50 protein-coding genes (2 of these 50 running past the window's edge) are annotated in these 57,671 nt (G+C 43.6%); 39 read left to right on the top strand and 11 right to left on the bottom strand.

Annotated features, from left to right (window positions below):
* Together NSB28_RS01385 and NSB28_RS01380 are read left to right on the top strand one after the other, a co-directional pair.
* A protein-coding gene (locus NSB28_RS01385; protein ID WP_109624551.1) for an HAD family hydrolase crosses the window boundary here: on the top strand, window positions 1-131 show its end. It extends 508 nt beyond the left edge of the window; the window shows 131 of its 639 coding nt (coding positions 509-639); its start codon lies beyond the left edge, outside the window; it ends in the stop codon at window positions 129-131.
* 326 nt (window positions 132-457) lie between these two features.
* Window positions 458-1,591: a GGDEF domain-containing protein gene (locus NSB28_RS01380; protein ID WP_109624552.1), complete on the top strand. Its 1,134-nt coding sequence runs from the start codon at window positions 458-460 to the stop codon at window positions 1,589-1,591.
* Between the two features lie 22 nt (window positions 1,592-1,613).
* Here the strand turns inward: NSB28_RS01380 and NSB28_RS01375 are convergent, their stop codons facing one another.
* Window positions 1,614-2,525: a helix-turn-helix transcriptional regulator gene (locus NSB28_RS01375; protein WP_109624553.1), complete on the bottom strand. Its 912-nt coding sequence runs from the start codon at window positions 2,523-2,525 to the stop codon at window positions 1,614-1,616.
* 180 nt (window positions 2,526-2,705) lie between these two features.
* On the opposite strand from NSB28_RS01375, the gene NSB28_RS01370 reads away from it, so the two are divergent.
* The 5 genes from NSB28_RS01370 (at window position 2,706) to NSB28_RS01350 (ending at window position 7,410) form a co-directional block, all read left to right on the top strand.
* Entirely contained in the window at window positions 2,706-3,158 is a 453-nt protein-coding gene (locus NSB28_RS01370) for a GNAT family N-acetyltransferase (protein WP_109624554.1), read from the top strand.
* 120 nt (window positions 3,159-3,278) lie between these two features.
* The gene (gene feoB / locus NSB28_RS01365; protein ID WP_109624555.1) at window positions 3,279-5,615 is read left to right on the top strand and encodes a ferrous iron transport protein B; all 2,337 of its coding nucleotides are present in this window, start codon (window positions 3,279-3,281) and stop codon (window positions 5,613-5,615) included.
* 33 nt (window positions 5,616-5,648) lie between these two features.
* The gene (locus NSB28_RS01360) at window positions 5,649-6,005 is read left to right on the top strand and encodes a winged helix-turn-helix transcriptional regulator (RefSeq protein WP_109624556.1); all 357 of its coding nucleotides are present in this window, start codon (window positions 5,649-5,651) and stop codon (window positions 6,003-6,005) included.
* A gap of 82 nt (window positions 6,006-6,087) precedes the next feature.
* Window positions 6,088-6,504: a pyridoxamine 5'-phosphate oxidase family protein gene (locus NSB28_RS01355; RefSeq protein ID WP_109624818.1), complete on the top strand. Its 417-nt coding sequence runs from the start codon at window positions 6,088-6,090 to the stop codon at window positions 6,502-6,504.
* A gap of 111 nt (window positions 6,505-6,615) precedes the next feature.
* The gene (locus NSB28_RS01350) at window positions 6,616-7,410 is read left to right on the top strand and encodes a class I SAM-dependent methyltransferase (RefSeq protein ID WP_109624557.1); all 795 of its coding nucleotides are present in this window, start codon (window positions 6,616-6,618) and stop codon (window positions 7,408-7,410) included.
* A gap of 51 nt (window positions 7,411-7,461) precedes the next feature.
* On the opposite strand, the gene NSB28_RS01345 is transcribed toward NSB28_RS01350, so the two are convergent.
* Genes NSB28_RS01345 through NSB28_RS01335 form a run of 3 tightly spaced genes read right to left on the bottom strand, consistent with a single transcriptional unit; the run spans window position 7,462 to window position 10,007 of the window.
* Entirely contained in the window at window positions 7,462-8,247 is a 786-nt protein-coding gene (locus NSB28_RS01345; RefSeq protein ID WP_109624558.1) for a nuclear transport factor 2 family protein, read from the bottom strand.
* A gap of 44 nt (window positions 8,248-8,291) precedes the next feature.
* Window positions 8,292-9,062 carry a hypothetical protein gene (locus NSB28_RS01340; RefSeq protein ID WP_109624559.1) on the bottom strand — a complete coding sequence of 257 codons (771 nt, stop codon included), beginning with the start codon at window positions 9,060-9,062 and terminating at the stop codon, window positions 8,292-8,294.
* 24 nt (window positions 9,063-9,086) lie between these two features.
* Window positions 9,087-10,007, bottom strand: coding sequence for an alpha/beta hydrolase (locus NSB28_RS01335; RefSeq protein WP_109624560.1), 921 nt, complete (start codon window positions 10,005-10,007; stop codon window positions 9,087-9,089).
* 149 nt (window positions 10,008-10,156) lie between these two features.
* Here NSB28_RS01335 and NSB28_RS01330 point away from each other — a divergent pair, with 149 nt between their 5' ends.
* The 3 genes from NSB28_RS01330 to NSB28_RS01320 all read left to right on the top strand — a co-directional run bounded on the left by NSB28_RS01330 (window position 10,157) and on the right by NSB28_RS01320 (window position 12,806).
* Entirely contained in the window at window positions 10,157-10,726 is a 570-nt protein-coding gene (locus NSB28_RS01330; protein ID WP_109624561.1) for a TetR/AcrR family transcriptional regulator, read from the top strand.
* Window positions 10,727-10,833: 107 nt separating this feature from the next.
* The gene (locus NSB28_RS01325) at window positions 10,834-12,363 is read left to right on the top strand and encodes a Y-family DNA polymerase (protein ID WP_109624562.1); all 1,530 of its coding nucleotides are present in this window, start codon (window positions 10,834-10,836) and stop codon (window positions 12,361-12,363) included.
* Between the two features lie 26 nt (window positions 12,364-12,389).
* Window positions 12,390-12,806, top strand: coding sequence for a YolD-like family protein (locus tag NSB28_RS01320; protein ID WP_109624819.1), 417 nt, complete (start codon window positions 12,390-12,392; stop codon window positions 12,804-12,806).
* Here the strand turns inward: NSB28_RS01320 and NSB28_RS01315 are convergent.
* The 4 genes from NSB28_RS01315 to NSB28_RS01300 all read right to left on the bottom strand — a co-directional run bounded on the left by NSB28_RS01315 (window position 12,788) and on the right by NSB28_RS01300 (window position 17,934).
* Window positions 12,788-13,630: a glycosyltransferase family 8 protein gene (locus tag NSB28_RS01315; protein WP_109624563.1), complete on the bottom strand. Its 843-nt coding sequence runs from the start codon at window positions 13,628-13,630 to the stop codon at window positions 12,788-12,790. The two genes, NSB28_RS01320 and NSB28_RS01315, sit on opposite strands and share 19 nt — an antisense overlap.
* Before the next feature lie 55 nt (window positions 13,631-13,685).
* Complete coding sequence (locus tag NSB28_RS01310; protein WP_257497380.1) at window positions 13,686-15,521, bottom strand: ABC transporter ATP-binding protein; 1,836 nt, start codon at window positions 15,519-15,521, stop codon at window positions 13,686-13,688.
* Window positions 15,514-17,277: an ABC transporter ATP-binding protein gene (locus NSB28_RS01305; protein ID WP_109624564.1), complete on the bottom strand. Its 1,764-nt coding sequence runs from the start codon at window positions 17,275-17,277 to the stop codon at window positions 15,514-15,516. Before NSB28_RS01305 ends, NSB28_RS01310 begins: the two co-directional genes overlap by 8 nt.
* A gap of 222 nt (window positions 17,278-17,499) precedes the next feature.
* A complete protein-coding gene (locus NSB28_RS01300; protein ID WP_109624565.1) occupies window positions 17,500-17,934 on the bottom strand; it encodes a MarR family winged helix-turn-helix transcriptional regulator in 435 nt (144 codons plus the stop codon).
* A 190-nt stretch (window positions 17,935-18,124) separates the two neighbouring features.
* On the opposite strand from NSB28_RS01300, the gene NSB28_RS01295 reads away from it, so the two are divergent.
* From NSB28_RS01295 to NSB28_RS01285, 3 genes are all read left to right on the top strand, one after another.
* Window positions 18,125-18,667 carry an HXXEE domain-containing protein gene (locus NSB28_RS01295; RefSeq protein WP_109624566.1) on the top strand — a complete coding sequence of 181 codons (543 nt, stop codon included), beginning with the start codon at window positions 18,125-18,127 and terminating at the stop codon, window positions 18,665-18,667.
* 28 nt (window positions 18,668-18,695) lie between these two features.
* Complete coding sequence (locus tag NSB28_RS01290; RefSeq protein ID WP_109624567.1) at window positions 18,696-19,193, top strand: dihydrofolate reductase family protein; 498 nt, start codon at window positions 18,696-18,698, stop codon at window positions 19,191-19,193.
* A gap of 346 nt (window positions 19,194-19,539) precedes the next feature.
* Window positions 19,540-20,409, top strand: a complete 870-nt coding sequence (locus NSB28_RS01285; RefSeq protein WP_109624568.1) for a hypothetical protein — start codon at window positions 19,540-19,542, stop codon at window positions 20,407-20,409.
* Between the two features lie 3 nt (window positions 20,410-20,412).
* Here the strand turns inward: NSB28_RS01285 and NSB28_RS01280 are convergent, their stop codons facing one another.
* Complete coding sequence (locus NSB28_RS01280; RefSeq protein ID WP_109624569.1) at window positions 20,413-20,976, bottom strand: TetR/AcrR family transcriptional regulator; 564 nt, start codon at window positions 20,974-20,976, stop codon at window positions 20,413-20,415.
* A gap of 121 nt (window positions 20,977-21,097) precedes the next feature.
* On the opposite strand from NSB28_RS01280, the gene NSB28_RS01275 reads away from it, so the two are divergent.
* Both NSB28_RS01275 and NSB28_RS01270 read left to right on the top strand, forming a co-directional pair.
* A complete protein-coding gene (locus tag NSB28_RS01275; RefSeq protein WP_109624570.1) occupies window positions 21,098-21,790 on the top strand; it encodes an HXXEE domain-containing protein in 693 nt (230 codons plus the stop codon).
* Window positions 21,783-22,307: a nitroreductase family protein gene (locus NSB28_RS01270; protein ID WP_109624571.1), complete on the top strand. Its 525-nt coding sequence runs from the start codon at window positions 21,783-21,785 to the stop codon at window positions 22,305-22,307. The genes NSB28_RS01275 and NSB28_RS01270 overlap by 8 nt, the downstream gene beginning before the upstream one ends.
* 357 nt (window positions 22,308-22,664) lie before the next feature.
* Here NSB28_RS01270 and NSB28_RS01265 read toward each other — a convergent pair whose 3' ends face one another.
* Complete coding sequence (locus NSB28_RS01265) at window positions 22,665-23,867, bottom strand: helix-turn-helix domain-containing protein (protein WP_109624572.1); 1,203 nt, start codon at window positions 23,865-23,867, stop codon at window positions 22,665-22,667.
* A gap of 124 nt (window positions 23,868-23,991) precedes the next feature.
* On the opposite strand from NSB28_RS01265, the gene NSB28_RS01260 reads away from it, so the two are divergent.
* The 18 genes from NSB28_RS01260 to NSB28_RS01175 all read left to right on the top strand — a co-directional run bounded on the left by NSB28_RS01260 (window position 23,992) and on the right by NSB28_RS01175 (window position 47,986).
* Window positions 23,992-25,998: a beta-galactosidase gene (locus NSB28_RS01260; RefSeq protein WP_109624573.1), complete on the top strand. Its 2,007-nt coding sequence runs from the start codon at window positions 23,992-23,994 to the stop codon at window positions 25,996-25,998.
* A 7-nt stretch (window positions 25,999-26,005) separates the two neighbouring features.
* The gene (locus NSB28_RS01255; RefSeq protein ID WP_257497379.1) at window positions 26,006-26,233 is read left to right on the top strand and encodes a hypothetical protein; all 228 of its coding nucleotides are present in this window, start codon (window positions 26,006-26,008) and stop codon (window positions 26,231-26,233) included.
* On the top strand, window positions 26,230-27,645 hold the full coding sequence (locus NSB28_RS01250; protein ID WP_257497378.1) for an MBOAT family O-acyltransferase: 1,416 nt from the start codon (window positions 26,230-26,232) through the stop codon (window positions 27,643-27,645). The genes NSB28_RS01255 and NSB28_RS01250 overlap by 4 nt, the downstream gene beginning before the upstream one ends.
* 5 nt (window positions 27,646-27,650) lie before the next feature.
* The gene (locus NSB28_RS01245; RefSeq protein ID WP_148408765.1) at window positions 27,651-29,039 is read left to right on the top strand and encodes a hypothetical protein; all 1,389 of its coding nucleotides are present in this window, start codon (window positions 27,651-27,653) and stop codon (window positions 29,037-29,039) included.
* A 15-nt stretch (window positions 29,040-29,054) separates the two neighbouring features.
* The gene (locus NSB28_RS01240) at window positions 29,055-29,768 is read left to right on the top strand and encodes a LytR/AlgR family response regulator transcription factor (protein WP_109624576.1); all 714 of its coding nucleotides are present in this window, start codon (window positions 29,055-29,057) and stop codon (window positions 29,766-29,768) included.
* A complete protein-coding gene (locus NSB28_RS01235) occupies window positions 29,762-31,075 on the top strand; it encodes an ATP-binding protein (RefSeq protein WP_109624577.1) in 1,314 nt (437 codons plus the stop codon). Before NSB28_RS01240 ends, NSB28_RS01235 begins: the two co-directional genes overlap by 7 nt.
* Before the next feature lie 150 nt (window positions 31,076-31,225).
* Complete coding sequence (locus NSB28_RS01230; protein WP_109624578.1) at window positions 31,226-34,408, top strand: glycoside hydrolase family 3 C-terminal domain-containing protein; 3,183 nt, start codon at window positions 31,226-31,228, stop codon at window positions 34,406-34,408.
* Window positions 34,409-34,421: 13 nt separating this feature from the next.
* Window positions 34,422-34,883 carry a hypothetical protein gene (locus tag NSB28_RS01225; protein WP_109624579.1) on the top strand — a complete coding sequence of 154 codons (462 nt, stop codon included), beginning with the start codon at window positions 34,422-34,424 and terminating at the stop codon, window positions 34,881-34,883.
* Window positions 34,867-36,651, top strand: coding sequence for a leucine-rich repeat domain-containing protein (locus NSB28_RS01220; protein WP_257497377.1), 1,785 nt, complete (start codon window positions 34,867-34,869; stop codon window positions 36,649-36,651). Before NSB28_RS01225 ends, NSB28_RS01220 begins: the two co-directional genes overlap by 17 nt.
* 23 nt (window positions 36,652-36,674) lie before the next feature.
* A complete protein-coding gene (locus NSB28_RS01215) occupies window positions 36,675-37,787 on the top strand; it encodes a glycoside hydrolase family 5 protein (RefSeq protein ID WP_109624581.1) in 1,113 nt (370 codons plus the stop codon).
* A complete protein-coding gene (locus NSB28_RS01210) occupies window positions 37,784-39,268 on the top strand; it encodes an MFS transporter (RefSeq protein ID WP_109624582.1) in 1,485 nt (494 codons plus the stop codon). The genes NSB28_RS01215 and NSB28_RS01210 overlap by 4 nt, the downstream gene beginning before the upstream one ends.
* Window positions 39,265-41,610: a glycoside hydrolase family 2 TIM barrel-domain containing protein gene (locus tag NSB28_RS01205; RefSeq protein ID WP_109624583.1), complete on the top strand. Its 2,346-nt coding sequence runs from the start codon at window positions 39,265-39,267 to the stop codon at window positions 41,608-41,610. Before NSB28_RS01210 ends, NSB28_RS01205 begins: the two co-directional genes overlap by 4 nt.
* Before the next feature lie 142 nt (window positions 41,611-41,752).
* Window positions 41,753-44,074, top strand: coding sequence for a sensor domain-containing diguanylate cyclase (locus tag NSB28_RS01200; RefSeq protein ID WP_257497376.1), 2,322 nt, complete (start codon window positions 41,753-41,755; stop codon window positions 44,072-44,074).
* A gap of 564 nt (window positions 44,075-44,638) precedes the next feature.
* A complete protein-coding gene (locus NSB28_RS01195; protein WP_257497375.1) occupies window positions 44,639-44,842 on the top strand; it encodes a DUF4432 family protein in 204 nt (67 codons plus the stop codon).
* Between the two features lie 21 nt (window positions 44,843-44,863).
* A complete protein-coding gene (locus NSB28_RS01190; RefSeq protein WP_257497374.1) occupies window positions 44,864-45,085 on the top strand; it encodes a DUF4432 family protein in 222 nt (73 codons plus the stop codon).
* Between the two features lie 183 nt (window positions 45,086-45,268).
* A complete protein-coding gene (locus NSB28_RS01185; protein ID WP_109624584.1) occupies window positions 45,269-46,279 on the top strand; it encodes an aldo/keto reductase in 1,011 nt (336 codons plus the stop codon).
* Window positions 46,276-47,121 (top strand): sugar phosphate isomerase/epimerase family protein, encoded by an 846-nt coding sequence (locus NSB28_RS01180; protein ID WP_109624585.1) that lies wholly within the window; start codon window positions 46,276-46,278, stop codon window positions 47,119-47,121. Before NSB28_RS01185 ends, NSB28_RS01180 begins: the two co-directional genes overlap by 4 nt.
* A gap of 1 nt (window position 47,122) precedes the next feature.
* On the top strand, window positions 47,123-47,986 hold the full coding sequence (locus tag NSB28_RS01175) for a sugar phosphate isomerase/epimerase family protein (protein ID WP_109624586.1): 864 nt from the start codon (window positions 47,123-47,125) through the stop codon (window positions 47,984-47,986).
* Here the strand turns inward: NSB28_RS01175 and NSB28_RS01170 are convergent.
* Window positions 47,971-49,029, bottom strand: coding sequence for a helix-turn-helix domain-containing protein (locus NSB28_RS01170; protein ID WP_109624587.1), 1,059 nt, complete (start codon window positions 49,027-49,029; stop codon window positions 47,971-47,973). The two genes, NSB28_RS01175 and NSB28_RS01170, sit on opposite strands and share 16 nt — an antisense overlap.
* Before the next feature lie 298 nt (window positions 49,030-49,327).
* Between NSB28_RS01170 and NSB28_RS01165 the strand changes: the two genes are divergently transcribed.
* The 6 genes from NSB28_RS01165 to NSB28_RS01140 all read left to right on the top strand — a co-directional run.
* A complete protein-coding gene (locus NSB28_RS01165) occupies window positions 49,328-49,651 on the top strand; it encodes a Gfo/Idh/MocA family protein (RefSeq protein ID WP_109624588.1) in 324 nt (107 codons plus the stop codon).
* 85 nt (window positions 49,652-49,736) lie between these two features.
* Entirely contained in the window at window positions 49,737-52,091 is a 2,355-nt protein-coding gene (locus tag NSB28_RS01160) for a glycoside hydrolase family 2 TIM barrel-domain containing protein (RefSeq protein ID WP_109624589.1), read from the top strand.
* Between the two features lie 46 nt (window positions 52,092-52,137).
* Window positions 52,138-53,244 carry a family 43 glycosylhydrolase gene (locus NSB28_RS01155; protein WP_109624590.1) on the top strand — a complete coding sequence of 369 codons (1,107 nt, stop codon included), beginning with the start codon at window positions 52,138-52,140 and terminating at the stop codon, window positions 53,242-53,244.
* Window positions 53,245-53,358: 114 nt separating this feature from the next.
* Window positions 53,359-56,091, top strand: coding sequence for a glycoside hydrolase family 3 protein (locus NSB28_RS01150; protein ID WP_109624591.1), 2,733 nt, complete (start codon window positions 53,359-53,361; stop codon window positions 56,089-56,091).
* A gap of 43 nt (window positions 56,092-56,134) precedes the next feature.
* Entirely contained in the window at window positions 56,135-57,046 is a 912-nt protein-coding gene (locus tag NSB28_RS01145) for an alpha/beta hydrolase (protein ID WP_257497373.1), read from the top strand.
* A protein-coding gene (locus NSB28_RS01140) for an alpha/beta hydrolase (RefSeq protein WP_109624593.1) crosses the window boundary here: on the top strand, window positions 57,043-57,671 show its 5' portion. It continues 409 nt past the right edge of the window; 629 of the gene's 1,038 nt are visible here — the first part of the coding sequence; it begins with the start codon at window positions 57,043-57,045; its stop codon lies beyond the right edge, outside the window. Before NSB28_RS01145 ends, NSB28_RS01140 begins: the two co-directional genes overlap by 4 nt.

Raw genomic sequence — 57,671 nt, 5'->3', positions numbered from 1 at the left:
GCATTGGAGTGACATGTCTTTTAGCTGCATGGGCCGAACTTGCGGATCCCGCCAGATTAAAAGCCCATAATCCTTATACTTTTGAATCAGTATTTGAACTGAAGAAATTTCTGGAGTTAAAAATCAAGTGACTATAATGTTACTATTCACACGTTACCGTTCCGCGAGGTGTTTTCGTGCGTATTTTGCACGAATATCCCGAGTTTTGCAGCGCGAAACGGCGTTTTTTGCCGTTTCTGTGCATCGCGGAGCGTGTTACTGGTCACGGAGTGAACAGTAACACTATAATACATTTTAAATATTTCATATGAAAAATGAGGTATGATTTGGAACAGATATCTGCTATAATCATAGCAGAGGTTCTGTCCGGAGTGCAGCAGCGCCTGAAATAGTTATCTATGGTGAAAGAAAGCGTAAAGCCCTATCCGGTATAAAAAGTATAAAGGAATAAAAGCAGATGAATTTAGAATTCCTAAAAAAGTTGAATTTTAACCGCCAGTTTGAAACGGAAGCTGAACGGGAAAGAGTACTAAAACATGCGGCAGCAGACAGTTTAGCCAGTGGTAAGAGAGCGGTTCCAACAATAATTTTTTTTGAGATCATAATGCTGGGGATGTGGTTTCTGCAGGGCGGATTTTTTAGCAGTATGGAGCATATAGCTTATTTTATAGCGTATACTTCTCTTTTGCTGTGCAGTGTGGCAGCTTATATTATACTAATAGCCGTGGGCAGGGATATTGAGCACAGATATCGATTACTTCAGGATTTGAGCGTGGTATATGATGCATTTATGGTGATATGGTCTGTCTATATCACAGCTATTGATGCCCATTACAACGGTAGTTTTTCCGGCATTGTTTTTATCACGATCCTTGTTATTGTGCCGGTTGTTTCATTTGTGAAACCAGTCTTTTATGTTATCTTTCATGTAGTTGGCTGCGGATTGGTACTTGCTATAATCAGTGTCTATATAAAGGATGACGTTTGGGCAAATATTATTAATTTTTCAGTGTTTGCCATTATTTCCCTGATCTCAAGCCTTACATATTATGGAGTCAGGATCAGTTCATATAAAAGGCAGGTCATGTTGGAGGATGCAGCCGAAAGAGATGTTCTTTCCGGACTCTATAACAGACAAAAACTGGGACGGATGTCACCTGTGATATGGAAGCGCTGTGTGGAGAAGGAGATGACTCTGACTTGTATTTTATGTGATATTGATGATTTTAAGCAGATAAATGACAATTATGGTCACTTTGTAGGAGATGAGTGGATCAAGACCGTGGCGGAGATTATGAAACAATCTGTGCACGATGATCTGTGTTTCCGCTATGGGGGCGAGGAATTTATAATGCTCCTTCCTGGTGAAGACCTGAAGGATGGCATTCATGTGGTGGAAATGATACAGGAGAAGCTGAAGATATTCCCCCAAAAGCCAGGAAACATTGATGTAACACTGAGCTTTGGCATATATGAGGGACTGCCTTCTGCGGAAGGAGACAACATCGAGAAGTTCTTCTCAAAAGCGGATGCGCTTATGTATCAGGCAAAACGAAATGGCAAAAACCAGTATTGTTCTGAGAGAGTATAAGTATAAACATAGCAGCAGATTCTTACGCCCGGTGATATTTTCGGTATTCTGTAGGCAATACGTGATAGTATTCTTTAAACACTGCTGTAAATTTACTTTGATTTCCGTAACCCACAGCATGTGCGATTCTGGCAATACTATCCTGGGTTTCGAGAAGCAGTCTGGCAGCCCGTTCCATCCGGTGTTCTCTTGTATGGGCAGCAATGGAATTTCCATAAACTGCTTTGAATACATTCTTTAAGGTAGTAGGATTCATCAGATACTGTTTGGCTAAAGAATCGATAGTAAAATGTTGGTCCATATGACAGGTGAGCTGTTCATGGATATTGCGGATGATCTCAACCTGACTGGACTGATAATCAGCTAAATGCTCATTGGCTGAGACGCTGCATTTGCCCAGGTACAGCAGAAGTTCCATTGTTTTTAATTTCTGGTAAGCCGGAAGAAAGGCTTGCGGCTGTTCGTAGAAACCTGAGAAAATAGATTCAGTCTGAGCATTTCCGGCAAAAGAAGTGAGGATGCCGTTTTTGCAAAATTTCTGAATCAAAAATTCTCCGGTGATTCCTGTGCCTGACAGCAGTTCAGGAGGTTCATGTGAAAGCATATCCAGGTCAATACAGAGTGTGAATCCTTCATAATACTTATTTGGCAGTGTTATGACAGAATGTGCACAAACATCCATTGTATGCAGGCTGTAATTACCTGGACCCAGGTATACATTGTTTCCGTTTTCCATTTTCCATCCCATACGTCCAGCCCTGCAATAATTGATTTCCAGAATATGTTTCAGAGGATCATGAGGCAGTGTAAGCTGATCGGTTTTGAGGATCAGGTAAGAAAGTTCTATTCCGCGGCAGAGACAGCATGTCTCCATTTGGCTTCCATCATGGAGCCGGGCAAGCCTCTGCTCAATCTCTTCTAAATTGTACTTCATTTTAATTCTCCTTTTGCTCTAAATAGAAATGATTTTAGCCCATTTGGCAGAGTGTGATGGTGAAGCATTGACTTGTATATTTATATGCATTATACTTCGGTCATCACAATTAAACAAGTATTTAAGTATAATCAGAAATCGATCATTCAGATTAACGTATTAAAGATTGGAGCAAAGATTATGAATTTACATTTTGAACCGGTTAGTCCGGAAAATAGAACTAAAGTGGAAGAATTGCAGATATTACCGGAGCAGGCTGGTTTTATTGAAAGTGTCAGGGAATGTATGGCTGAGGCTGATGAGTTTCAGGAGTGGAAACCGGTGGGGATATATGATGGTGATTTACTTGTGGGATTTGCTATGTATGGATATTTCAGCGACTCACAGACGGAGGGAGAGGTGTGGCTGGACCGTATCCTGATCGACAGGAGATACCAGAAAAAAGGGTATGGGAAAGCGGCTGTACTGGCCCTGTTAAAAAGGCTTCAGCTTGAATATGGCAATAAACAGATTTATTTGAGTGTATACGAAAATAATGAGGCAGCTGTTAACCTCTACCAGCAGACAGGTTTTCAATTTAATGGAAAACTTGATACAAAAGGTGAAAAAATCATGAGCTTTCAATCCAATTAGAAAGTTTTTTGGCCCAAATAGAAACAAGCGGTTATAACAGGTTGACTCTTTCATGAAGAACGGCTATTATAAGAATGGACAGAAGTTAGATGATGCTAACTGAATGAAAGGGTGATACAAATGACATTAAAAGATTTAAAAATCGGAAATACGGCAACGATCCTTTCCGTTGGAGGGAGCGGCGCCCTGCGTCAGCACTTCCTGGATATGGGATTGATCCAGGGGGCTGAAGTAACCGTAATGAAATATGCGCCTATGGGAGATCCCATAGAGCTTCGGATCCATGGGTATGAGCTGACCATCCGCCTGGAGGACGCAGAGAAGATCCAAATAGGCGATCCCCATGAGAGTAAGCCTGAAAATAAATCACGGCGAAAAAAAGCTATAGTCCCTCATCCGGGATACGGGGAGGGCGGGAAGTATCATAAACGCAAGACGGAAAACCCGCTTCCGGAGGGGACAGTCCTCACATTTGCTCTGGCAGGAAATCAGAACTGCGGCAAAACTACACTGTTTAACCAGCTGACAGGCTCAAACCAGCATGTGGGCAATTTCCCGGGTGTGACAGTTGACCGCAAAGACGGGGCGATACGGGGATATAACAATACTCAGATAACGGACCTGCCGGGAATCTATTCCATGTCCCCATACAGCAGTGAGGAGCTTGTAACACGTGAATTTCTGCTGGAGGAAAAACCAAAGGGGATTATCAATATTGTTGATGCAACTAATATTGAGCGAAACCTGTACTTGACCATGCAGCTGCTGGAGCTGCATATGCCCATGGTAGTCGCGCTGAATATGATGGATGAGCTGAGGGAAAATGGCGGTTCTGTGCTGGTAAATGAGCTGGAGGAACGCTTAGGCGTGCCGGTTGTTCCCATCTCCGCGGCAAAGGGGGAAGGGATCGATGAGCTTGTAAAGCATGCAATACATATTGCCAAGTATCAGGAGTGCCCCACAGACACAGATTACTGCGATGAATCCACAGGAGGTATCCACAGGGGGATCCATGCGGTAATGCATCTCATTGAGGATCATGCCAGAGCTGTGGATATTCCGGTGCGTTTTGCAGCAAGCAAAATCCTTGAAGGCGACAGCCAGATTCTGAAAAAACTGGACCTCACCAGGAATGAAATGGAAACCCTGGAACACATCTCCCGTCAGACAGAAGAAGAGACAGGACTTGACAGGGCATCAGCTATAGCTTCCATGCGTTTTGAGTACATACAGAAGGTCTGTGACGCCACTATTGTAAAGCCGGGGGAGAGCAGAGAACGTGCACGGAGCAGAAAAATGGACCGTATACTGACAGGAAAATATACAGGAATTCCAGCATTTATCGGGATCATGGCATTAGTGTTCTGGCTGACCTTCAGTGTGATAGGTGAGGGCCTTAAAAACCTGCTGGAGGCAGGGATCGTATCTCTGACTGATCTTACGGACAGGGCAATGACAGCAGCAGGAGTGAATGATGTACTGCGTTCCCTTGTAGTGGACGGAATATTTACAGGTGTGGGCGGAGTGATCAGCTTTCTGCCGATCATTGTCACTTTATTTTTCTTTTTATCGATTTTAGAAGACAGCGGCTATCTGGCCAGGGTAGCTTTTATTATGGACAAGCTGCTGCGTAAATTAGGATTATCAGGGCGCAGTATTGTCCCAATGCTGATCGGATTCGGATGTACAGTTCCTGGTGTGATGGCTAGCAGGACACTGCCGTCTGAGCGGGATCGGAAAATGACGATTTTGCTGACCCCATTTATGAGCTGTACTGCAAAACTTCCGATCTATGCATTTTTTACAGCCCTGTTTTTTCCAAAACACGGGGCATTAGTCATGATCGGACTGTATTTGTTTGGAATTGCGGCTGGAATCCTGATGGCTCTCATTTTCAAGAAGACGATGTTTCGGGGCGAGCCTGTCCCCTTTGTACTGGAACTGCCAAATTACAGGATGCCAGGCGCCAAAAACGTAGTCCGGCTGCTTTGGGATAAAGCCAGAGATTTCCTGCAAAGAGCCTGCACGATCATTTTCATAGCAGTCCTTGTAATCTGGTTTCTGCAGAGCTTTGACCTAAGATTTCATCTTGTAACAGATTCTAAGGACAGTATACTGGCTGCTGTGGCAGGATTTATCTCCCCGGTCTTTACACCGGCCGGTTTTGGTGACTGGCGGATATCCACAGCGCTGGTAACAGGGTTTATGGCAAAGGAAAGCGTTGTTTCTTCACTGACGGTACTGTTTGGAACAACAGAAGCCCTGCTGGGAACACTGACTACAGCAAGCGCGGCCTCTCTTCTTGTTTTCTGCTTACTGTATACTCCGTGTGTGGCAGCGGTGGCCTCTATAAAGCGGGAGTTGGGAGGAAAGTGGGCGCTGGCAGTTGTCTTTGGCCAGCTGGCAATTGCCTGGATCGCTGCGTTTGCAGTGTATCATATCGCCTTGCTTTTTTGACGCAATGCATTCAGAAGTTTTGGAGGTAATCACATGAAAGTGCGGGATACTTATACATGCCCACTGGAATTGACACATGATATTATTCGTGGAAAATGGAAGCCCATTATACTGTGGCAGTTAGGGAAGGGAGCCGCCTCCCTGTCAGCTCTGCAGAACGATATAGAGGGAATAGGGCAGAAAATGCTGCTGCAGCACCTGGGGGAATTACAGACTTTTGGGATGGTGCAAAAAGAACTGCAAGAGGGCTATCCTCTTAAAGTGGAATATTCCCTTACAGATAAAGGCAGACGGATGTTAAGCATTATCTCTGCCATGCAGGAGATTGGAATTGAATTGATGAAAGAGGATGGGAAGGAAGAATTTCTGAAAAATAAAGGATTGATATAGAAGCACACAAAAAAGTGTGTAATGTACAAACAAGCCTTTTACTGTTAGAATAAAACGAAAAACAGGAGAGACATTTATTATGATGAAAAATCCGGAGCAGACTATAGGTAATATTGCAGATAAATACAGTACCGTTTTTATCAGTTATGTTGATAATGAGGGGTTCCCCATCACAAAGGCAATGCTGAAGCCGAGGATACGGGAAGGGATAAAAGTATTTTGGTTTCATACGAATACATCATCAAACAAAGTTAAATTCTTTCGGGAAAACCCAAAAGCCAGTATTTATTTTGTAGATAAGCGTTTCTTTCGCGGAGTTAGTTTGATCGGAACAGTAGAAGTGTTAGAAACAAAGGAAGCTAAGGAAATGTTGTGGCAGGAAGGCGATACCATGTATTACAGGGAAGGAGTAACAGACCCCGATTACTGTGTACTGAAATTTACTGCTGTCAGAGGAAGATATTATAGTAATTTTCATTCAGAAGATTTTGAAATTTAATATGTTTAGGGATGTAGTTTTATGACATAATACCGGGTGTCATATGTTACAAGAAAAATTTGTATTGGTCTGGTAAGATGATTTCATACTTATCTCAAGGAGGAAATATAAATGAGTTATTTTCAAAAAAATAAAGAGGCGTGGGAAGAAGCGTTTGAGCACCGTCATCCCGGCTGGGGAGAGGCAAACCATGAGAGACTGGCAAATGAAGAACTTCCCTTTTTCTGCCCGGATATAGCAAAGGAATTACGGTCAATTGATTTTCAGGGTAAGACCATAGCCCAATTTTGCTGCAATAATGGGCGTGAATTATTATCCTTAATGGGGCTTGGTGCGAAAAAAGGAGTCGGTTTTGATATTGCAGAAAATATAATCATGCAGGCCGCAGATACAGCAAAAAAGGCAAGCATTGAAAATTGCGAATTTGTATCATGCAACATCTTGGATATTCCGGAGGAATATTATCACTCTTTTGATTTTGTTCTGTTCACCATCGGAGCGATTACCTGGTTTGAAGATTTAAATGAACTCTTTCAGAAAGTGTCTGACTGCTTAAAACCCGGCGGCATTTTGTTCATACATGACTTTCATCCGGTTATGAACATGCTGCCCATGCCGGGGGAACCTGAATTTGACGAACAGCATCTTAATCAGATTGCGTATTCTTATTTTAGAAAAGAACCGTGGATCGAGAACGAGGGAATGGGATATATGTCTGTGCAATATCCTTCAAAAACATTTACCAGTTTTTCACATACACTCTCATCCATTATTAATGCTGTCAGCGGCGTAAAGCTGCATATTCTCAAAATGAATGAGTATGATTACGATATCGGTTTATCAGAGGTGTATGATAAAAAGGGATTTCCATTATCGTATCTTTTGATTGCGGAGAAATTAGCCTGAATACTGCAGAATCAGGGCAGCGGTGCATAAAGACCGCTGCCCATTTTTCATTTATAATACTGGAACGGCATTCTGAAACGTAAGTGATTCAAAAATGATCTTTCCATCACGAATCCGCTGTGTAAGCACACCACACTGCTTTTTGCCTCTGTGCTGAAAGGCAGTGCAGCTCAGTTCTGCAACGGCTTCCTTCACAGTAATCTTAGCGGCAGGATCGGTAAAAGCATCAATTTCAGCACCGGCGTTTTGGACCAGCCCCTCACAGTAATGGCGGATCGCCTCTTTTCCTTCCAGGGGATGGTCACACAGATTGGTCAGTATGACTGCATCGTGAGCATAGCCGGAAATCAACGCCTCGATATTATGATCTTTTAAATTGGCAATGTGCCTGTCTGTAATCGCCTTTGCCTCTGTATTGGTTGGAAATGGATGTGCTTTTACACCCAGGGAGGGCATTCTGACAACCGTTTTCGCATAGCCGCTCACATAAACAGCCTTTCCGTTTTCCACCATATAGGTGAAAGAAGCGAAGTTAGAAAATGGCGGCATGGAGGCCACAAGGGTTATATAGTTTTCTGTACTTTGACGGTATAGAAAATTCAGTTTATCAACGGCATGTTCTATATCCATTCCCAGTTTGACTGCAAATGATAAAGAGTTGCGCATTATGCCGGTAAGTGTATCGTGTCCCATGGTACGGGTGCGGCCGTCCAGGCGGGTAATTGCAACCAGTTCCTCAGAATAATCGGACAATGCCTCGTCCAGATTTGAATTCTTTTTCATATTCATCATGGACTCAATATGATGTGTCATTAGTTCATCCGCAGTTCTTGACATTTAAGCTTCCTCCTTTGAATGCCTGATAATTATAATATTAAATTTTATTTCAGTATTTCATGTATCGGTTTCAGCATCCGTCCGCCGCATATGGATGACTCAAACTGGATCTTCCCATTTTTTACATAATACGTTTCTGTCATGACAGTTCCCATTGCCCTGGCTTCACATACCAAAAGCATTACGCCGTCAGGTACTGATTTTGTTTTCCACTTGATCTTTGGAAATCCATGAATCCGGATATGCTTTATAATACTCCAGCTGGATTTCATAAGTCTGCTGCAGAACGTATGGATCTCGTTTTTTCCATTGCATGTATTTTTAGACATATTTGTAATAACAACGGCGCTGTCTTCGTAATCTCTTGTGATGACATTGGCATTCATGGTAAACATAGCCCTTAAGTGTCTGTGAAAAATTCTTTTTACCTCTCTGCCTTTTTCCATTTTTGTTCCAGTAATGGGAAGTACCCTTCGCTTTGGTTCAAAAATATAAAGTGTGACATAAGATATTTTCCCGTTTTTCACAATACAGGTATACGACAAAAAAGGTGAAAAAGACTTACTGCGAACAGATAATACACCATAATCTGATGTGCAGCGGTTCACGTAGACACGCACGTCGTTGGCACAGTCAAAAGGGATTTCCCTCACAAGCTGTTGCAAAAATTGTATGGCAGCGTGGCAGGACATTGTTTTTGCTTTACCGTCTGCATAGACAATAGAAACAAGATTTTTGTCGAAATCGGAAAGGATTCCATTTGCGTCCTTGTGAAGTATTTTATTAAAATGTTCCTTGATTATATGGTTTCTCACTGCTGCCTCTCCTTTCAGTTCCTGTTACAGATTTTCCTGATAGAATGAGGTAAGTTTTGCTACGGCTTTTGCCACAGGTTCCGGCTGGTCATACAGGTCATAATGGCTGACTCCCTCCAGCACTAAAATATCTTTTTTCTGTGAGGCAGCACGCTTATACAGTTCCTGGCCGTCCCGATAGGAGCCAAATGCGCCTTGTTTGTCCCCCACGATTATCTGCAGCGGCTGGGTGAGCAGCACCTCAGCCAGATGGAAGGCATCAAAGCTGAGCATGGCATTCATGCTGGAAAACAGCAGCTTGTTCGGTGAATTAGGGCTCTTGCCTCTTGGGGTAGTGTAATAATCTACTGCCTCCACAATATCTATATCAGTGATCCCTGACTTTTCCAGTTCCTCTTTACTGCCGGGAATCCATCCGACAATCATTGGCTCTGCACCGTTAATCTCTGCAGTGCGCTGTTTTCCTGCTGCCTCCATAGTCATGGCAATATTCTCACAGCTCTCACGCTGGACACGTCCGATATTAGCTCCCACCACGGTACCTACAGCTTTAATTCGGTGGTCGCTCATTGCTGCATTGACAGCGTAGCCCCCGCCTGCGCATACACCCAGAACGCCGATCCTGTCCTTGTCTATAAGGTCAAGAGTTGTCAGATAATCTACGGCACAGTGAATGTCTTCTGTACGCTGTGCAGGAATCTCTGCAAACCGTGGTTCTCCTTCACTTTCTCCCTGGCAGGATGCATCAAAAACAATCGTTACATAGCCGTTTTCAGCCATTTTTTCAGCATAGATACCGGCCGTCTGCTCTTTACAGCTGCTTCCCGGATGTACACAGACAAGGGCAGGGTTCTTTTTCCCCTCCGCCTCTTCCGGTATGTTTAGGACAGCGGCAACTTTATGTCCGCTTGCAGGAAACTGAATTACCTTTTTTGTTATTTTCATATGAAAACCTCCTTGGTTGATACTTGTGTATATTATTACTCTCGTGTATAATAACTATAAAACATGATTCTCTGATTATCAATGACCAGATTCGGGAATCTATGTAGTAATACTCATTTTTTTAAATGTGTGTAATTAAGGAGGACATTATGAGTAAAATAACAGACAGGAGAATCGCCAAATCAGAAAAAGCGATCCAGACTGCATTTCTGGAAATGCTGCTGGATGTTGGCTTTGATGCTATTACTGTGAAGGAAATGACTGAAAAAGCTGATATCAGCCGGAAAACCTTTTATCTGCATTATTTGGATAAATATGATCTGCTGAACGGGATAGTGGACGAGATGATAAGAGAGCTTACAGATCTCTGTGAAAAAAAGAAAGAAATGGGATTTGTGGAGGGCACTGTCCTGTGGTTTTACTATTTTGAAGATCATAAGCCCTTTTTTACAGCTTTGTTTTCTACAGAGAGTACGATCACTTTCCGGCACCGCCTGCTGGATTTTATCATGGAACAGCTTAATTATAAGCTGGAAGGGGTATCCGCCCAAAGGAATACAGAAGTTCTGCGTAAATTTATGGGGATGGCTGTCCTAGGTGTGATAGAGTCCTATGTATTAGATCAGTTCCATGCAGGGATTGAAGAAATCGCAAAACAGGTGGGAGAATTACTGGAACAGATCATTGTACGGGCACAGAGTGAAGAAAATGTTAAATAAAATGCAGAACATGCATTCGAAAAAGGCTTGATTTTAGTAACGAAATATATTATGCTGTTACTAAGGCTGTTATAAAGCCGGAAGCTAAATGAGAGGAGGATGGAGAAATGTCTAAAGAATGTCCTGTTTATATAGCAATCGATCTGAAGGCTTTTTACGCATCTGTGGAGTGCAGGGAGAGGAACCTCAATCCGCTGACGACAAATCTTGTGGTGGCAGATGAAGGCCGCACAGAGAAGACTATCTGCCTTGCTGTCTCTCCATCCCTGAGAGCTTACGGAATACACGGAAGACCGCGGCTGTTCGAGGTTGTGCAGAAGATTCGGGAGGTAAATGCCGGGCGCCTCTTAAAAGCGCCGGGACATGTATTTTCCAGATCTTCTTATGATACAGACGAGCTTAAAGAATCAGCAGACGCGGAGGCCGGCTATATTGTCGCCCAGCCCAGGATGGCATTTTACATGGAGTACAGCACCAGGATTTATGATATTTACCTGAAATATGTAGCTCCTGAGGATATCCATGTCTACTCGATCGATGAGGTATTTATGGATGTGACACATTATCTGGCTGCTTATCAGATGACGCCCCGTGAGCTGGCAATGAAAATCATACAGGATGTGCTGCAAAATACCGGAATAACGGCAACAGCGGGGATAGGGACAAATTTATATCTGTGTAAAATCGCAATGGATATTGTTGCCAAACGCATCGAGCCGGACAAAGACGGAGTCAGGATCGCACAACTGGATGAAATGTCTTACCGCAGACAGCTCTGGTCTCACCGCCCTCTGACTGATTTCTGGCGGATCGGCAGGGGATATGCAAGGAAGCTGGAAGCTAATGGGATGTTTACCATGGGAGATGTGGCAAGGTGTTCCCTGGGCGGACTAAATGAGTATCACAACGAAGATTTACTTTACCGGTTATTTGGTGTAAATGCGGAACTTCTCATTGACCATGCCTGGGGATGGGAACCGTGTACGATGCGTGATATCAAATCCTACAAGCCAGCGTCCAGCAGCAGTTGTTCGGGGCAGGTCCTTCAGCAGCCCTACGACTTTGAAAAAGCAAGGATTGTTGTTAATGAAATGGCTGACTTGCTGGCGCTTGATCTGGTTGAGAGAGGACTGGTGACGGACCAGATCGTCCTGACGGTTGGTTACGATATTGAAAACCTCACAGATCCTGACAGGAAAAAAAGATACCGGGGTGAGATCACCACTGACCACTATGGCAGAAGTATACCCAAACATGCACACGGCACGGCAAATATTGGACGTATGACCTCCTCAGCAAGGCTGATAACAGATGCTGTCACAGAACTATATGACAGGATCACAGACCAAAACCTCATGGTAAGAAGAGTGTATCTCTCCGCAAACCATTTAGCGGAGGAGGGGACGGCAGAGAAAGCTCAGTCATTTGAACAGATGGATTTGTTTACCGATTATGCGGCACTGGAGAAAGAAAAGGAAACAGAGCAGGCGAAATTAGAACGTGAGAAAAAGATGCAGCAGGCGATGCTCAGCATTAAGAAAAAGCATGGCAAGAATGCGATCCTGAAAGGTATGAACCTTTTGGACGGCGCAATGGCAAAGGAACGCAATAAACAGATCGGCGGGCACAAGGCATAATGCGGCTGCCCGGAAAGGAGACTGCAATGGAGGATACAGATATTAGCAGATATGAGGATATTATCAGCCTTCCCCACCACGTGTCGGCTTCCCGTCCGAATATGCCAATTCCTGACAGGGCAGCACAGTTTGCACCGTTTGCCGCCTTGTCAGGACATGACGCTGCAGTTAAGGAAACAGCCCGTCTGACACAGGAGCGGAGAGAGCTGGATGAGGGGATCAGGGAAATCCTGGATGAAAAATTGAGGATGGTGCAGGAAATGCTGCATGAAGATCAGCCTCAGATTACTGTAACATATTTCTGCCCGGATGAAAGAAAAGCAGGGGGGGCTTATGTGACGGTTTCCGGCCAGGTCAGGAAGATTGATCTATACGGACACTCGCTTATCATGGGAGACGGACGGCAGATTCCAATTGAAGAAATCTATGATATAGAATTGTAATACTCCCTTTTTGCCAACCGCATATAATGCTTATATAAGGAATCAAACGGCTTTGTATAATCATCGATCCAGGGTTTCCTTTTTCCGCAGAAATGCAGAATGACCGTGTTCTGCATGACCCACGACATTGTGTACGCGCCCCAGCTCCGGAGCAAATATCCGGAGAAATATCTTGTATCATAATTCCAGATCTCATCCTTCAGCGGCATAGTCAGTTCGCCATATAGATAATTGAAAATATCCTGGTCGGGGAGCAGCAGTTCCGCAGCGTGTTCACGCACACTGTTAAAAATAACATCCGGATTTACTAATGTCCGGGCCTTATTCAAATCTATCAGCATAACACCGGTGTTGTAATAGTCGTGTCCGGTGTCCAGTCTGATCCGGTTGATTCCGTTCATAATGTCGATAACTCCCACATGGGACGCAGCGGCAAAAATGCTGCCCTTCAAATCCATTTCCCATAATGGGCGGAGCGGATTTATAACCAAAATATCCGGGTCCAGATAGATCACTCTTTCCAGCCCCTCCGGAAGAAGACACGGGGCCAGCAGGCGGTAATACATCTCCTGAGGATAGCGTTCAGTTAAGGGGGCGGACTGAAAAAGACTTCGGTCCACAGGCAGCAGGATCAGCCTGATGTTCAGCCCGGCGCATTTCTCAATCAGCCAATTTGTTTTTTCCTGTGAAATTGAACTGTGCAGAAGAAATACCTGAAAACGTTCAGCAGGATTGTTGATGGAAACGGAGTTGAGCATGGTCCAAAAAGGTTCCAAGTAATTTTCGTCAAAAGTAACCAACAGATTGATTATATCGTTTGGCATAAAAACCTCCTTAATGAAAGTTAAGAGATATTAGTGATAAGATACGTTATCCGGCTTAAGCAACCTCAAACTGGCTGTTGTAAAGTTCTGCATAAAAACCACCTTTTTCCATCAGCTCTGTATGGCTGCCGCTTTCAATAATATCGCCGTCTTTTAATACTAAAATGATATCCGCATTTTTGATAGTTGACAGGCGATGGGCGATGACAAAAGAGGTGCGTCCCTGCATCAGCTTATCCATGGCATTTTGTATCAGCACTTCTGTTCTTGTATCAATGGAGCTTGTGGCTTCATCTAAAATCAGCATAGGGGCATTATCGATCATGGCCCGGGCAATGGTGATCTGCTGACGCTGACCCGCTGAGAGGCTGATCTTATCATTGATCACAGTGTCATATCCTTTTGGAAGTGTCCGTATGAAGTGGTGAAGTCCCACAGCCTTGCACGCCTGTCTGAGCATCTCATCTGAGATATTTTTCTTATTATACACAATGTTTTCCCTGATGGTCCCTTCAAAAAGCCAGGTATCCTGTAGTACCATGCAGAAGAGGGAATGGACCTGTTCCCTGGTCATCAGGCGGATTGGAACGCCGTCGATCAGGATTTCTCCGCTGTTTACTTCGTTGAATCGCATCAGGAGGTTGACTAGTGTTGTTTTTCCCGCACCGGTAGGTCCTACAATGGCAATTTTCTGTCCGGGACGGGCTTTGGCAGAAAAGTTATGGATAATGATTTTGTCCGTGCCTTCATATCCGAATGTTACATTCTTGAATTCTACGTGGCCGGTAACTGTCTGGGGCTTTAATGTCTTATGGCTTTCATCCGCCATTTCTTCCGCATCCAGAAACTCAAATACACGTTCACCGGCAGCAACCGCCATCTGCAGGCCCTGAGCCAGCTGGGCGATCTGTGTGAGAGGCTGGGTGAAATAACGCACATAAACCAGGAAGGCTACGATTACCCCAAAAGAAATATGTCCGTTCAGAGCTAAAGCAGCGCCTACGACAATAACAGCCACATAGCCCAGGTTATCTACAAAAGTCATGATGGGCATCATCAGCCCGGAGAGGAATTGAGCCATATATGTGCTCTTGTTCAGCTTTTTATTAAGACTCTTGAATGGCTCATACATCTGCTGTTCAGCATTATATGCTTTTACAATTGTATGTCCTGTATACGTTTCTTCAATGTGGCCGTTAATTTTCCCCAGATATTTCTGCTGGTTATCAAAATGCTTCTGGGATTTGCTCATGATGATCATCATGACTACAAAGCCAAGGATCACTGATGCAATAGCTGTGACGGTCATGATCCAGTTGGTGGCAAACATCATGATCAGGGAGCCGGCCAGCATAGTAACAGATGATACCAGGGTGGTCAGACTGTTGTTCAGATTCTGCCCCAGAGAGTCCACATCGTTGGTAATACGGGAAAGGATATCCCCTGTGGTGTTTTTATGATAAAACCACATGGGCAGGCGGTTGATCTTCTGACTGATATCCGTCCGCATTTTCTGGGAAATCCTTTGGGTGACTGTTGCCATGATCCATCCCTGTATAGTGTTTAAGAGTGAACTTAACAGATACAGGACAACAAGAAGCCCTCCGATTTTGGCAATGCCGGACATATCAAGGTTTGTCATAATTCCTTCTGTTATAAGATTAGTCATATCCTTGAGCTTTTCAGGACTGATAAGAGCGATCACAGTTCCTGCAATGGCGGATATCACCGCCATAATGATAACGGCCAAATGCTTCTTGGAGTAGGAGAGCAGGGCCTTCACTGTTTTTTGTGTATCTTTTGCCTTATGGAAGGTTCCTCCCAGTCCGGAAAGATCAGAGAGATCCATCTCCGGTGAAGTTTGGTTTTCCTTAAATTTTTCATTATTCATTTTCCAGTTCCTCCTTTGAAAGCTGGGAATAGGCGATTTCCTTATATAAGCCGCAGGATTTCATCAATTCCCGGTGGGTTCCCATTCCGGCAATTCTGCCTTCATCCAGAACAATGATCCTGTCAGCATCTTTAATGGTCCCGATCCGCTGCGCCACAATAATGATGGTAGCGTCTGCTGCCCGGCGCCGCAGTTCACTGCGCAGCAGCTTATCGGTTTTATAATCAAGAGCGGAAAAGCTGTCGTCAAAAATAAGAATCTCAGGATCTCTTGCGATAGCTCTTGCAATGGAAAGACGCTGCTTCTGACCGCCGGAGAGATTGGTGCCGCCGGGAGCGATATAGCTTTGATAGGAGTCCTCCATTTTCTCTACAAAATCCCTGCTCTGGGCAGTAGAAATGGCGGAAACAATAGCTTCCCTGCTGACACTGCCGGTTCCATTTGAGCCAAAAGACACATTCGAAGAAACATCTCCTTTAAAAAGAATGGCTTTCTGGGAAACATACCCGATCTTATTGCGCAGCGTGGCTTGTGTAAAATCTTTCACATTGATGCCGTCTACATAAACTCCGCCTTCCGTGGCGTCATAAAATCTTGGTATCAGATTGACGACTGTACTCTTACCGCAGCCTGTCGCACCGATAAAAGCGACAGTCTCCCCCTTATTGGCCTGGAAACTGATGTCCTGAAGCACATAGTCCTCTGCGTCCGGATACCTGAAACTCACATGTTTAAACTCAACCCGCCCTGGTTCCGCAGTATGCAGATCGTTGATTGTTCCGTCACGAAGGGCAGGGTCTGTCTCAAGGACTTCACAGATACGGTTTGCAGATACGCTGGCACGGGGAATCAAGATCAAAACCATCACGAGCATCATAAATGCCATGAGCAATTGAATAGCATAAGAGGAAAATACCATCATATCCGAAAAGATGGACAGACGTTCCATTACAGCTGCGGAAGAGATCAGCACAGCGCCAATCCAGTACACTGATAAGGTCAGACCATTCATGATCAGTTCCACCGAGGGCATCAGCGCTGCCATAAGGCGGTAGGAAAACAGATTAGTGTCAGTGAAGGCGTCATTGGCTTTTGCAAATTTATTCTCCTGATATCCCTCTGCGTTGTAGGCACGGACAACCCGCAGCCCGGTCAGGTTTTCTCTGGAGACACGGCTCAGGTCATCGGTCTGCTGCTGGAGCAGTTTGAATTTGGGAATTGCAAGAGCGATCATTACCACAGATACTACAAGCAGTGCCGCCACGGCAATACCTGTAGCAAGAGACCACTGCCAGCCTTTGTCTAAAATCTTTATAATAGACCATACCGCCAGAATGGGCGATTTGATCAGAATCTGCAGCCCTATGACTACCAGCATCTGGACCTGTGTAATATCATTTGTGGTTCTTGTTATAAGGCTGGGGATAGAAAAGTTATTGATCTCCTGCATGGTGAACGACTGAACTTTTTGAAATAAGCCGGTCCTCAAACGGGAGGCCAGATTAGTCGTGATCCGTGCAGCAAGCCCGGCGATGATGATGGAAATTGCAAGGCTTCCGAGGGCAAGCAGCAGCATTCTGCCGCCGGCAAGTAAAATTTCCTTCATTTCACTGCCTGGTGTCTGGACAAGTTCCGTGATCTTACCCATGTATTCAGGCAGGGTTAAGTCAAGCCATACCTGTATAACAATGAGCCCAAGGCTTACAGCAGTAAGCCCCCATTCTTTTTTTGTTAAATTTTTCAGTATTTTGATCAAGTTAGTTCCTCCATTCTAAATAACGGATATTGCAGAATTCTGTTGTATAAGTATCCGATTTCGGATTCTTATATTATAGTCCGAAATCGGATACTTGTCAAGTGTTAATATCTTCGTTCTCTGTGAAATAAAAAAAGCTGAATACCAAACTGGTATTACAGCTCATTAGATAGTCAAAACAATTCTTTGTTTATAGTTTCATGATTGTATTTTGTTTGTCTGTTAGATTTCCTCGTCTAACAAAGAAATGTATTTTGCCAGCAGTTCTGTACAAAGCTGCAGCTGCTGGGGAGATATCTGGCCGATAGCTCTCTGCTCTGCTTCATAGACATTTAAAATAACTTTTTCGCCGAATTTCTGTCCTGCTTCTGTCAGACGGATGACTTTTTTATTACGTGTGCCCGGTATTGTCTCCAGATAGACAAGCCCTTTTTTTATCATTCCCGATACCACAGAATTGACTGTCTGTTTAGGCAGCGACCACATTTCACAAATACTCTGCTGTGACTGTTCCCCATCCAAAGCGAAAAGTGCATACCATACCCAAAACTCGTTATCAGAAATATCGTGCTGGCTGGCTGCTCTGTGATAGATTGCAGTCAGCTCTTTAAATTGCTGATTGAATATTTCAAATAATTTTTTGTTTTCCTGCTGCATCTTGTGTCCCCTCTCTGAGTATAAAGATATTTTAAGAATAGTCCGAAACCGGATACTTGTCAAGTATTTCAGGAAAAATTATCAGTGGTTTTTCTATACTCTTTGGAAAACAGGGCAGCCAGATCCTCCATATTACGCAATGGCATGGGACAAAATGAAGTGACTGACAGAAAATTATTAATTTATTTATATGTTAAGAAAGCTCCCAATTATTTATATCGTGGCATTAGCTGTTCATGAAATTGAGGAGCTAAAGTTCCCGGGGGGTTTTGTGGAACTGGTGACGGCCATGACGGGGCTGAAGCTGAAGAAATTGGGGCTGGCCAAGTTTGGCTTACTAATGTTTACTTTATACGCAACCATTATTCCTGCCTTTATCAGCGGATATGTCTGGCCCGTTATGGCAACGTTGTTTATTGGTATTATTGAGATTTTTGCCCATTTAGCTGCGGCAAGAGTCAATCCAAAGAAGTTCTATTCTCCCGGAATGCTAACGGCCATTGTCGTACAGTTTCCTGTAGCCGTGTATGGATTTTACTATTTATTTTCTAATCAGATGGTGAAAGGGATTTACTGGATATACGCATTTATTTTTCTACTGATTCCATTATTTGGCCTGCAGGCCATTATTGTGAAATCAAATGGACACAAGTATGGGGAATTTATAAATAATGCGAGAAAGGCGATGCTTACCAGCGAGGGCCGGGAAAAAACGAAGAATAGAATAAAATAAGTATTTGAGATGAAAAGGAGACAAAACTATGAAGGTACAATTAATAGCGAATTTATCAGCAAATGGTGAACTCATTTTAGCTGCTCAATCTGATGCCTATCAGGCGCCTCAGGAGGTTGCTGGCATGGGATTTGCCAAAGCACTTGAATGCGGCAATATTATTATGGGACGGACTACCTATCAGATGTTTGCCCCCATGATGAAGGATGTTCTTAAAAATCTTGAAGTGGTGGTCATAAGTTCAGAGGATATGGATGCCGACGTATACACAGCAAAAAATGCAGGAGATGCAGTCAGTTATCTTGAGAAAAAAGGATTTGAAAAGGCTTGTGTTGACGGTGGAACAATGACATATAATTTATTTCTTGAATCAGGACTTGCCGATGAACTATTCTTTAATTTATTCCCAGTTGTTATAAATGGAGGCGGCAGTATGGAAACAGCACAAGGAAAAGTCCTGGAGTACAGACTTGCTAAAGCAAAATCTCATGGTGATATCGCCATGCTTCATTACATCAAAAAATAGAAGTATGTTTATTTAAATAACCAGAGAGCACCGGGGGTGATTGAAAATCCAGTGCTCTCTGGTTGTAAACTATTCAGATGTTATGAGTGCTAAATTTTGAAAGCAGATATCTATGAGAAATTGATGATGGCAAAAAAATCAAGGAGAAGGGAAATGAAACTCTAAAATATTACTACACAAGGGGACCGGCCTTGATTTACATCCGATGAAATAAAAGCCCTCCGTGCGTGTGGTAAATGATGATTAGCGAGATAATAAATTAATAATTTTGAAACAATTCTCCAATAATACACAAATATAAGAGAGCTATGCTATAATCCAAATAAGGAAGTGCGAGGTGAGTGGCATGGAAAAATTTGAGAGAGTATTGAGGGCAGTATTTTATCCGCCGGTTGTACTTAGGGTTATTTTAATGGTGGTTGGCTTCGGCTCTCTGATTCCGGCATTTTTTTCGCCTCTTGCTGATACTCCTTTTGCCTATATTTCATACATACTGTCTGCTTATGCTATGCTGGTGGCCGTTGTAGGGGCAATCAAAATCTGCGGAAAAATGAAAGAAATAAAAAACAGGCTGGTACAGGAGAATGCGCTTGCAAACCGTTATGTGACGGACCATTATTTCCGTGTTTCCGTGAGCTTGTGTGTAGCATTAGTGGTAAATCTCGGATATGCAGTACTAAAGGCAACTGGTGCTGTTCTCTACGCTTCGGCATGGACTGGGGCAATTGCAGCTTATTATATTGCCCTTTGTGCAGTCCGGTTTTATTTAATGAAGAAATTTATCAATGCAAAAGAGAAGGATGAGGAGAAAGAAAGGATTTCTTATCGGAATACGGCGGTTTTCCTGTTTTTTGTGAACCTTGCATTGGCGGCGATTGTTTATAAAGTGGTGCAGGATGGTGAAACATATTCCTATCCTGGATATATTATTTACGTCTATGCGGGATATACCTTTTATAGTTTTTGCTCATCTATTTATAACATGGTAAAATACAGAAGGTTTCACAGCCCCCTCTTATCCGCATCCAAGGCAATCGGGATGACGGCCGCGCTGGTTTCTGTAATTTCGCTTCAAACCGCTATGCTGACGCAGTTTGGAACAGAGGGAGATTTTTCCCGCCGATTGGCGAATGCTCTGACGGGAACAGCAGTATGCATGGCTGCGCTATCTATTTCCATTTTTATGCTGGTGCAGTCTAAAAGAAAAACCAGATAATCGCTACATCTTTTTACCGTTTACCGCAGGCCAATACCACTTTGTAAATAAACTGCTAATTATAGACAACAATTCTTCATCGCTCATCTCATCAGGATGCTGTATTTGATGAATGATGGCAGAAAAAATCCCATTAAAGTAAATATCCATGATAACACGATTATGGGTTGAAGTATTTATGGGAGCGTTCAGTGATTCCTGCAGCCGTTGCTGTAATCTTCTTATAAATGCAGCTCGGTTGGAATCGCGGAGGAGAATGCCAAGACGATCTTTTGAGGCATAAAAATGCTCAAGAAACAGCTGAAAAAAATGATTATCTAAAACAGGAGACATCTGAATTTGTGGTAGAAGAACAGAAAGCATCCCGTCTATAAACTGATCTTCTGCGTACTCGATTAAATTAAAGACATCTTCAAAATATCGATAGAACGTAGTACGATTATAACCTGCAAGATTTGTGATTTCTTTGATTGTGATTTTATATATGTTTTTTATTTCTGCAAGACGGAAAAAGGCAGTAATAAATGCCTCTCTCGTAGCATCTGTGATTTCAGGCTGTTTATTCATGAGTTCCTTTCTGCATCATGCGACACATGTTTATTATTGTTGCTTGATGATTTTTCATCATGTAACTATAATTGAATCATACAACATATGTCGCATAAAAACAAGGGAAGGTTAATAATCTATGAAAAATGATAAATTATATCAGTGGTGTGATCAGATATGGTTACATGTCTTATATGGAATAGGAATCGTTATGAGTTGCTTACTTGTTTCCAGATGGTCTGACATATCAATGCCAAGCAAATTGATGTATATGCTTACAATTATGGTTCCATTACATGTATTCGAAGAAAACACTTTTCCAGGTGGATTTTTCTTTATGAACAATCTCGGCCAGAAGTCGGATAGGCCAATGGTGTATCCACAGAATATGCTAACCAACATGATTACAAATCTTGGCGCAGAAATATTGTTTATTGTAGTACTTATATTTGCAGACTATATCCCGAATACAACTGTCGTAGTAGTGATCTTATTTGGATATGCGGAATGTATTCATCATACGATGGATGGAATACGGATGTATAGAAGATATGCAGGTAAAGGGAAAAGAACAATATATGGACCAGGAACAATAACATCCTATGCAGGCTTGATACAGTTGAGTACATATGGACTGGTATGGCTTACAAAGCAGAATATTGCAGCCAGTGAAGTATTTGCAGGAGTAGGTATTATTTTATTTGTGGTGATAGGATTGATTTTGATTCCATTCATAATTTCAAGACGAGTACAAAGCAAACGTTTTGCATTTAGCAGTAACGGATACTTTGAAAAATATGAACCAATGCAAGGAGGAAAAAACAATGGATAATCAGGTGTTAGAGGCATTAAAGACGAGAAGGAGTGTAAGAAGATACAGTGACAGAGCAGTAGAACAGGAAAAGCTTGATGCGATTATGGAAGCTGCAACTTATGCGCCTACGGGAATGGGGCAGCAATCGCCTGTTATTGTACTGGTAAAGACAAAAGAAGTTAGAGATAAGATATCAAAATTGAATGCGAAGGTAATAGGCAGAGACATGGATCCATTTTATGGAGCGCCGGTGGTTGCTATTGTATTTGGAAATAAGGCATCTGTACCTACTTGGTTTGAGGATGCAAATCTCGTTGCCGGTAATTTGCTTAATGCAGCACATGCAGTTGGCGTAGATTCTTGTTATATCTACAGGGCTAAAGAAGTGTTTGAATCAGAAGAAGGACTAGCTCTTTTGAAAGAATGGGGACTTGATACAAACTATGTTGGAGTTGCGAATTGCATTTTAGGATATGGTGAAAGTGAAAGACCTGTTGCAAAAGAGCGAAAAGCTAATTATGTAATTGAAGTATAAAGAACAGAGTGTAAGATGAAAGCAGAATGTAAAACCTGTGCAAAACAGAGACTTTGAAACGAGATAATAGAATAAAATGATTTTAAATGCAGGGGTGCTCCGTAAAAAGAGTGCTTCCGTTAATTAAGTAGATAGCGGCCAGCTTAGTCTGGCCGTTTTTTTCTTATAATAAACTTTGTTCTGTATAATTTTGCGGCAGTGACAAAATAAAGAGAAACGTGATATAAATCTGAGAAATATGATATATATGTAAAAATATGTAGAATATACTTGTAATACATGACAGGAATAAAGGATATTGGTCTCTGAAAGAAAAGAAGGAGTATCACAAGTGCAATACTTACAGAATAGCTGCAATTAAAAGTACTTTGCACCGTATTTATTCCGGTACTGGTACATGGTCATCCCGGCAAGCTGCTTAAATTGTTTTCCCAGATGGCTTTGTGAGGAGTAACCAAGGTAGGCGGCAATTTCGCTGTAGGTATACTTTGAATAGGTCAGCAGATTTTTTGCCAGTCTTATCTTTTCTCTCTGAATATATGCTGTAATTGTAATCCCCTCATGCTCATGAAATAATTCTGAGAGATAGTTGGCATGTATGTTCAGCTTGCCGGCGATGTCCTTCACACAGATTTTTTCATGCAGATGTGAGAAAATATATGTTTTGCATTCTTCAGTGTATTTATTGGGCCGGAGAACCTGGAGGTCAGAGATTTCTTTTTTATGGTCGCGAACCATGCGGGCATAATGATACTCCGCAGAGTGAAACAAATGAAGGACTGTAGGAATGTCACAGCATTCTTCTATCTTTTGGATATAGGAATCAGAAAGGGAATAGGCCGTTTCAGGAAGGATTCCGCCCCGGATGGCGGCCCGGCTGGCAAGTGCAATCACTACGATTCCGCGGTTCTTCATGTGACGGAGTGGTGTTTTTGCCAGCAGGCCGATTTCTCCGGGATAGTCTTCAGAGAGGCTGTTTTGGAGTTCTTCAATATTTCCATTTTCAATGCTGGTAAATTCTCTAAATTCCTGGTCATACGGATTATGTAATTTACAAATTTCTCGATTTTCAAATATATACGCTGTATGATCTTTTTCCAGATAATACTTGACCAGGGGCTGTATACAATTCTCTCTAAGCAGGTCTTCTTCACTTATAGTTCTTGTGCAAAGAAGGTTGCTAATGAGCAGGACATCAGATATAAACTCCTGAAAATCGCAGACCGGGATGAGAGGAATTAATCCGCTGTCAATTTGGTGAGCACTGTGCTGCCTGCGAATGTTTACCGGAACGGAAAAAGTAACCGGGCCCAGCAGAAATATTTCTTTGCCGGCAGGAATGGAAGCATATACCGCCTGCTGGTCCAGTGACACAAAAACAGGAATACTGCGTGAGTTATCGGGTAAGGAAAAATAGTCTGTCAGCACATGTCCCATATGATCATCCTGAAGATCGGCACGCGCGCAAAAGGCATCTAACAGGTCCCATGAGGCAGAGTACCGCCGGATTAGTGTATGAAGATGGCGGGAAACGTGTTCCATCAGGTAATGCGTGTTCATAAGTCACTCCTTTTTAAACGGCAGATGAAAAAGCTGCAGGATAAGATGCAATAATCATACCACATTCCTCGGAAAAAAGTGTAAGAGATCTGAAAAATATGATATAAATGAAAGGAAAACAAAAATGAAAAAAGATCAGCTCATGTTTGGAACGGCATATTATCCGGAATATATGCCTTGTGACAGAATAGAAAAAGACTTTTTAATGATGAAAAAGGCTGGAATCAATACGATCCGCGTAGCAGAATCCACATGGAGCACACTGGAGCCAAGAGATGGTGAATTTGATTTCACGTTTATTGACAGTATATTAAAAGAGGCAGAAAAAGCGGGATTATGGGTCATTGTGGGAACCCCTACCTATGCGGTGCCCTCCTGGCTGGCTCAAAAAGATCCGGATGTGATGGTGATCAATTCGAAAGGGAGAGAGAAGTACGGGCGCAGACAGATTTTTGATCTGCTTAACCCAACGTTCCGATTTCATGCAGAACGTGTCATCAGAGAACTTATTTCACATACGGCACAGCATAGCAGTGTAATAGGTTTCCAGATTGATAATGAGACAAAGCATTATGATAATAAGGGAAAAGAAATACAGCGTCTGTTCATAGAATATCTGAAAGAAAAATTTGAGACGCCAGAACGATTGAATGCAGCGTTTTGTCTTCCGTATTGGAGTAATTCGATTGCGGATTGGGAGCAGTTTCCGGACATAACAGGATGCATTAACGGAGGGCTGGCAGGAGAATTTGAAAAGTTCCAGAGACAGACTGCATCAGAGTATCTTAAATGGCAGGCGGATATAGTAAGGGAATACAAGAAGGAAGAACAGTTTATTACACATAATCTTGATTTCGAATGGAGAAAATTCGGGGCAGACATTGCACAGGACGGTTATTCCTACGGGGTACAGCCGGGAATCAATCATTACGAGGCAGCAAAGTGTCTGACAAAGCTGGGAGCAGATATTTATCATCCAACACAGGATGAACTGACCGGGGCAGAGATTGGATTTGGCGGAGACTCAATCCGTAGTCTTAAGTATGAGAATTATCTGATTCTGGAATGCCAGGCACAGGCATTCAAATATTGGACTCCCTATCCGGGGCAGCTGAGACTGCAGGCTTACAGCCATCTGGCAAGCGGGGCGGACGGTATTTCTTATTGGAACTGGCACTCTATACATAATGGTTTTGAGACATACTGGAAAGGTCTTTTGAGCCATGATCTGGAAGAAAACCCGACTTATGATGAGGCGTGCAGAATCGGAAGGGAGTGGTCAGAAATAGGAGCTCATCTGATCCATCTGGAGAAAACGAATCAGACGGCGCTTTTGGTTGATAATCATTCAATGACATCGTTTCAATGGTTTCCTGTCGATAAAGACTTAAGCTATAACGATGTGGTACGCTGGATGTATGACAGCCTATACGAAATGAATATAGAGTGCGATGTGGTGGATGTCAATGGCCTTGATCCGAATAAATATAAAATAATCGTGACACCGGCTTTGTACTGCGCTACGGAAGAATTTTTGGAAAAACTGGACATGTTTGTAAAGCGCGGAGGTGTTTTGGTAAGTTCTTTTAAATCATTTGTTGCAGATGAGTATTTCAGTGTTTATGCAGACACACAGCCTCACAGGCTGCATGAATGCTTTGGCATGAGTTATAACCAGTTTACGGAACCCGGAAAAGCGAAGATTAAGAATACCCCGCTGAAATATTTTGCAGAGCTTTTGACAGTGAAGGGCGCAGAAAGTCTTGCTGATTACGAGCATAAATACTGGGGAAAATATGCCGGTATCACCAGAAATGCATATGGATGCGGCACTGCTTATTATATTGGCTGCTATACAGAAAAAACAGTCCTGAAAGAAATCTTAAAAAGAGCGGCGGCAGACGCAGGCATACGGGAAAAATCGATGGAATATGAATGGCCTGTCATCGTTCGTCAGGGAAAAAACAAGTATGGAAAACAGATTCATTATGTTTTAAACTACAGTGAGGAGGAACAGAAGATCAGATGTGTCTGGAAAAAGGTGAAAGATCTGCTGACTGGTGAATTATGCCAGGAGGGCGACACCATAGTGATCACGGATTGGGATCTGAAGATTTTTGAAGAGGTGTAAGATAAAAATGCCGGAAGTAAGATGGATATTTTTTGCCTGGGCGGTTGTGGCCGGATTTATGGGTATGTACGGAGTCAGAAAAAGAAAGATGAGCATTTTGATCATTTCGGCAGTCATGCTGCCGGTATTACTGTTTACAGCTCTTTGGTGCAGGATCGGGCTATCAGATATTTCATTGTGCTTTTGTCTGACTGCCTTTTGGGTCCTGTATGGTCTGAGGAAGGAGAGAAAATGAGTTTTACATCTTTGTGTTACTTTCCTGTTCTGGGTGCTGCGGCATGGTTTAATCATTTTCTCAGTCCGCGGTACAGACACTGGTTTCTGCTTGCGGTGTCGTGGTACATTTATGCGTTGTTCGGTATTCAACATTTCCTGCTCCTCTTGTTTGTTACGGGAATCAGTTACTTTTCCGGAAGATGGATAGCTGAACATGAAAAGCGTAAACGGTTTGTACTGGCCGGGGGAATCATCATCATTGTGAGTGTTCTTTTCTTCATGAAATATCTGGATATGTTTCTTTCCTGGATGGGGACTGCCGCGGGGATATTTGGACATGAACTGACGTTTCCGGAGCGTTATATTGTACTTCCGGCAGGGATTTCTTTCTACACCTTTCAGTCTCTTTCTTATTTAATTGATGTGTATAGAGGAGAAGGGTACGAAAGAAACTTTGTCAGATATGCATTGTATCTCAGCTTTTTTCCGCAGCTTGTGGCAGGACCGATTGAACAGGCAGAAAATCTGATTCCGCAGCTTAGATGGTCTGAGGCCTCGAAGGAAGATGTCTTAGCCGGTATCAGCTGTATTTTAAGCGGCTGTGTCAGAAAATTTGTGATTGCAGATTACATGGCAGTATTTGTGGATGAAGTATATGGAAATGTTATGGGGCAAAGCGGTGTGAACCTGCTGTTTGCAACAGTCCTTTTTTCTATACAGATCTATGGGGATTTTTCAGGGTATACACATATTGCGGCAGGCTCTGCACGGCTTTTAGGAATACAGCTGACAGAAAATTTTGACAGGCCTTATCTGGCTGTGGGATGCAGGGACTTTTGGAAACGCTGGCATATTACACTGACAAGATGGTTTACAAAATATGTCTATATTCCTCTCGGAGGAAGCAGACGCGGAGAGATAAAAAAGTATATAAATATTATGATCGTATTTCTTCTGAGCGGACTATGGCATGGCGCGGACCTGACATTTCTCTGCTGGGGAGCTTTTTTTGGTATTTGGAGAATTACAGAGGAAATTGTCATGAAAAAGACGGCTGGCAGAACATTACAGAAAAAGAAAATCTGCCCGGGGACTTTTTTGAAAAGAGCAGGAACTTTTGCGATGGTATGTTTATCCTGGGTATTTTTTCGAAGCCAGAGTGTTTCAGAAGCAGCAGAGGTACTGCGGCGTATTTTTACTTTAAAAGAAACTGCCCCGTTCGTTTTAAGCGAAACAGAAATATGGGGAGCGGCAGTGCGGATAGGTATACTCGCACTGCTTCCGGGAATTCTGCAGACAGGAGAAAAGGGGGGAGAGGAACCGGGAAGATTCTGCTATATTGTTACGATTATGACATTTTTGATTACTGTATGTATAATATTCTTGTATAATACAGGAAGTGAAAGCAGTTTTATTTATTTTCGGTTTTGATGTGTATGAATAGAAGAGGGATTAAATGGATCGTGTTTTTTGCCGGAATTCTTATGGTACTGCCCATTATATTCACAGTGTCGGTATTTTTACTTCCGCCGCAGTATGACGATACATATCTGGGAGAATTCATGGAAAAACAGGAGCGCTTAGAGAAAACAGAAGGGAAAAAACTAATTATTGCGGGGGGCAGTTCAGCTGCCTTTGGAATCTGCAGTGATCTTATAGAAAAGCATCTGAAAATACAGGTTGTCAATATGGGACTTTATGCACCGCTGGGGAGCAGGATCATGCTTGAGACTTGTTTTGATGAGATTGAGGCAGGAGATATCATTGTGTTTTCCCCTGAACAAAATCAGGAAACATTGTCTTTTTCTTTTCAGGCAGAATCAGTATGGCAGGCAATGGACGGCGATTATTCAAAACTTTGTGTGTTTCAGGAATCAGAGCAAAAGCAGCTTTTAGGGGCATTTCCGGAATTTGCTGTTTCAAAGCTAAAGTATGTATTAGAAGGAAAGCCGAAAGTAAGCGGTATTTACCGGAAAAGCAGCTTTAATAAATACGGCGATATTTCATCCGATGACAGAAAGAGTAATCAAATGCCTGAAGGATATGACACGACCCAGCTGATTGATTTTTCTTTCTTCCCGGAAGATAAGTTTATCCGGTATTTAAATGAATATGCAGCCCGCGTAGAAGACAAAGGTGCTGTGTTCTGCTATCGGTTCTGCCCTATGAATCAGGAGGCAGTTCTGAACGAAGAATCAATAGATGGATGGTATGAGAGGCTGGCGGAATCGGCTGATTTTACGATCCTCGGGAATCCACATACATGTGTGATGGAAAGCGGCTGGTTCTTTGATACGAATTTTCATCTGAATGAAGCCGGAGCAATTGTCAACACATATTATTTTATACGTGACATCAAAGCTCAGCTGCGGGATTCCACGGTGACAGACATAGAACTTCCCCGGATGCCGGGGAAGACGGATCAAATAGTAAAAGGAGACAATTCGGATGAGGACTGCTTTATTTATGAAAAAGAAGGCGGCAGCTTTGTGATTACAGGTGTGAACGAAAAAGGCAGGCAAAAGAAAGAATTGAAATTTCCCCAGGAACACAAAGGAATAAAAGTGTCAGCGATACGGGTAGGGAGTCTAAAAGCGTGCGTAAGCCTTAAAACAGTCAAGGTATATGCAGGTATGGCCCTGCATGACGGATGTTTTTCCGGATGTCCAAGCCTGCAGGAAATCCGGCTTTTGGGAAAGCCATCTGAGATTACAGCAGGAAGAGAGCTGCTCAAAGGCTGCAAAGCGCTTCTATATACAGAATATGATGAGGAATACAGGCTGGATTATACATGGAGCGTTTATGCAGACAGAATAGTAAAATAGAAAGGAGAAACTAAAATGGAACGAATCGCAGTAGTAGAAGACAGCCAGGAAGAAAGAAATGCACTGATCTCCTGTCTGGAAAGGTACAAGGCACAAAAAAATGAAAATATTAAGTGGATCTGCTTTGACAGTGCGTTTGATTTTCTTGAGAGCAAAGAGTATTTTGACATGGTATTTTTTGATATCATGCTTCCAGGTATGAACGGTATGGAAGCTGCCCAGAAGCTTCGTAAATATGACAATGACATCATTATTATCTTTGTCACGAATATGTCATCTTTTGCGATAAAAAGCTATGAAGTCGATGCCCTGGATTATATTTTAAAGCCGATAAGCTATGAACGGGTAGAATTTAAACTGACGAAAGCCATCAGCATGATCCGGTCAAGAGGAGAGACCTCACTGGTAATCCATGATCTGGACGGAAGGCTGGTCAGGATATCGTCCGGGCAGATTTACTATATAGAAGTGACAGGGCACAAGCTGAGATATTGTACAGAAAAAGGAAGTTTTTATGAAAAAGGTACTCTGAGCCAGAAAGCAGAAATTCTGGAAAAGCACAATTTTGCCCGCTGTAATGCCTGCTATCTGGTAAATCTCAAGCATATTTTTGCTGTGAACGGCTATTATCTTGAGATGAGAAACGGGGATAACCTTCGTATTAGCCAGCCAAAGAAAAAGGAATTCATGGGAAAATTAGCAAATTATATGGGGCAGGGGAAATGTTGACATTATATCAAAATATTGAATCGTTTTTTGTAGATTACGGCTATACATTAGAGATGTTTTTAGCAATCTTATTGTTTGCATGTTATATGGAAAGAAAAGAAAGGTTTATGATCCGGCTGGCAGGCAGTTATTGTATGGTTTTAGCATATACTATCTTATTTCACAAAACAGCAGGACATCAGGATGTATGGATGGAGCTGCTTTTTTACATACTGATGAACCTGATTCTTTACCTGGTCTTGAAAGTCTGCTTTTGTGAATCGGGCTGGAGCAGGCTGTTTGTATTGATCGGGGCAGATGCGACACAGCATATGGCATTTCGGATATATTCTGTTATTTTATCTTTTATGGGAATAGGGTACGAAGGGATCTGGTCAGCTCTTTTAAATGCCTGCATCATTGCAATTGTATATTTGACAGTATTTATGATTTTCCGAAAGCAGCTGGTGGATATAAAAGAGCATGTATATGCCGGCAGGGCAAATATTATTTTAGGAATGGCAGTTTTTGCAGTAGCATTTTTGATTTTTCAATTCGAGGAAAAGTATGAGTTTATGCAGACAAATCCGGAGCTGAATCTTCTTTTTGCGTCATATGCGATACTGGCGGCGGCTTTTTTACTGGCGCTGTTATATGGAGTATTTCAAAGCAGGAAAATGACAGATGAGATGGCAATGCTGGAAGAGGTGATAGACCGGCAGAAATTCCAGTATCAGCTGATGAAGGAAAATATAGACCATGTCAACATAAAATGCCATGACATGAAGCAGCAGATATCAATGTTTGAAAACCGGATCGACCGTGAGGCCCTTCAGGAGATTAAATCCATTATCCATGTATATGATACGACTTTTAAAACAGAAAATGAAGTGCTGGATATATTTCTTCAGGAAAAACTGCTGCAATGTGAACGGGAACAGATCAGGATGGATTGTATCGTAGATGGAAAATGCGTAGATTTTATACGTCCGGCTGACCTTTATACATTAGTGGGAAATGCGATAGATAATGCAGTGGAAGCTGTCAGGAAAATAGAAAATCCAGAGAAGCGCATCATTTCATTGTCTGTGAGAAAAAGCATGAATATGGTACTGATCCATGTGGACAATGAGTATGTGGGAGACATCATGATGCAAAACGGGCTTCCTGTTTCGGCCAAAGGAGACCCCTTGAATCATGGATTTGGAATGAGGAGCATGAATCTGATCGCTGAAAAATATAATGGGACGCTCTCCGTGGTGCTGAAGGACCACATATTTAATATTAATATTCTGATCCCTGTTTCTGAGAAAAGTCCTTCTGCATGAGACACAATAGCACTGCATTTTAGATTATGTCCCATTTTTTATAATTTAGGTTGAAATGGAAAGAAACATAATGAAAAGTGCTACAATTCTCTTAGAAAAAATAAAAAGCAGGTGCTGATTGTAAGAACCTGCTTGAAGGAGGAAAAGGATATGAAAATTGACAGCAGGAAAAAGGCGGCTCGTGTTTGTGCCGGTCTGCTTGCCGGAATTCTGGGTATCTCGTCTTCAACGTATGCTGTAGTGAATGCGCAGCGTTCGACGCTAGATGCCAATTTAGGTACATCCAGTTATAAGGTTGTAACGGATACAAGTGCATCGGATGATAACCTTTACGGTATCACGGCGAAACAGGGAAAAGTCATCAATGTGGATGGTGAGGAAGTCGAAGTTGACTGCACTACATTGGAAGGTTTGTTTGAGTACGAGAAAGACGTGGCCGTGCGTCAGGCGGCAGAGAGCGCTGTCCTTCTGAAAAACGAAAACAATGTTCTGCCAATGGAAAGGGAAGATATGCAGAACGTTACGCTGCTTGGTTCCCGTTCTTATGCAGTGCTGGGTGAGATTGAAATGTGGGGAATGCTCCGCAAGACAATTTCCGGAACATCTTTTGGCGGAAAGATGGGCTCCGTTGCACCGGCAGAACTTTCTGTTTCCATCGCTGACGCGTTGGAAGGCCAGGGATTTACTGTGAATCAGAAAGTGGCGGATGCATATACTGCTTATCTGGAAGAAACAGAAAATCAGGTAGATATAGAGTTTTCTGAGTCATATAGCCCGAATGAATCTAATCCGTCCGATATTGGTCTGGACTCTCTTAAGGATTCTTTTGGAAAAGTGGCGATTGTGACAGTGGGACGTCCGGCTTCAGAATCGAAATATTATCTTCCGGGTGAAGAGGGGAAAGCGAATCCGGATGAATTCCATAAGGACAAAGATGTACTCGGCCTTTCCAAGGATGAATTGGCTACTTTGCAGTATGCAAGAGATAATTTTGAAAAGGTAGTCGTCCTGATCAACGCAGTCCAGATGGATCTTCCGGAGCTGGATGAATATGCAGATTCAATCATGTGGGTCGGACTACCGGGGGCATATGGATTTGAGGGGATTGCCAGAGTTTTAAATGGAGCAGTTTCCCCATCCGGAGCACTCACAGATACATTCGCTGCACAGGCTGCCAATTCGATTGCGATGGTCAATCAGCAGTATTCCTTCCAGTCAGGAAACGGAATCACAATTGATAACGAGGTTTATACAAATGAGTATTATGAACCGGAGATGGAATCCATTTACACGGGATATAAATACTATGAATCCCGGTATTACGACTCCGTGATCAATGAGAGAAATGCAAGGGACGCAGTCGGAGCGACCGGCGGTGCTGATACGTGGAACTATAATCAGGAGGTTGTGTGGCCGTTTGGGTATGGGCTTTCTTATACCAAATTTGATGAGACCGGCCTGAAAGTGAATGCGGATGATGAAGCTCAGATGCTCCGCGCAAAGGTTACTGTAAAAAACACAGGAGATATGGCTGGAAAACACATTGTACAGCTCTATGTGCAGGTGCCTTATGTTAGTGACGGTGTGGAGAAGAGTGCCATCCAGCTGGCGGGATTTGCCAAGACAGATGTGCTGGAGCCGGGCGGGGAACAGACAGTAGAAATCAACTGTGATTATGAATACTTTGCATCCTGGGACAGAACATTAGAACATAACGGCGTACAGGGCGGTTATATTCTTGACAGCGGAGATTATTACTTTACAACCGGAAACGGCGTAAACGATGCACTGAACAATATTCTTGCTGTACAGGGATACACCACAGAAAATACAGATGGATATATGACATCTGACGGTGATAAAGATAAGGTTGTTGCAGATGCGTTCGACAGAATCGAGATCACAAAGAGCAATTCAGGGGAAATGTATCAGAATCAGCTTGATAACATGGATCTTGCCCTTCAGATCGAAGGCGTGGAAAACTTTTCAAGAAGTGACTGGAAAAATAACTGGCCGAAAGTTTACAGCGACCTTACTCCGGCAGAATCTATGAAGGATGCGCTGGAGAATCAAGTCTATACATTAAATGAAAACGGGGACCCGTCCAGCGTGAAATTTGGCCAGGATAACGGACTGACTTTAGCAGACCTGAAACCGGAAAAGGGTGAGAAATTAAGCTATGATGATCCGCTTCTTCAGATGTATGTAGAACAGTATGATCTGGGAGATGCAGTTGCAGCTCTGATCAACGGGGACAGTTATTCATTCGGACCTACAACGGTGGCAGGCAAAGAAAAAGCGCAGACAATTGCCATTTTGGATGACGGACCGATGGGATTCGATTCATATAATGCGGGAAAAGGCGCTGAGATCAAAGCGGAGAATGATCCGTACAATGCGAAGAACGATCCGGATTATGAGACCTATAAAGATACTGCAATGAGGATACTCCCTACAGGCGTTAATATCGGAGCAACATGGAATACAGAATTGAACCACGAAGCGGGAGAAATGATAGCAAATCTTGCACTTTGGAATGGTGTGGCAGCAATTCAGGGTCCGGGTTCCAATACCCATAGAAATGCGTATAATGCGAGAAATCATGAATATTATTCAGAAGACGGAATGCTGACAGGTATAATGATGAATACTTTCTGCGGCGGCGCGTGGGATTACGGTCTGATCTGTACGGTAAAACATTTCGCATTCAATGACACAGAACTGAACCGAATGGGTGTAAGTGCATTTATGAGCGAACAGCGAGCAAGAGAGAATGAGCTGCGTGCATTTCAGGTAGGGATTGAAGAGGATAATGTAACAGGTATCATGATGGGAATGAATAGAGCCGGGGGCTATTTTGTGGGCGCCAATCCGGGACTTATGAACATTATCCGTAATGAATGGGCATTTACCGGATTTATTGAAACAGATATGACGGTAGGCACCTATGATAACAACAGGGATTCCCTGGCGGCAGGTGTGGACTCCATGCTCCATGCAATTACAGCAGACAAAGCAGCACCCTCCAGAGATGAATTGCTGAAGAACTGGTCAGGAGATGTTCAATATGCGACAGGTACTGTAAATGAGATTGTGGAGAAAGATACATATTTCCTTACACAGGTACAGGGAGCACTGAAACATATCACATGGATTATTGCAAATTCAAATTACATGAACGGAATCGACAAGACAACAAGGATGGAAAAAGTAAATACGTGGTATGACAATCTGTTTATTGCGGTGATCGCATTAAGTGCGGCCGGAACCCTGCTTCTTCTGGGCGGCAGTGTTGTAGTGGAAATGAAAAAACGAAAAAAGGATGAAGCATAAGGAGGCTGATACAATGAAAAAATTGTCCGGAAATACAATCGTTAATATAGTAGCAGCTGTTTTGATGTTGATTTCGCTGATCATTGTACAGATCTCCTTCAAAACGGCACAGGGATGGTTTGATACTGGTAATAATGAGCTCATAATAGTTCTTGCAGTTCTTGGAATCGCTTTTTTTCTGGCGATTGTAGTATTAAATATTACAGGGGCAGGAGCAGAGAGTAAAGGTGTTTCACTGCTGAAAATGTTTCTTTCAGCCGGGGCCTGTGCCTGCGCGGGAGTCATCTTCGGACTGGTGCTGGGAGCAATCGCGACAGAGTTTGCATATACATTCCTGTCAGATTTTAATAAGGGGACAGCGAAAGCTAACTTTATGCCGGCAGCTTGCAAACAGGCAGCAGCAGGAATGGTACTTTCTGTTGCTGCAATCATCGCCGCGGCGGCAGCTAATGCTTTCAATGAGCAGAAAAGGTAATATTTTCAGAGGGCGGGAGGACACTCCCGTCCTGTCTTTCATAAAGTACATCTTATTTCTGGTTCTGATCGCGGTATGTCTTTTTGGCTGCGGCAGGCAGGGAAGAAAGAAAGCCTCCTGTATCGTGGTTCTGGAAGACTGTGAGGATGCAGTACCGGACAGGAAAAGTGCTGAAGCAGACAGGGGAAATGATATATCTTTTACATTGACTTTAAAGAACGGATGCGTGATAACCGGAACGGATTATGGGGAGTATGATCTTGCCATAAAAAACGGGAAAGCTGTATTAATGCTGAAGGATGTCCGTTATTCCACAATCGTAAGGCTTTATACCACCTATGAGTGCCGCACTTACTTTCCAAACGGAGGGGAAGGAGATCCGGTCAGGGTATCATTTTCTGAACAAATCAGTAATACATTGACTGAACCATTTATAAGGGAAGGGTATCTGCAGAGCGGCTGGAATACAAAGCCTGACGGAAGCGGGGAATATATCGGATTTGGAAGCCGCTGTGAAGAGAAAGAATTATATGCACAGTGGGAGAAAGAAACAGAGGAGTCAGACTTCGCCTTTATCTGCACAGAAGAAAGCGCGATTGTTACAGGATATCATGGACAGGCAGTGCGCTGTGTCCTTCCTGATACTCTGGGCGGAAAGACTGTACGGGTAATCAGGCAGGGAGCTTTTGCAAATGCAGAGTTTACAGAATTTGTGTGCAGTGATACGGTGCAGACGATCGAAGCAGGTGCATTTGAAAACTCCAGAGTGGAGGCTGTGACATTGTTTGACAATCTTCTGCAGATTTCTGACGAGAGCTTTCGGGCATGTCCGGTCAGAACATTGTATTTAAATGCACGCCGGGCCCCGGTTTATGCAGGAAGTTATTTTTCTGCCTTCCCGGATAAATGTGAGCGGCTATTTTCCCGGACAGGGAAAAAAATTGTGCTTTTTTCAGGCTCTTCAGGACGATATGGCTATGACAGCCAGGCAATTGATAAGGCATTCACAGAATATGACGTAGTCAATATGGGAACATATGCCTATACAAATGCTAGGCCTCAGCTGGACATCATCCGGCGGGCAATGAATGCAGGAGATATTCTGATAGAAGCACCGGAATTTGATGCGGCGGCACAGCAATTTTGTGAGTCCGATGAACTGGACAGGTTCTTCTTCAGTCTCACGGAAACAGATTATAAATTAATTACATTTCTTGATCTGCGTACCTATACAGGGGTGTTTGATGCACTTAACGAGTATCTTTATGAACACGGCAGAATGGAGGAGAGGGATTATTCTTATCTGCCGGCGGAATATGATGATGATGGGAACAGAATCGACTATCCCACTTATAATGAGTATGGAGATTACATTCTAAAGCGTCCAAATAGTGAAAGGGATGAAATGCACAGAATGATCCCGGCAGATTATACAACGGACACGATTACGGCCCGGCGGATAAAGGCTCTGGATTGGCAGCTTGCGCATTTTACAGAAAAAGGGGTTACGGTTTTATTTACCTATACACCCCGCAACAGGAGTTCTTTGACAGAAAAAAGCACACCGGAGCGTATCCGGGAGACAGAAACACTTTTAAAGCAGAGCCTGTCTGTTCCGGTTATTTCACATATAGAAGAGTCCTTATATTCAGGAATCTATTTTTATGAAATTGACAATCATTTGAGCGATGAAGGAGTCGTTCTCCGCACTGACAGACTGATTGCCGACCTGGCAGAATGGCTGGGCAGTGAGGATAAAAATCAATGAGCGGTTTTGTTTAAGGAGGCTGCATGGAAAAAATTATTGGTACAAATCTTGGAAATTGGCTGGTATTAGAAAAATGGATGTCCCCGTACATTTTTGAGGGGACAGATGCGGAAGATGAAGTGTGGCTTACGCGGCTTCTTCCCCAAGAAGAGTTGAAAAAAAGAATGAAAAGGCACAGAGATACATATGTGACAGAAGAAGATTTTGCAACAATTGCATCTCATGGGATGAATCTGGTCAGGATACCGGTTCCTTATTTCATTTTCGGAGACAGGCCGCCGTTCATCGGCTGTGTGGAGTATCTCGATAAAGCTTTTGAGTGGGCACAGAAACATAAACTGAAGGTACTGATCGATCTGCATACAGTTCCGGGGAGTCAGAACGGGTACGATAATGGCGGACTGACCGGCGTGTGCAAATGGTATAAGAACAAGGAAGAAGTTCATTTTGTCCTGACGGTTCTGGAACGTCTGGCAAAGCGATATGCACAGCACCCTGCATTATACGGGATTGAGGTACTCAATGAGCCGATCAGCTTCAGCGTTTATATGACTGCTCCGTCGACCGGAAAAGCAAGAGACAGGGAAGAGGCTAAAGGGTCAGGATATGTCCCTATGTCATTTTTGAAAACATTTTATGAGGAAGCATATCTTGTGCTGCGGAAACATCTGAGTGAAGAGAAGGCCATTGTATTTCATGACGGCTTCCGCCTGGGAAGATGGGGGGATTTTTTCCGTAAAAAAGAAATGCAGAATGTGATACTTGATACGCATATTTATATTTTTGCTATGGAAAACTTTGTTCCGTTCCATGCCAAGTGGGTGTATCGTCTCTATATGGCTGCAAACAGACGGCTGCTGAAGCGTGCCGGCCGCCATATCCCGGTTGTGGTAGGGGAATGGTGTATTGCAAACCGCCGTTCCCAGAAGTTTTTAAAGGGTCCGGGAGACAAGGAGAAGTGCCGTCAGACTTTCCGGGAAGCTGCAAGTATGCAGAAAAAGGTATGGGATGAAACAGCGGGACATATCTATTGGAATTACCAGTTATACCGGGATAGGGAAGCACCTTTTGATGAAATCTGGAAAAATGGGTGGGATCTGAATCGCTGTTGGATGAATGGGTGGATGATAGAATGAAAACAAATAATAAATTTTGGGAAAGCAGGTTTACAAAGTCAAATATCAGGAGTGAAAAGGTTACAGTGCCTGAAATGTTATTTGGTTACTTTATAGGACCATTTGGCGCGCTTTTATCATCTGGGATCTTTACGAGCATTTTACAAAATTATTTTACAGATGTACTAAAATTAGATTTGACATTTTTAACGACGCTGCAGCTAGTGTCCACAATATTTATCATTGCGGCAAATCTGATTGTGGGACAGCTGATCGAGAGGACCAGATGCCTTGCGGGAAAAGCAAGACCGTGGATTCTTCTCTCGGCGCTGACATTGTCGGCCGCCTCTGTTTTGATGTTCATTGTTCCTTTCCGGGGAACGGTGAGATATGTCTGGATTGCAATTGCATATAATCTGTATTATGCCGTTGCATATCCGATCTATAATACAGCAAATTCTACGCTGGTACCTGTTTCCACAAGAGACAGCGGGAAGAGAGGCGTTCTGGCTTCACTTGCAAATGTGTCAGGGCTGGCAGTGATGGGGGCTGGCTCAATGGTATTTCCGGTTTTGGTGTCATTTGCCTTAAAAGACAACCAGAACATGTGGTTCCTGACGATGCTTGCGCTTGCCGTCTTTTCAGCTCTTACCATCTATCTTCAATACCGCTTTACAAGGGAGCGTGTGACAGAGGAACTGTCGGAGGAGAAAAAAACAGCAGGCAAAGAGCATGGGAATGTTTCTGTCAGAAAACAGCTGAAAGCCATCACAAGCGAGAAGATGTGGTGGATCGCGATGTTATTCTATGTGGGATTTCAGTGGAGCGGCTCACTGAAGAATGGCTCCATGTCATATTTCTGCAAATGGGTTCTGGATAATACAATTTTCGGAACAGCGGATGCATGGGGCGTATCACAGTCCATTTTAAGTATCATGGGAGCGATACCTATGGCTGTAGCTGTGATTTTTGTTGTTCCGCTCTGCAGCAGATTCGGTAAAAGAATCGTATGCATGATTGGAATGCTGATTGGATTTGCGGGAGGTGTGATCGCTCTTCTGGGAAACGGACAGATCGTTCCTGTTGCTACAGGGGTAGCTCTGAAATGTCTCGGGTCAGCGCCGGCATGTTATATGATTCTTGCGATGCTTGCGGATGTGATCGACCATATCGAATATAAAACGAGGATAAGGACGGACGGTTTGACCATGTCGATCTACAGTTCTGTTATGGTGGCGGGAACCCCTATATGTAACGCCGTATTCAGTAGCCTTTTAAATGCCGGCGGATATAATCAGTCTGCAGATATATCTCTGGGCATTGCAGCTCAGAGCGCGGGCGTGCAGAATATAATTACGGTAAGCTATATTGGAATAGAGACAGCAGCATATCTGGCGTGCGCAATTCTGATCTGTTTTTTTACCGTTGAGAAAAATCTGCCGAAAGAGCAGGCAGTGATCGCATCCAGGAAGAAGACGGAAAAAACGGAGGTGACAGAATGAAAATAAATTTTTGCAGCGGATGGACATATTGCCGGGCAGACAGGCCGGAAATGAAATATCATATTTCACTTCCGCATGATGCAATGCTCACAGAAGAAAGGACCCTTGACAGCAGAGGCGGAAAGAATATCGGCTGGTATGAGGGCGGAGATTATATTTATGAGAAAGAGTTTCAGGTTCCGCACCTCTATGAAGAACAGACAGTCATTCTGGAATTTGAAGGGGTATATCATAATGCAGAGGTGACCCTGAATGGAAAACAGGCAGGAAGCTTCGGATATGGATACAGCGGATTTTCTGTCTCTGCGGATGGTCTGCTGAAAGGGGGAAAAAATCTCATTTCAGTTACTGCACGTAACAGTGACCAGCCGAACAGCAGATGGTATACAGGAACGGGAATCTATCGTCCGGTCTATATCCATGTGCTTCCAAAGAAACATTTTGTGCCGGAAAGTATCAGGATCACGACGGTGGACTGGAAGAAAAGGAAAATACGCATTGAAGCAGAACTGAACTGCCTGGGTGAGGCAGAATTTCAGATCATGGATCAGGGAGAGTGCTTAAAGACAGAGTGTTTGACAGGAGAAGGGCTGCTCTCAACAGAAATGGAGGTTGAAAGTGCACAGTTATGGAGCTGTGATTCTCCGAAGTTGTATAAATTAAGAGCAGTTTTTGGCGATGATATTCAGGAGGTTTCTTTTGGCATCCGTACCGTGACGGTGAACAGCCGGGAAGGCTTTTGTATCAATGGGGAGCGGGTGATCCTCCGGGGTGCATGTGTACATCACGATAACGGAATTCTGGGGGCCTGTGCTTATGAGGATGCGGAAGCACGGAAGGTACGGATTATGAAAAAAGCAGGATATAATGCGTTGCGGAGCGCACATAATCCCTGTTCAAAAGCTTTTTTGAAAGCGTGTGACAAGGAAGGCATGCTGGTTATGGATGAGTATGTGGATGTCTGGTATATTCACAAGACAATGTATGACTATGCAGGTAATGTGGAGCATAATTACAGGAATGATCTGGGGGGACTTGTCAGAAAAGACTTCAATCATCCCTCTGTGGTCATGTATTCTCTCGGAAATGAAGTTGCGGAAACGAGTGAAAAGAAGGGAATCAGGCTGTGCAAAGAGATGACAGATTATCTCCATGAACTTGACAGGACGCGGCCGGTGACCTGCGGGGTAAACTTGTTTTTTAATTTTCTGTATTCCGCAGGATTTGGAGTGTATTCAGATGAAAAAGCAGAGAAAGAGCCGGAAAAGGAGGTTGGCAGTGCATTTTATAATAAACTGGCTACGATTCTGGGAGACTCTTTTATGAAATTCGGAGCCGCGCTCCCCGTATCTGATATGAAAACAAGGGATGCCTATGAAAAAATGGATATTGCGGGTTACAATTACGGAATCTGGAGATATAAGAAGGATACCAAAAAATATCCGAATAGAGTAATACTTGGGACTGAAACATTTTGTGCAGATGCAGCGTTGTTCTGGGAGCTGGCTAATCAATATCCGGCAGTGATCGGAGACTTTGTCTGGCCGGGGATCACATATCATGGAGAGGTTCCTTATCGGGGATGGGAGAGAAAAGACGGAAAGCAGGTTTTTACCGGAAGCCCTGCGTGGGCAGCAGCCGGAAGCGGGCGGGTAGATATGAATGGCCGCGAATGGTCTGAGGCGGATTATACGAAAGTAGTATTTGGGCAGAAGCCGATTGCGATCGGAGTAGTCCCGGCGAATCTGGCAGATGAAACATTTGATGTTTCTGCATGGGACCTGACCTGCGCATTGGGAAGCTGGTCGTGGAACGGCTGTGAGGGAAAAAAGACTAAAGTTGAGGTATATGCAGGAGCTTACGCAGCCGAACTGTTCCTAAACGGAAAAAGTTTGGGAAGGAGAAAGCTAAAGCGCTGCAGGGCTGTATTTACGGCAGTCTATGAGCCGGGAGAATTAAAGGCGGTGGCTTATACAAAGTCGGGACAGATTCTGGCAGAGACTGGCCTTTATAGTGCGGGAGATGACACAAAGTTATCTATTGAGACAGAAAAAGGAACGAAAGAACTGTATTTCATTCATTTACGATATACAGATTCCAAAGGAATCTTAAAGCCACTTGTCCAAGGAGAAATCCAGGTAAGCGTGGAAGGCGGAGAACTCCTTGCGCTAGGCAGTGCACGGCCGTTAAATCCGCGCTGTTATCTGACAGATTGTACAGATACCTATTATGGTGAGGCAATGGCAGTCATCCGGCCTCAGAAAGAAAAAACGGTGCAGCTCCATGCGAAAAGCCCGCATGGTGTAGGAGAAATTATGATTACGCCAGGCTGTACCCCATAAACTGGCAGGGATCATGGGACAGAACAGTGCCAATTTATCTTAGAATTTAACTGGAGAAAATCTTTTGAAGATTGTCATAAAAGATCGTGAATGTTATACTGTATATGCAGCCTGTTAAGAGTTCTGAGCATAGGAGGATGACATGCAGAATAGCACAGATGAGAATACAATACAATCATCATTGGAAGAGAATCGGGATTTATTGGAATTTGCAGTAAAATTAAATATGGGATTCAGCAAACATTACCTGGATGATTCTTTAACGATGATTTGGGGCAATAATGCATTCTATGAAAAAACAGGTTACTCAGAAAAAGAGTTTTTGTTTAGATTTCCAAGTCTGAAAAGGTTCGGATTTCTGAAATCTTATGACTTTCTTCCCATGATCGCTTATCTCCAAAAGGAATATGAAGCCGGTAAAAGTTGTACAGAGTACGAAATATGTATGCCGGTCAATCATAAGAAGCCAGTCTGGATGAAATTAGACTGTACTTTTGTTGCCCCCAAAAACAATGGCATTCCCATGGTGTATATTCTTTATACAGATATTGATGATTTCAGGAAAAAGGAAAAAGAGTATTATATCAGTGAAAAAGAGTATAAGAAGAATCTGGAATGGATGATGTCAGAATATAAAGGAAATATTTATGTCAGTGATATGGAGACATATGACCTTTTATATATAAATGAGAGTTATAGTAATATACTTCAGATTTCTGCTAAACAGGCAGTTGGTCAAAAATGCTACAAGGTAATTCAGGGCAGAGACAGCCCCTGTCCCTTCTGTACGAACTCCTTTCTCTCAAAAGATAAAATATACAATTGGGAATTTTATAATTCTCAGTTAAAACAGGCTTTTCGGGAAAAAGATAAAATGCTTCAGTGGAATGGCCGCAGAGCGCATATGGGACTGTCCACGGCTCTTGACAGTACGAATAGAAATAATAGAAATTGTCCGGATATCACAGTTGAATTAAAGACAATGTCAGTCGGACTGATAAGGCTGGATACAGAAGACCACCGGTCTATACTCTGGTATAACGAAAAATTCCTGGAAATGCTGGAATATACAAAAGAACAATTTGAGGAGGAGAGTCTTAACCGCTGTGCATATATGCATCCTGATGATTTTGAACGGGCAAGTATGATGGCAGCTGATTTAAAAGAAACAGGTGATAATGCAGTACTTGAAGTGCGTGTTTATACTCGTTCAAAAGAGGAAAAAATTTGGGCTATTACTCTATATAAAGTAAACAGCGAGGACAGCAGGGATGGCATCTCTTCAATCTACAGTATGGGCATAGACCTGACTGAAGAAAGAAAAAGAAATGAAAAAAATACAAATATTATTGGTATTGATTCTTTGACTGGTATATTAAACCGGGCAGAAACTGAAAAGCAGATCAAGGATTATATCCTGAACAACAGTGGCAGCCAGGCTGCTTTATTTATGGTGGATACAGATAATTTCAAGATGGTAAACGATAATTATGGCCATATAGTTGGAGATATGGTACTGACTGAAATGGCAGAAGGAATGAAGACGATCATGAGTAAGAATGACATCGTTGGCAGAATCGGCGGTGACGAATTTATGATTTTCATGAAAAATATTTCAGGTGCTGACGATGCTGCCAGAAAAGCAAAAGAATTAACAGAAATGTTCCGCCATTTATTTGAGGATGATAAAAACTCTGTTTCTGTCAGCAGCAGTATCGGTATATCGATTTTTCCGGATAATGGTGAGACGTTCAAAAATCTGTATTCAAATGCGGACAGAGCGCTCTATCAGGTAAAAAAATTAGGTAAGAACAGTTATATGCTATATGATGATATTTCAGCAGAAAAAATGTTGGATAATAAATACTTTACTCCAAGAACAAAAATAGAATCGGAAAATAATTTTGCAAATGTTTCCGGTGATTTGCTGGGGTATGTTTTTGAAATGCTGTATGATTCAGAAGATCTTGATAAATCGGTAAACGACGTATTAGAAATTATTGGGAAAAAATTTGATGTCAGCCGGGCATACATATTTGAAAATTCAGAGGATAACCTCTATACCTCGAATACATATGAATGGTGCAGTGAGGGAATAACATCAGAAATTGCAAATCTGCAGAATCTCAGTTTTAGTGAGCACGGAAATTATAAAGAGCTATTTGAAGATAATACTGTATTCTACTGCAGGGATATCCGCACACTGAAGCGCGGGCAGGCAGAGATTTTAGCAGCACAGGGAATCCGTTCCACACTGCAGTGTGCAATACTTGAGAATAAAACATTTACCGGAATGATTGGATTTGACGAATGTACGGGACTGCGGTTGTGGACACAAGAAGAAATCAGCCTTCTTATTATTTTATCACAGCTCATATCCCTGTTTCTGCTGAAAAAGAAGATGGGCAGAATGGAACAAAAAATTATGCGTTATCAAAATTTATTAGACGGATCAGAGGATTGAGGGTGTGCCATGGCCACCGGACAACTGAATATATGAAGGACAACGCTGATAGCGACGCTGCCCCTTACCACAGTTGTAAAAAACGAAAGTATAAGAGTATAGATAAAGGCATAGCTGCATCCTGCACACAGGGTGTGGCTGTGTCTTTTTGCTTTGGGGTCATAAAAGGGAGTTCCTCCTGTGAGAAGGAGGCTGCCATTTACAACAATTGTAAGGGAATGGATTCCCGGGTAATGTTTTCTTGAACTTAAATCTGTAAAAGACAGTGTTTTTACATAGGTTTTTTCTTGATTTTCATAAATGAAGTTTCAGTTGTTCAAAATACCAAGCACTAACGTGGGGTCTTTTTTAAAGCTGGGCAGTGCTTGGCCCCACGGCAGCGAGGACGGCAGCCCTCACAGGCAAGCCGCCTGACATGCTCATTGTCATGTTCCATACGAAGCATGGAAAAAGTCCAATTATGAGTAGAAGGAACAGACAAAACTATTGTCTGTGTCATATCCTTCTAGAAATGTTTATATGGGTATGATAAGATGATATTTATATAAGGAGGAGGAAAGGGAGATGGGATCTTCTTACTTTTCACCCTGTGGTTATGTGGCTCCGGCTTATTATCAGCCTGCCGGATCAGACTGGCTGAAATCTTTTACCACGGGATTCCTTATCACCTGCGGGCTGCAGGCGGTAGGCAGCCCGTGCACAGATGCGGGAGAGGAATTTCCCCTGCATGGTTCTATCGCCAATACACCGTCCGAACATGTATATTAGTATGAGGAAAAAGATGCCCTTGTGGTGAAAGCACAGGTGAGAGACGAAGTGATATTCGGGCGCAAACTCCGTCTGGACGGGTTCGTAGAGTGGAAGATGATGGGAGTCAGAGATTATGTGTTGGGACTGGAATGCGGCAACTGTTATCCTGACGACAGGGATGTGATGAGAAAAACAGGCATGCTGAAATATCTGGAGCCGGGAGAAGCGGCTACATATGAAGTAAAGATTGATATAGAGTGAGTGTGGAATGTTGAAGCTGTTCAAACCGGTATATGATACATATAAATGCTGGAAATAACGCTTTATGTGATTGCCTCTGTACTTTAAAGAAAGTATACTGTATTCATCGGTATAAGATATTCAAAAAAGTCATAAGGACTGAGGTTGGAACAATAGAAAAAAGAGCAGAAAGAAGGTAACTATATGCAGTATCAGAAGATTCCTTATGTGAAAAAGCCAGTCTCCCGTATCCTGTTTGGAACGGCAATGGCGCCTTTTACAGCCGGAGGAGACGGAAATGAGCTACTGGACGCCATGTACGGACTGGGCGTCAATACATTTGACGCCGCCAGAAATTACGGTCTGGCGGAGCGGTCCTTTGGAAACTGGCTAGAAACGAGAGAAAACCGGAATGAGATCGTAATCCTTTCTAAATGCGGACATCCGAGTGTTTTTGGGAGAAAACGCGTCAATGAGACAGAGATGCGCAAGGATTTAAAAAAATCTCTTTCCAATCTGAGGACAGACTATATCGACATTTATATGCTGCACCGGGATGATCCGGAAGTAGAGGCAGGAGAGGTCGTAGAAATTTTTAATGCCATGCACGCGGAAGGGAAGATTGGAGCGTTTGGGGGCTCTAATTGGACGCATGAGCGGATTGCGGAGGCAAATGAATATGCTTATAAGCACAGTATGACTCCGTTTAGTGTATCGAGTCCGAATTTCAGTCTTGCAGATCAGGTCAAAGATCCATGGGGCGGAGGATGCATTACGATCTCAGGTCCGGCGAACAAAGGGGCGAGAGAATGGTACAAGGAGACTCAGATGCCGGTCATCGCTTACTCCAGTTTGGGAAGAGGGTTTTTCTCTGGCAAGCTAAAAAGCGCGGATGAGGACTGTGCCTCGAAGATACTGGACAGCGCCGCAATGAAAGGATACGCATATCCGGAAAATTTTGAGCGGCTGAAACGGTGTGAGGAACTGGCCGCGGAAAAGGGAGTTTCCGTACCGCAGATCGCCATGGCATGGATTTTCCGCCAGAACATGAATACCTTCGCGGTCGTGAGTACTTCAAGACCGGAAAGGATGAAAGAGAACATCCATGCGCTGGATATCAGCCTGAGCGAAGAGGAAGCGGCATATCTGGATCTTGCGTGCCCGGCAAGGAATCAGAATGGGAATAAAACTAATAGAAGGGGAGTAAGCGTATGAAAATAGGAGTAAATCTGTTTGGACTGAATAAACAGTTAAAAGAAGATTTTGACAGCACTATACTTAAACTTAAAGAGATGGGATATTCCTCCGCAGAACCGCTTGTAATATTTGAAAATAAGGATGTGGAACTGTCAGATTGTGCAGAAGAGTTAATCAGAAAATGGAATGCGGACGGCAGTATGTGGATGGCTGATACGGCGGCAGAAAAGATTCGGCATATCAGGGAGATGGGAGTGGAAGTTCCGGGAATCCATGCGGGAACATTTCCGGTAGCGCTGTCGCCTGTCGCAGAGCAGATAAAGCAGTTCGCACTGGAAAATAATCTCAGCTACTGCGTGTTCAGCCCCCAGACAAAAACGCCCGATGAAGCGGAAAAGTTCTGTGAAGAGTTAAAAGAAACTGTGAAAGTATTTGAGGATGCAGGAATCGAACTGCTGCTACACAATCACGATGCTGAGATAAAGAGAGAGAATGGCAGAAATACGCTTGATTATATTATGGAGCAGATCCCGGATATCCGCCTGCAGTTAGATGTAGGGTGGGTGAAAGCAGCGGGAGAGAATGTGACAGAGATGATGCGTTCCTATGGGGAGCGTATTGCGATCCTGCATTTTAAAGATATGGTTGAGAGCGGGCAGGAGGAAAATGGCGGCTATAACTTTACAGCCCTTGGAGATGGGATACTTCCTCTTGAGGAGATTTTAAAAGAGTCAAAAACACTTCATCTGATGGAGACAGGACATATCATGGATCAGGATTCAAGTCTGGGTGATATGATGGAAGATTTAAAAAAGAGCGCAGACAGATTATGTGCAGGAATTAAGAGGGAGGAATGCTGAGATGAAGAAACCCGGTTTAATGACGATGTCAATGTTTTTCAGGCTTTTCTTTAAATTTCAGGCGGATCAGGATGAAGAAGATCTGGTCGATGGATATCAGGAAATGTTGGATTTGGTCCAGGAAGCAGGTTTTCAGGCAGTGGATGTGATTACGTGGGAGGTAAAGTTTCTTGGTCTGGAGCGGGTGAAGAGGATGCTTGCCGATCATGGTCTGTCTGTGAACAGTTATATTGCCTTCGGCGAATATGCCCGGATGGATGAAGAAGGTTTTGCAGGACGAATCGAGCAGGGAAAGCACGATGCAGATACAGCGGCAGAGCTTGGGACAGACGTTCTTATGCTTGTCCCGCAGGCGCAGGAGGGCATCGGAGAGTATGCGCCCGAAGTGATTCGGACGCGTCTGACAGAGCATTGGCGGCCCATTGTGGAATATGCAAAAGAGAAAGTCGGCCATGTCGTGATAGAAGATACCCCGGATCTGAAACTTCATCTTTGCAAAGCGGCGGATGTGATGGAAGTATTAGATAAGGTTCCCGGTCTGGAACTGGTCTACGACAGCGCCAACATGACTCTGGTTGGAGAAGATCCTTTGGAATACTTAAAAGCATTTGAAGGGAGAATCGGCTATGTCCATATGAAAGACTACCGCCCGACTCCGCCGGGAGGTCTTCTGGTGGAATACGCAGAAGACGGGACGAAAATGTCAACTGCGCCGGTTGGCACTGGGATCATCGACATAAAAGGCATTGCGGCAGAGTTGGAAAAAGCAGGCTACAACGGCGGGATGACCATGGAATTCGTTGTGGATGACGACGGAGATTTCCCTAAATCACTGAAGCGCACTTGTGACTATTTAGCCTGCTGAGCACGATACTCCCGGGGCGTGGTCTGATAATATTTTTCAAAGATTTGATAAAAGTGTGTCCGGTTGTTGAACTTAAGTTCACTGGCAATCTCGGATACACTTTTTTTCGTGCTTTTGAGCAGATGGGCGGCATGTTTCATTGTAAAATTCATGCTATAGTCAAAGAGACTCTGTCCGGTACATTTTTTAACGATTTTTCCGAGATATGTGCCGTTGTAATTCAGCAGCTTCGACAGTTCTTTATTGCTGATGCGGCCATGATGTTCATCAAGTATCTGGTCAATACGGGAGAAGAGCAGGGATTCCATATTGCTTTTTGCGGTCACATGTTCAGCATGATAGTACCGAGAATCACACAGAATATCAATAAGCTGGAAAAAAAGGTCCTGCAGTCTATAAGTCGCTCCGTAGTATGGATTCAGGATTGTGCTGAGCATTTTTTCAAAAATATCATGTACTATGATTTTCTGTTCTTTTTCCGTGATGCGCGGGACAAAGTCTAAAAAGTCTTTGCAGTCTGGATGGTCTGCTTCCATATTCTGTTCCAGAAAATGAAAAATCAGATTATCAAAACGTTTCTGCTCCATGGGAAAGAGCATATCATTTCCATAGTTTGTCAGCCGCTCTATAAATTCAGAAGAAACAGAAAAGAAAATACACGTATAGTCTGATGAAAGCTCCTCGGTATGGAGTGTGTTTCTATTCATCAGGCAGCAGCTTCCCGAAGTGTAAAGATAACGTTTCCCCTCCACAATCTGATACATATTTCCCGACAATATATAAGTAAATTCAAAACAGTTGTGCCGATGCATACGATCATGCCTTTGGAGTGCAAGAGCGGGAAGATTCAGCTGAACATCCGGGGTAAAAATAGAGAAAGCGCTGTCAGTTATGGAGTCAGGATGGAATGCCGAGAGTGAGATCGTAAAGGGAGTGTTCATTTCCTGATAAAAGGGAGCAGATTCATCTACTTCGTGAAATGAGATGACCTCCTCCAGAACCTTTATTTTTTGTAAAACGGATGAATCAGAAATAACAGTCATAAGTCAGTACCTCCTTTGTAATCAGATTATATCACTAATGTAACACATTTAGGAAAGGATAAAAGTATTATATACCGAATTATGATACATAACAAGGGGAAAACAATCAAAATATGACACGATTTAAGACTTGAACTTCCGATTTTAAAAAGCTAAAAAGTAATTTGATTGAAATATGTTATAAAATGGGAGAATAATGAACGATTACTGACATTGTTTATACAACCACAGGACGGTACAATAAATATAACAAAGTTGCAAAGATCATACAGGCAGAAAAATACAAGGAGGGAAAGGGTTGGAAAAACATAGGAGAAAAATGAAAGCTGCTCTGGTAGGATGTGGACAGATCAGTGAAGTCTATTTCAATAATATACAGAAAAGATTTACAAACCTTGAGATTACGGCATGCTGTGCGGCACATTTTGAAAGCGCACAGAAGGCTGCGGCAAAGTATGGGATACACGCTTGTACTTATGACGGGATACTGGAAGATCCGTCTATAGAAATGGTCTTGATAATGACTCCTGCGCCGACACATTATGAGCTGGTAAAAAAGGGGATTCTGGCGGGAAAACATGTAGGGATTATGATATTTTGTCCAGCCTGTACAGCTTTTTAAGAGGGCAATCATTTAACAGTGTGGATGGAAACTAATGAAAGATAATCACAGGAGATATTTCACATAAAGGAGAGCTAATAAAGAAATGAAAAAAGAACGAATCAATGACAACTGGCTGTTTTGGAAGGACGGACATGAAACAGAGAAGCAACTTATCAATCTCCCTCATGATGCTATGCTGACGGAGGAAAGGGTGCCGGATCTTCCCAATGGGAATGCCACTGGATTTTATCCGGGCGGGAAATACATATATACGAAAAATCTGTTTGGGACCGAAGCTCTTCGGGAAAAGTCGGTTTCGGTAGAATTCGAGGGAGTATATATGAATTCCAAAGTTTTTCTTAATGAGGAAGAAGTGGGCGGTTGGATTTATGGCTATACGAATTTCTATGTGGATCTGACAGACAGACTTAAGATAGGAGAAGATAATGAGCTAAAAGTGATCGTTGATAATTCTGAGACTCCAAATTCCAGATGGTATTCCGGAAGCGGCATCTACCGCAGTGTGAATCTGTGGACCGGCGAAAAACATCATATTAAGCCGGAGGGAATCAAAATAAAGACAGTCTCTATAAATCCGGCGGAGGTGGAAGTCAGTATAGAAGCAGAGAAAACAGAAGATATGACAATCCTGTGCGAGGTACTCAAAGATGGAAAGATTGCCGCATCTTTTGCTGGAGAGTACTCAACAGTTCAAATTCCGAACGGAAAACTTTGGGATGCGGAACATCCGGAATTGTATACATTGAAAGCAGTCCTGAAAAATGGGGATGGAATAGTAGATGAAGCGCAGACCCGGTTTGGAATCCGCATGATCACATGGGGAACAGAAAAAGGATTTCAGATTAACGGAAATACGGTCAAGCTAAGAGGCGGCTGTGTCCACCACGACCATGGACCCCTTGGCGCATGTGCCTATGACAAAGCGGAATACCGGCGTGTAAAGAAATTAAAGGAAGCAGGCTTTAACGCCATCCGTTATTCTCACAATCCGGCGGGGAAAAATTTTTTGGACGTCTGTGATGAGCTGGGAATGTATGTATTAGACGAGACATTTGACCAATGGGAGTTGTCTCAGTCCCCCTATGATTACTCACAGTATTTTGCAAAGGAATGGAAGAAAGATGTGACGGCATTGGTCTCAAAAGATTATAACCATCCTTGCGTAGTGATGTACTGCATTGGCAATGAAATCACGGATACGGGACTTCCTTCCGGAGCGGAGATATCCAGAATGCTGAATGAGGCCTTCCATCAGTTGGATTCCACAAGACCTACAACGATCGCCGTCAACAGTATGCTGTCCGTATTAGCTGCAAAGCAGGCTGAGAAAAGAAAAGCAGGAGAAAAGAATGTAGGAAGTGAAGATGTGAACGACATCCTGACTCTTCTTCCGAAGATCATGGCGTCTATCACACCAGAAAATCTGGAAACTTTGATCGGAGAATGTATCAGTTATGTAGATATCCCGGGATACAATTACGGACACAACCTCTATGAAGGGACTCATAAACTGGCGCCAAAGCGTCTCATCCTTAGTACCGAGACATTTCCGAAAACAATGGATACAAACTGGGCTGCCGTAGAGCAGAATGACTATGTGATCGGAGATTTTATGTGGACTGCATGGGACTATCTGGGAGAAGCAGGTGTGGGACTACCGGTCTACGGAACGACTCAGGCTCCTTTTTCTAAAGATTATCCTTGCCTGACTGCGGCCTGCGGCTCTTTTGACCTGACCGGATTCCCGGAGAGTCAGGCATACTATTCGGCTGTGATGTGGGGAGCATATGACAAGCCTTATATCGGTGTACGCCCGGTGAATCACAGTGGGGAAGAATATACCCTTGGCCGTTGGCGTCTGACAGATTCTCTGAACTGCTGGACATGGCCGGGACAGGAAGGGAGAGAAGCGGAGATAGAGGTATACAGTATAGGAGACAGTGTGGAACTTTTTCAGGACGGACAGTCTATGGGCAGAAAACCTCTGGAAGCGTATAAATGCGATTTTCATACAGCGTACAGACCGGGTGTATTGGAGGCTGTATGCTATGACAGCGATGGAAAAGAAATCGCAAGAGACAGCCTTGTCACAGCAGGTGAAGAGACAAGGCTTACGATTCTCAAAGAGGACGATGTGATTCGCGCTGATGGGGAGGATCTTGCATATGTCACGGTGTATATCACGGATGAGAAAGGCAATCTGAAAATGATGACAAACAGGAAAATCTCTGTAACCGTTGAGGGACCGGGAAGACTTCTGGCAGTGGGAAGCGGAAATCCGGAGACAGAAGAGAAGTTTACAGACGGAGTTTATACTTCCTGGCATGGGCGTGTGATTGCGATTATAAGAAGCGAAAAAGAAGCAGGCAGGATAAAAGTGACGGCTTCTGCGGAAGGAATGGAAAGTGTGTCAGCGGAAATTATGTCAGATATATAAATCAGACTTTACTACTCATTTGCAGATTAAAAAGGAGGATATAAAAATGGTATATAATAGTATAAGACCGGGGCAGGTCTGGCTGGATACAGAAGGGAAGAGGATTCAGGCGCATGGCGGTTCTCTGCTATATGAAGACGGATATTATTATTGGTATGGTGAAAACAAAGAAAAGACAACGGGAAAAGATTCTATCTGGCATTGGGGAGTCCGATGCTACCGCTCATCGGATTTGTATAACTGGGAAGATATGGGAGTGATCATCGAGCCAAATACAGAGGATAAAAGATCTTCCCTGCATCCGACTGCATGTATGGACCGGCCGCATATTATTTATAATCAAGTAACAAAGAAATATGTCTGCTGGCTGAAAATCATGACGATAGATGGACCGCAGACAGAAACCGTATTGACGGCAGATCACTTGTTAGGGCCTTATAAAATCGTCCGCGAAGGTCTAAAGCCGTTGGGAATGAGCGCGGGTGACTTTGATCTGGCAGTGGCGCCGGATGAGAAGGCATATTACTATTTTGAACGGGTACACAGCGAGACAATCTGTGCGGATCTGACAGAGGACTATACGGATGTGACAGGCTATTACAGTACTCACTTTCCGCATCCGCTTCCGCCTTATGTCCGTGAGGCGACCGCGCATTTTGTCCGGAAGGGAAGACATTATATAATCACCAGCGGAACGACCGGGTATTACCCGAATCCGTCAGAGATTGCTGTCGGTGACTCATGGCATGGTCCATATACGGTATTAGGAAATCCGCATGTAGACGATTCGAGTGAGACTTCATTCCATTCGCAGATTTCTTCGGTATTTAAGGTTCCGGGGAAAAAAGATCTCTATATAGCGTGCGCGGATCGGTGGCTGCCAAACAGAATGGATGTTTTGTATAAGGACTGTGAAAGAGCCTGTTCGCTTTACGCTGATCCGGATACTGCAACAAATGCTGAAAAGCAGAAAGAATTAAAGGCGCTTGCAGAAAAAATCCCGTTCCGGGAATCTCTCGGAATTGGCGTTGATACTTCTGTCGCGGACTATGTATGGCTTCCGCTGAAATTTACGGAACCTGACAAGACACATCCGCAGGGACAGGTGCTGATTGAATGGAAAGATGAGTGGTGCATTGAGGACTACGAATAAATCGAAATATGATACAAAAGTAAAAGTGAGTTACCGCCGGATGATATTGTGGATGAAGCGATAAAGTAATACAGTAAATATAACAAAAAGAGGAAGATGAGTTGGAGGTAAAAAATGAGTTTTGTAGATGAATGGATCAAAAGATGGCCGGGAAATATCGGACCGCTGCCCGGAGAGAATGAAGAGGCGGTTTGCATGCAGGGAGCAGAAGAGGGGATGGTTCTTTTAAAAAATGATGGAATACTCCCGCTCTCTGACAAAAAGCTGGCGCTTTTTGGAGCAGGCGCCGTGGATACGATTATTGGAGGAATTGGAAGCGGTTCCACAGAGCCTCCCTATAAAATTAATGTGGAAAAGGGACTTAAAGAGAGCGGATGTGAATTGACCTCCGAAAGATGGCTGCAAAAATTTGCCGCGGCCAGTAAGAAAGCCAATGACGAACTGGATATTGATGACTTTACGAGACTCTGGTGTGGGATTACGGTCCTTATTGATGAGCCGGAGATCACAGAGGAAGAAATTGTAGAGGCAAAGGCAGCGAAGACTGCTGTATATGTAATTCGAAGAAATACCGGGGAAGGCTATGACAGGAAGAATGAAAAAGGAGATTTCCTTTTATCTGATATGGAATACGAGAATCTGTCAAAGATTGCGGAAGGATTTGAACACACCGTGGTAGTTCTTAATACTTCCGTTATGGATCCGCGGTTTATAGAAGAGATCCCGGGTATCGACGCAGTAATTCTGATGAACCTGCCTGGAATGATGGCAGGGAAGGCTCTGTCAGATATTTTGTATGGGAAAGCGAATCCGTCCGGTCGCCTGACAGATACATGGGCGCGGAGGTACGAAGACTATCCGGCTTCTGCGATTTTTTCTACAAGTGACGGAATTACGGACGAGGAAGATTATCTGGAAGATATTTACGTGGGATACCGCTATTTTGACAGCTTTAACGTAACTCCGCATTGGTGCTTTGGGTACGGTTTAAGCTATACTGAATTTTCTATGGAAACAGAGAATGTGAATGCAGACGAGCAGAAGGTTACAGTGGCTGTTCGTGTAAAGAACACAGGAAATCGTTCAGGAAAAGAAGTAGTACAGGTCTATGTGTCCGCGCCGCAGAGCGAACGGCTTCCGAAACCGTATCAGGAGCTGAGGGGCTTCGTAAAAACAAAGAAATTGAATCCGGGAGAGGAAGAAATTGTGCAAATCAGTTTTCCGACGGTATCGCTTGCCTCTTTTGATACAGAACGTTCATCTTATGTTCTGGAGAAAGGTCAGTATTTGATCCGTGTAGGAAAGAACAGCCGTGAGACGGAAATTGCGGCAGTATTGTCGCTTGACGATGAGGTGATTACTGAAAAGCTGAGTAAAAAGGTACGGTGTCCAAAGGAATTGAAACTTTATAAAGCGCCTGCCATCACCTATGAGCAGACGGACGCGCCTGTGCTCATGCTCAACGCTTCAAAATTTCACGCAGAAGATCACACGGCCGCAGGCACAGAATGTACCGTGACTTATATTCCGGAAGGTGCGGAGTATGAGCCGTATGTGGAGAAAAATCCGTACAGATTAAAGTATGAGACGAAAGAAAAGGTTAAAATTGTCAGAAATGTTCCGGATGCGACCTTCCCGGATGTGGCGGAAGGAAAGGTGACGATGGAAGAATTTGTAGCCTCACTGGATCAGGGAGTACTCCTTCGTCTTGTTACCGGAGTTTCCCACGAAACGCCCTATCCTGTTCCCAACCGGATGAAGAAGAAAGCAGAACCGTTAAAAGCGATTCCTTCTTCCGGAAGGACTACCGCACAGTATGTGGAGACGCTCGGTATTCCTAATTCCTATCTCGCAGACGGTCCGGCAGGCGTGCGCGTGATCGGAAAACCGACGGCAGCCTGGGCGGTGGGAACGGTCCTTGCACAGACATGGAACACAGAACTGATGGAAAAGACCGGAGACGGGTTCGGAACAGAGATGGAGGCATATCATCAGTCCGTTATCCTTGGCCCCGGCATGAATATCCACAGAGATCCTATGGGCGGACGCAGTTTTGAGTACTATACAGAAGATCCGTTTTTGAACGGAAAGATGGCAGCGGCTTTTACGAAAGGAGTTCAAAGTCATGAAGGATGTATGGTTGCACTGAAGCATTTCGCATGCAACAGTCAGGAGACAGACCGTGGATTTTCCAGCTCAAACCTGAGCGAGCGGGCGCTTCGTGAGATTTATCTGAAAGGATTTGAAATAGTGGTAAAAGAGGCGAATCCGGGGACAATCATGACATCCTATAATAAGGTCAATGGAGTACACTCTTCGGAAAATCGGGAGCTTCTGGAAGATATTGTGCGCGGAGAATGGGGATTTCAGGGTATGTTTATGACTGACTGGCATTCCGAATCCTACAAACCGGCAGATATCCATGCAGGGAATGACATCATCATGGGAGGAATCCAGGTTGAAGCAATCGAAGAGGCACTGGAAGGATGGGAACCGGAATTTGAAACGGATGGTTCTGTAAAGCAGCGGACAGTAATCTCATATGATGGGATTAAGCAGGATATTGTCGAAGAATGGGGCTCATTCCTGCCGTGTGCAGAAGGCGCTGATATATGCAGGACAACCGTTTTGGCAGGAACAGAAGTGGGAGAAGAAGTTCAGAAATACATAGACAGTGGCATCGCCTCTGTCCGTGAAAATCCGGACGGATCAAAGGAAATTTCCTATAAAGGAATACGCCGGGGACGTCATCTGGCACTGGGCGATCTGCAGAGATGTGCAATGCACGTCCTTCGGTATCTGCTTAAATCCAGTGCATGGAAAGAGATGAAAAAGAACATGAAATGATATGAAAAGCACAACGAATATAATAAGACGGAGGAATACGAAAGTGAAAATTGGAAGGATTGAAGTGGCGGACAAAAAGACCGGTGTGGGGATAGCTTCCCTTGCAAAAATGAGAGCCAGTTATGCAGAAAGAACATCTGTGGGGGAGCGGTTTTCGGTGCCGCGCGGAGACAGTAAAGAGAATGTCCCCGTGCTGATCTACAGACCTGAGAAAAAGAACGCAGAAAAGCTGCCGGTGTTCTTTAATATGCACGGCGGAGCATGGGTCGCCGGCGATGCCATGATGATGGAAAGCTTTTGCCAGCTTCTTGCAGAGAGTGTACCGGCAGTCGTTGTCAATATCAATTATCATAAGGCAGATGTGATTCCCCTTCCGGAAATGTCGGCGGAAGCCTGTGATTGTGTCAGATATTTTGCCGGACATGCCAAAGAATACGGAATTGACAACAGCAGAATGGCGATTGGCGGACACAGCGCCGGAGCGAATATCGCGGCAGGGACAGTACTTCGATTAAAGGAATGCGGGATTGATATGAAACTACAGATTCTCGTATATCCCTGTGTCGATCTTCGTCCTGAGGCAAATTGCGGATGGATGAACATGGTTATCAGCAGTGTCGTACCGGAAGGACATCTGGAAGAGTGCCATATCTCACCGATGGCGGCGGAGGATGAGCAGATAAAAGCACTTTGTCCGGCTGTTATCGTGGCATGCGGCAGGGATGATTTAAAACCTCATGCGTTTAATTATGCGAAACGGCTGATTGACAATGGAGTAAATGTATATTTCAGAGAATACGAACATGCGGAGCATGGATTTTTAGAAGTAAACCGGCCGGACTACGAGCCATCCACAGACGGACGTATCAATGCGGAACAAGGCGCTTATGCAAGAGATTGCGAGCAGTGGCTTATAAAGGTTTTAAAAAGTGAACTTTTGGAGGAAGTAAAATGACCATAAATACTGAGAAAATCATCCTGAATCAAGAACGAAATGTTACGCTTTCCGCTATGGTACAGACAGTAGGCGGAGCGTGGGGATTTACAGAACGTCCGGCCGTTATGGTCATTCCGGGCGGCGGTTATGCCATGTGTTCTGACGGGGAAGCGGAAATCGTAGCATATCCCTATCTGGCAGCCGGATTTCATGCGTTCGTTCTGCGCTATTCCGTAGGAGAGCACAGAGCATGGCCGAATCCTCTGGATGACTATGAGCAGGCGATGGAGTATATTGAAACTCATGCAGAAGAGTGGGGCGTACTCACAGACAAGATCGCTGTTATCGGATTTTCCGCAGGAGGTCACCTGGCGGCATGTGCCGCAACGATGGCGAAGCATCGTCCGGCTGCTGCAATCCTTGGATACGCCGCGCTGAAGCAGGAGATTACGGATGCATGTCAGCCGGGTGGAATCGCGCCTGCTCCAATAGATCATGTCGATGCAGAGACTCCGCCTTGCTTTTTGACAGCTTGCCGAGATGACAGTGTGGTTCCGATTTCTAACACAGTGGATTTCATGACGGCGCTGGATAAATATTCCATCACCTATGAGTGCCACATCTATCCATTTGGTGAACACGG

Origin of the sequence: Murimonas intestini (genome assembly GCF_024622195.1) — a bacterium.
Classification (GTDB): domain Bacteria; phylum Bacillota; class Clostridia; order Lachnospirales; family Lachnospiraceae; genus Murimonas; species Murimonas intestini.
Note: the sequence above shows the minus strand (reverse complement) of the source record. Positions and strands in the feature narration are given on the sequence as shown.

Excerpts from the sequence above, each read along its gene's own strand:
- NSB28_RS01380 (WP_109624552.1), top strand. The coding sequence starts at position 458 with ATGAATTTAGAATTCCTAAAAAAGTTGAATTTTAACCGCCAGTTTGAA.
- NSB28_RS01375 (WP_109624553.1), bottom strand. The coding sequence starts at position 2,525 with ATGAAGTACAATTTAGAAGAGATTGAGCAGAGGCTTGCCCGGCTCCAT.
- NSB28_RS01370 (WP_109624554.1), top strand. The coding sequence starts at position 2,706 with ATGAATTTACATTTTGAACCGGTTAGTCCGGAAAATAGAACTAAAGTG.
- feoB (WP_109624555.1), top strand. The coding sequence starts at position 3,279 with ATGACATTAAAAGATTTAAAAATCGGAAATACGGCAACGATCCTTTCC.
- NSB28_RS01360 (WP_109624556.1), top strand. The coding sequence starts at position 5,649 with ATGAAAGTGCGGGATACTTATACATGCCCACTGGAATTGACACATGAT.
- NSB28_RS01355 (WP_109624818.1), top strand. The coding sequence starts at position 6,088 with ATGAAAAATCCGGAGCAGACTATAGGTAATATTGCAGATAAATACAGT.
- NSB28_RS01350 (WP_109624557.1), top strand. The coding sequence starts at position 6,616 with ATGAGTTATTTTCAAAAAAATAAAGAGGCGTGGGAAGAAGCGTTTGAG.
- NSB28_RS01345 (WP_109624558.1), bottom strand. The coding sequence starts at position 8,247 with ATGTCAAGAACTGCGGATGAACTAATGACACATCATATTGAGTCCATG.
- NSB28_RS01335 (WP_109624560.1), bottom strand. The coding sequence starts at position 10,007 with ATGAAAATAACAAAAAAGGTAATTCAGTTTCCTGCAAGCGGACATAAA.
- NSB28_RS01330 (WP_109624561.1), top strand. The coding sequence starts at position 10,157 with ATGAGTAAAATAACAGACAGGAGAATCGCCAAATCAGAAAAAGCGATC.
- NSB28_RS01325 (WP_109624562.1), top strand. The coding sequence starts at position 10,834 with ATGTCTAAAGAATGTCCTGTTTATATAGCAATCGATCTGAAGGCTTTT.
- NSB28_RS01320 (WP_109624819.1), top strand. The coding sequence starts at position 12,390 with ATGGAGGATACAGATATTAGCAGATATGAGGATATTATCAGCCTTCCC.
- NSB28_RS01315 (WP_109624563.1), bottom strand. The coding sequence starts at position 13,630 with ATGCCAAACGATATAATCAATCTGTTGGTTACTTTTGACGAAAATTAC.
- NSB28_RS01310 (WP_257497380.1), bottom strand. The coding sequence starts at position 15,521 with ATGAATAATGAAAAATTTAAGGAAAACCAAACTTCACCGGAGATGGAT.
- NSB28_RS01300 (WP_109624565.1), bottom strand. The coding sequence starts at position 17,934 with ATGCAGCAGGAAAACAAAAAATTATTTGAAATATTCAATCAGCAATTT.
- NSB28_RS01295 (WP_109624566.1), top strand. The coding sequence starts at position 18,125 with ATGTTAAGAAAGCTCCCAATTATTTATATCGTGGCATTAGCTGTTCAT.
- NSB28_RS01290 (WP_109624567.1), top strand. The coding sequence starts at position 18,696 with ATGAAGGTACAATTAATAGCGAATTTATCAGCAAATGGTGAACTCATT.
- NSB28_RS01285 (WP_109624568.1), top strand. The coding sequence starts at position 19,540 with ATGGAAAAATTTGAGAGAGTATTGAGGGCAGTATTTTATCCGCCGGTT.
- NSB28_RS01280 (WP_109624569.1), bottom strand. The coding sequence starts at position 20,976 with ATGAATAAACAGCCTGAAATCACAGATGCTACGAGAGAGGCATTTATT.
- NSB28_RS01275 (WP_109624570.1), top strand. The coding sequence starts at position 21,098 with ATGAAAAATGATAAATTATATCAGTGGTGTGATCAGATATGGTTACAT.
- NSB28_RS01270 (WP_109624571.1), top strand. The coding sequence starts at position 21,783 with ATGGATAATCAGGTGTTAGAGGCATTAAAGACGAGAAGGAGTGTAAGA.
- NSB28_RS01265 (WP_109624572.1), bottom strand. The coding sequence starts at position 23,867 with ATGAACACGCATTACCTGATGGAACACGTTTCCCGCCATCTTCATACA.
- NSB28_RS01260 (WP_109624573.1), top strand. The coding sequence starts at position 23,992 with ATGAAAAAAGATCAGCTCATGTTTGGAACGGCATATTATCCGGAATAT.
- NSB28_RS01255 (WP_257497379.1), top strand. The coding sequence starts at position 26,006 with ATGCCGGAAGTAAGATGGATATTTTTTGCCTGGGCGGTTGTGGCCGGA.
- NSB28_RS01250 (WP_257497378.1), top strand. The coding sequence starts at position 26,230 with ATGAGTTTTACATCTTTGTGTTACTTTCCTGTTCTGGGTGCTGCGGCA.
- NSB28_RS01245 (WP_148408765.1), top strand. The coding sequence starts at position 27,651 with ATGAATAGAAGAGGGATTAAATGGATCGTGTTTTTTGCCGGAATTCTT.
- NSB28_RS01240 (WP_109624576.1), top strand. The coding sequence starts at position 29,055 with ATGGAACGAATCGCAGTAGTAGAAGACAGCCAGGAAGAAAGAAATGCA.
- NSB28_RS01235 (WP_109624577.1), top strand. The coding sequence starts at position 29,762 with ATGTTGACATTATATCAAAATATTGAATCGTTTTTTGTAGATTACGGC.
- NSB28_RS01230 (WP_109624578.1), top strand. The coding sequence starts at position 31,226 with ATGAAAATTGACAGCAGGAAAAAGGCGGCTCGTGTTTGTGCCGGTCTG.
- NSB28_RS01225 (WP_109624579.1), top strand. The coding sequence starts at position 34,422 with ATGAAAAAATTGTCCGGAAATACAATCGTTAATATAGTAGCAGCTGTT.
- NSB28_RS01220 (WP_257497377.1), top strand. The coding sequence starts at position 34,867 with ATGAGCAGAAAAGGTAATATTTTCAGAGGGCGGGAGGACACTCCCGTC.
- NSB28_RS01215 (WP_109624581.1), top strand. The coding sequence starts at position 36,675 with ATGGAAAAAATTATTGGTACAAATCTTGGAAATTGGCTGGTATTAGAA.
- NSB28_RS01210 (WP_109624582.1), top strand. The coding sequence starts at position 37,784 with ATGAAAACAAATAATAAATTTTGGGAAAGCAGGTTTACAAAGTCAAAT.
- NSB28_RS01205 (WP_109624583.1), top strand. The coding sequence starts at position 39,265 with ATGAAAATAAATTTTTGCAGCGGATGGACATATTGCCGGGCAGACAGG.
- NSB28_RS01200 (WP_257497376.1), top strand. The coding sequence starts at position 41,753 with ATGCAGAATAGCACAGATGAGAATACAATACAATCATCATTGGAAGAG.
- NSB28_RS01195 (WP_257497375.1), top strand. The coding sequence starts at position 44,639 with ATGGGATCTTCTTACTTTTCACCCTGTGGTTATGTGGCTCCGGCTTAT.
- NSB28_RS01185 (WP_109624584.1), top strand. The coding sequence starts at position 45,269 with ATGCAGTATCAGAAGATTCCTTATGTGAAAAAGCCAGTCTCCCGTATC.
- NSB28_RS01180 (WP_109624585.1), top strand. The coding sequence starts at position 46,276 with ATGAAAATAGGAGTAAATCTGTTTGGACTGAATAAACAGTTAAAAGAA.
- NSB28_RS01175 (WP_109624586.1), top strand. The coding sequence starts at position 47,123 with ATGAAGAAACCCGGTTTAATGACGATGTCAATGTTTTTCAGGCTTTTC.
- NSB28_RS01170 (WP_109624587.1), bottom strand. The coding sequence starts at position 49,029 with ATGACTGTTATTTCTGATTCATCCGTTTTACAAAAAATAAAGGTTCTG.
- NSB28_RS01160 (WP_109624589.1), top strand. The coding sequence starts at position 49,737 with ATGAAAAAAGAACGAATCAATGACAACTGGCTGTTTTGGAAGGACGGA.
- NSB28_RS01155 (WP_109624590.1), top strand. The coding sequence starts at position 52,138 with ATGGTATATAATAGTATAAGACCGGGGCAGGTCTGGCTGGATACAGAA.
- NSB28_RS01150 (WP_109624591.1), top strand. The coding sequence starts at position 53,359 with ATGAGTTTTGTAGATGAATGGATCAAAAGATGGCCGGGAAATATCGGA.